Source organism: Mycobacterium sp. RTGN6 (genome assembly GCF_033804605.1).
In the GTDB taxonomy this organism is placed as follows: domain Bacteria; phylum Actinomycetota; class Actinomycetes; order Mycobacteriales; family Mycobacteriaceae; genus Mycobacterium.
In genome coordinates this window covers 54902-111325 of sequence record NZ_JAPZKZ010000014.1, presented here as the reverse complement: position 1 = coordinate 111325, position 56424 = coordinate 54902, and the positions used below count along the sequence as shown (strand labels likewise).

The 56424-nt window shown below is 66.2% G+C and carries 60 protein-coding genes and 1 other RNA gene (2 of these 61 only partly in view); 26 read left to right on the top strand and 35 right to left on the bottom strand.

Going from position 1 to position 56424, the window contains the following annotated elements:
* From SLQ33_RS29315 to SLQ33_RS29295, 5 genes are all read right to left on the bottom strand, one after another.
* Positions 1 to 892 carry the 5' portion of an alpha/beta fold hydrolase gene (locus SLQ33_RS29315; RefSeq protein WP_319457430.1) on the bottom strand. Its footprint begins 299 nt before the window's first position, so only the first 892 of its 1191 coding nucleotides appear in the window; its start codon is at positions 890 to 892; the stop codon falls past the left edge of the window.
* On the bottom strand, positions 892 to 1983 hold the full coding sequence (locus SLQ33_RS29310; protein WP_319457429.1) for a homogentisate 1,2-dioxygenase: 1092 nt from the start codon (positions 1981 to 1983) through the stop codon (positions 892 to 894). Before SLQ33_RS29310 ends, SLQ33_RS29315 begins: the two co-directional genes overlap by 1 nt.
* A gap of 110 nt (positions 1984 to 2093) precedes the next feature.
* Positions 2094 to 2480: a nitroreductase/quinone reductase family protein gene (locus SLQ33_RS29305; protein WP_319457428.1), complete on the bottom strand. Its 387-nt coding sequence runs from the start codon at positions 2478 to 2480 to the stop codon at positions 2094 to 2096.
* A 10-nt stretch (positions 2481 to 2490) separates the two neighbouring features.
* On the bottom strand, positions 2491 to 3654 hold the full coding sequence (locus SLQ33_RS29300) for an acyl-CoA dehydrogenase family protein (RefSeq protein ID WP_319457427.1): 1164 nt from the start codon (positions 3652 to 3654) through the stop codon (positions 2491 to 2493).
* A 34-nt stretch (positions 3655 to 3688) separates the two neighbouring features.
* Positions 3689 to 4267, bottom strand: coding sequence for a TetR/AcrR family transcriptional regulator (locus tag SLQ33_RS29295; protein ID WP_319457426.1), 579 nt, complete (start codon positions 4265 to 4267; stop codon positions 3689 to 3691).
* A gap of 262 nt (positions 4268 to 4529) precedes the next feature.
* On the opposite strand from SLQ33_RS29295, the gene SLQ33_RS29290 reads away from it, so the two are divergent.
* The gene (locus SLQ33_RS29290) at positions 4530 to 5513 is read left to right on the top strand and encodes an alpha/beta hydrolase family protein (protein WP_319457425.1); all 984 of its coding nucleotides are present in this window, start codon (positions 4530 to 4532) and stop codon (positions 5511 to 5513) included.
* 19 nt (positions 5514 to 5532) lie between these two features.
* Here the strand turns inward: SLQ33_RS29290 and SLQ33_RS29285 are convergent, their stop codons facing one another.
* Genes SLQ33_RS29285 through hisN form a run of 4 tightly spaced genes read right to left on the bottom strand, consistent with a single transcriptional unit; the run spans position 5533 to position 10037 of the window.
* Positions 5533 to 6531 (bottom strand): oxidoreductase, encoded by a 999-nt coding sequence (locus tag SLQ33_RS29285; RefSeq protein WP_319457424.1) that lies wholly within the window; start codon positions 6529 to 6531, stop codon positions 5533 to 5535.
* Between the two features lie 37 nt (positions 6532 to 6568).
* Positions 6569 to 7783 (bottom strand): acyl-CoA dehydrogenase family protein, encoded by a 1215-nt coding sequence (locus SLQ33_RS29280; protein ID WP_319457423.1) that lies wholly within the window; start codon positions 7781 to 7783, stop codon positions 6569 to 6571.
* Between the two features lie 32 nt (positions 7784 to 7815).
* Positions 7816 to 9213, bottom strand: coding sequence for an acyl-CoA dehydrogenase family protein (locus tag SLQ33_RS29275; protein WP_319457422.1), 1398 nt, complete (start codon positions 9211 to 9213; stop codon positions 7816 to 7818).
* Positions 9214 to 9254: 41 nt separating this feature from the next.
* Positions 9255 to 10037 carry a histidinol-phosphatase gene (gene hisN, locus SLQ33_RS29270; protein ID WP_319457421.1) on the bottom strand — a complete coding sequence of 261 codons (783 nt, stop codon included), beginning with the start codon at positions 10035 to 10037 and terminating at the stop codon, positions 9255 to 9257.
* Between the two features lie 23 nt (positions 10038 to 10060).
* Between hisN and SLQ33_RS29265 the strand changes: the two genes are divergently transcribed.
* The gene (locus SLQ33_RS29265; RefSeq protein WP_319457420.1) at positions 10061 to 10429 is read left to right on the top strand and encodes a hypothetical protein; all 369 of its coding nucleotides are present in this window, start codon (positions 10061 to 10063) and stop codon (positions 10427 to 10429) included.
* A 167-nt stretch (positions 10430 to 10596) separates the two neighbouring features.
* A complete protein-coding gene (locus SLQ33_RS29260) occupies positions 10597 to 12027 on the top strand; it encodes an HNH endonuclease signature motif containing protein (RefSeq protein ID WP_319457419.1) in 1431 nt (476 codons plus the stop codon).
* Between the two features lie 173 nt (positions 12028 to 12200).
* On the opposite strand, the gene SLQ33_RS29255 is transcribed toward SLQ33_RS29260, so the two are convergent.
* Positions 12201 to 12974: an SDR family NAD(P)-dependent oxidoreductase gene (locus SLQ33_RS29255; RefSeq protein WP_319457418.1), complete on the bottom strand. Its 774-nt coding sequence runs from the start codon at positions 12972 to 12974 to the stop codon at positions 12201 to 12203.
* A 4-nt stretch (positions 12975 to 12978) separates the two neighbouring features.
* Positions 12979 to 14355, bottom strand: a complete 1377-nt coding sequence (locus SLQ33_RS29250) for an FAD-dependent oxidoreductase (protein ID WP_319457417.1) — start codon at positions 14353 to 14355, stop codon at positions 12979 to 12981.
* A gap of 152 nt (positions 14356 to 14507) precedes the next feature.
* Between SLQ33_RS29250 and prfB the strand changes: the two genes are divergently transcribed.
* The 9 genes from prfB (at position 14508) to SLQ33_RS29205 (ending at position 21674) form a co-directional block, all read left to right on the top strand.
* Positions 14508 to 15614, top strand: a complete 1107-nt coding sequence (gene prfB / locus SLQ33_RS29245) for a peptide chain release factor 2 (RefSeq protein WP_319457416.1) — start codon at positions 14508 to 14510, stop codon at positions 15612 to 15614.
* Positions 15604 to 16575, top strand: a complete 972-nt coding sequence (locus SLQ33_RS29240) for a mechanosensitive ion channel family protein (RefSeq protein ID WP_319457415.1) — start codon at positions 15604 to 15606, stop codon at positions 16573 to 16575. Before prfB ends, SLQ33_RS29240 begins: the two co-directional genes overlap by 11 nt.
* On the top strand, positions 16572 to 17105 hold the full coding sequence (locus SLQ33_RS29235) for a hypothetical protein (protein WP_319457414.1): 534 nt from the start codon (positions 16572 to 16574) through the stop codon (positions 17103 to 17105). Before SLQ33_RS29240 ends, SLQ33_RS29235 begins: the two co-directional genes overlap by 4 nt.
* A gap of 46 nt (positions 17106 to 17151) precedes the next feature.
* The gene (gene ftsE / locus SLQ33_RS29230) at positions 17152 to 17841 is read left to right on the top strand and encodes a cell division ATP-binding protein FtsE (RefSeq protein WP_319457538.1); all 690 of its coding nucleotides are present in this window, start codon (positions 17152 to 17154) and stop codon (positions 17839 to 17841) included.
* Entirely contained in the window at positions 17842 to 18738 is an 897-nt protein-coding gene (gene ftsX / locus SLQ33_RS29225) for a permease-like cell division protein FtsX (protein ID WP_319457413.1), read from the top strand.
* 1 nt (position 18739) lies between these two features.
* A complete protein-coding gene (smpB, locus tag SLQ33_RS29220) occupies positions 18740 to 19237 on the top strand; it encodes an SsrA-binding protein SmpB (protein WP_319457412.1) in 498 nt (165 codons plus the stop codon).
* 53 nt (positions 19238 to 19290) lie between these two features.
* Positions 19291 to 20142 (top strand): maleylpyruvate isomerase family mycothiol-dependent enzyme, encoded by an 852-nt coding sequence (locus SLQ33_RS29215; RefSeq protein WP_319457411.1) that lies wholly within the window; start codon positions 19291 to 19293, stop codon positions 20140 to 20142.
* Positions 20143 to 20219: 77 nt separating this feature from the next.
* Positions 20220 to 20588, top strand: a transfer-messenger RNA (tmRNA) gene (gene ssrA / locus SLQ33_RS29210).
* A 147-nt stretch (positions 20589 to 20735) separates the two neighbouring features.
* Positions 20736 to 21674 (top strand): cutinase family protein, encoded by a 939-nt coding sequence (locus SLQ33_RS29205; RefSeq protein WP_319457410.1) that lies wholly within the window; start codon positions 20736 to 20738, stop codon positions 21672 to 21674.
* A 151-nt stretch (positions 21675 to 21825) separates the two neighbouring features.
* On the opposite strand, the gene SLQ33_RS29200 is transcribed toward SLQ33_RS29205, so the two are convergent.
* From SLQ33_RS29200 to SLQ33_RS29190, 3 genes are all read right to left on the bottom strand, one after another.
* Entirely contained in the window at positions 21826 to 22272 is a 447-nt protein-coding gene (locus tag SLQ33_RS29200; RefSeq protein WP_319457409.1) for a hypothetical protein, read from the bottom strand.
* Positions 22273 to 22358: 86 nt separating this feature from the next.
* Positions 22359 to 22751, bottom strand: a complete 393-nt coding sequence (locus SLQ33_RS29195; RefSeq protein ID WP_319457408.1) for a hypothetical protein — start codon at positions 22749 to 22751, stop codon at positions 22359 to 22361.
* Positions 22752 to 22968: 217 nt separating this feature from the next.
* Complete coding sequence (locus SLQ33_RS29190; protein ID WP_319457407.1) at positions 22969 to 23205, bottom strand: cold-shock protein; 237 nt, start codon at positions 23203 to 23205, stop codon at positions 22969 to 22971.
* Positions 23206 to 23555: 350 nt separating this feature from the next.
* Between SLQ33_RS29190 and SLQ33_RS29185 the strand changes: the two genes are divergently transcribed.
* Both SLQ33_RS29185 and SLQ33_RS29180 read left to right on the top strand, forming a co-directional pair.
* A complete protein-coding gene (locus SLQ33_RS29185; protein ID WP_319457406.1) occupies positions 23556 to 24278 on the top strand; it encodes a DUF4189 domain-containing protein in 723 nt (240 codons plus the stop codon).
* A 103-nt stretch (positions 24279 to 24381) separates the two neighbouring features.
* Positions 24382 to 25800 carry an SDR family NAD(P)-dependent oxidoreductase gene (locus SLQ33_RS29180; protein ID WP_319457405.1) on the top strand — a complete coding sequence of 473 codons (1419 nt, stop codon included), beginning with the start codon at positions 24382 to 24384 and terminating at the stop codon, positions 25798 to 25800.
* Positions 25801 to 25836: 36 nt separating this feature from the next.
* Here the strand turns inward: SLQ33_RS29180 and SLQ33_RS29175 are convergent, their stop codons facing one another.
* A complete protein-coding gene (locus SLQ33_RS29175; RefSeq protein WP_413467733.1) occupies positions 25837 to 26517 on the bottom strand; it encodes a glycoside hydrolase in 681 nt (226 codons plus the stop codon).
* A 186-nt stretch (positions 26518 to 26703) separates the two neighbouring features.
* Between SLQ33_RS29175 and SLQ33_RS29170 the strand changes: the two genes are divergently transcribed.
* Positions 26704 to 27624: a glycosyltransferase family 4 protein gene (locus SLQ33_RS29170; protein WP_319457403.1), complete on the top strand. Its 921-nt coding sequence runs from the start codon at positions 26704 to 26706 to the stop codon at positions 27622 to 27624.
* Complete coding sequence (locus tag SLQ33_RS29165) at positions 27621 to 29333, top strand: alpha-glucosidase (protein ID WP_319457402.1); 1713 nt, start codon at positions 27621 to 27623, stop codon at positions 29331 to 29333. The genes SLQ33_RS29170 and SLQ33_RS29165 overlap by 4 nt, the downstream gene beginning before the upstream one ends.
* On the opposite strand, the gene SLQ33_RS29160 is transcribed toward SLQ33_RS29165, so the two are convergent.
* Both SLQ33_RS29160 and SLQ33_RS29155 read right to left on the bottom strand, forming a co-directional pair.
* Positions 29301 to 30476, bottom strand: coding sequence for an acyl-CoA desaturase (locus tag SLQ33_RS29160; protein WP_319457401.1), 1176 nt, complete (start codon positions 30474 to 30476; stop codon positions 29301 to 29303). The genes SLQ33_RS29165 and SLQ33_RS29160 overlap by 33 nt on opposite strands.
* Positions 30477 to 30486: 10 nt before the next feature.
* Complete coding sequence (locus tag SLQ33_RS29155) at positions 30487 to 31578, bottom strand: ferredoxin reductase (RefSeq protein ID WP_319457400.1); 1092 nt, start codon at positions 31576 to 31578, stop codon at positions 30487 to 30489.
* 85 nt (positions 31579 to 31663) lie between these two features.
* On the opposite strand from SLQ33_RS29155, the gene SLQ33_RS29150 reads away from it, so the two are divergent.
* A complete protein-coding gene (locus SLQ33_RS29150) occupies positions 31664 to 32911 on the top strand; it encodes a helix-turn-helix domain-containing protein (RefSeq protein ID WP_319457399.1) in 1248 nt (415 codons plus the stop codon).
* Here the strand turns inward: SLQ33_RS29150 and SLQ33_RS29145 are convergent.
* The 8 genes from SLQ33_RS29145 to SLQ33_RS29110 are packed head-to-tail and all read right to left on the bottom strand — an operon-like array spanning position 32865 to position 39756.
* The gene (locus tag SLQ33_RS29145; protein WP_319457537.1) at positions 32865 to 33743 is read right to left on the bottom strand and encodes an NAD(P)-dependent oxidoreductase; all 879 of its coding nucleotides are present in this window, start codon (positions 33741 to 33743) and stop codon (positions 32865 to 32867) included. The genes SLQ33_RS29150 and SLQ33_RS29145 overlap by 47 nt on opposite strands.
* Positions 33744 to 33748: 5 nt before the next feature.
* Entirely contained in the window at positions 33749 to 34918 is a 1170-nt protein-coding gene (locus SLQ33_RS29140) for an LLM class flavin-dependent oxidoreductase (RefSeq protein ID WP_319457536.1), read from the bottom strand.
* A gap of 22 nt (positions 34919 to 34940) precedes the next feature.
* Positions 34941 to 35822, bottom strand: a complete 882-nt coding sequence (locus SLQ33_RS29135) for an alpha/beta hydrolase (protein WP_319457398.1) — start codon at positions 35820 to 35822, stop codon at positions 34941 to 34943.
* A complete protein-coding gene (locus SLQ33_RS29130; RefSeq protein ID WP_319457397.1) occupies positions 35822 to 36121 on the bottom strand; it encodes a hypothetical protein in 300 nt (99 codons plus the stop codon). The genes SLQ33_RS29135 and SLQ33_RS29130 overlap by 1 nt, the downstream gene beginning before the upstream one ends.
* A 33-nt stretch (positions 36122 to 36154) precedes the next feature.
* Positions 36155 to 36931 carry a DUF1906 domain-containing protein gene (locus SLQ33_RS29125; RefSeq protein ID WP_319457396.1) on the bottom strand — a complete coding sequence of 259 codons (777 nt, stop codon included), beginning with the start codon at positions 36929 to 36931 and terminating at the stop codon, positions 36155 to 36157.
* Entirely contained in the window at positions 36931 to 37470 is a 540-nt protein-coding gene (locus SLQ33_RS29120) for a nuclear transport factor 2 family protein (RefSeq protein WP_319457395.1), read from the bottom strand. Before SLQ33_RS29120 ends, SLQ33_RS29125 begins: the two co-directional genes overlap by 1 nt.
* Positions 37467 to 38573, bottom strand: coding sequence for an acyl-CoA dehydrogenase family protein (locus SLQ33_RS29115; RefSeq protein ID WP_319457394.1), 1107 nt, complete (start codon positions 38571 to 38573; stop codon positions 37467 to 37469). The genes SLQ33_RS29120 and SLQ33_RS29115 overlap by 4 nt, the downstream gene beginning before the upstream one ends.
* A 7-nt stretch (positions 38574 to 38580) precedes the next feature.
* Positions 38581 to 39756, bottom strand: coding sequence for an acyl-CoA dehydrogenase family protein (locus SLQ33_RS29110; RefSeq protein ID WP_319457393.1), 1176 nt, complete (start codon positions 39754 to 39756; stop codon positions 38581 to 38583).
* Between the two features lie 368 nt (positions 39757 to 40124).
* Between SLQ33_RS29110 and SLQ33_RS29105 the strand changes: the two genes are divergently transcribed.
* Both SLQ33_RS29105 and SLQ33_RS29100 read left to right on the top strand, forming a co-directional pair.
* The gene (locus SLQ33_RS29105; protein ID WP_319457392.1) at positions 40125 to 40550 is read left to right on the top strand and encodes an STAS domain-containing protein; all 426 of its coding nucleotides are present in this window, start codon (positions 40125 to 40127) and stop codon (positions 40548 to 40550) included.
* 17 nt (positions 40551 to 40567) lie between these two features.
* A complete protein-coding gene (locus SLQ33_RS29100; RefSeq protein WP_319457391.1) occupies positions 40568 to 41215 on the top strand; it encodes a TetR/AcrR family transcriptional regulator in 648 nt (215 codons plus the stop codon).
* Positions 41216 to 41278: 63 nt separating this feature from the next.
* On the opposite strand, the gene SLQ33_RS29095 is transcribed toward SLQ33_RS29100, so the two are convergent.
* From SLQ33_RS29095 to SLQ33_RS29080, 4 genes are all read right to left on the bottom strand, one after another.
* Complete coding sequence (locus tag SLQ33_RS29095) at positions 41279 to 41524, bottom strand: hypothetical protein (protein WP_319457390.1); 246 nt, start codon at positions 41522 to 41524, stop codon at positions 41279 to 41281.
* A gap of 219 nt (positions 41525 to 41743) precedes the next feature.
* Entirely contained in the window at positions 41744 to 42505 is a 762-nt protein-coding gene (locus tag SLQ33_RS29090; protein WP_319457389.1) for an amino acid ABC transporter ATP-binding protein, read from the bottom strand.
* Complete coding sequence (locus SLQ33_RS29085) at positions 42502 to 43329, bottom strand: amino acid ABC transporter permease (RefSeq protein WP_319457388.1); 828 nt, start codon at positions 43327 to 43329, stop codon at positions 42502 to 42504. Before SLQ33_RS29085 ends, SLQ33_RS29090 begins: the two co-directional genes overlap by 4 nt.
* Positions 43326 to 44171, bottom strand: a complete 846-nt coding sequence (locus tag SLQ33_RS29080; protein WP_319457387.1) for an ABC transporter substrate-binding protein — start codon at positions 44169 to 44171, stop codon at positions 43326 to 43328. The genes SLQ33_RS29085 and SLQ33_RS29080 overlap by 4 nt, the downstream gene beginning before the upstream one ends.
* Before the next feature lie 183 nt (positions 44172 to 44354).
* On the opposite strand from SLQ33_RS29080, the gene SLQ33_RS29075 reads away from it, so the two are divergent.
* Positions 44355 to 44618 (top strand): hypothetical protein, encoded by a 264-nt coding sequence (locus SLQ33_RS29075; RefSeq protein ID WP_319457386.1) that lies wholly within the window; start codon positions 44355 to 44357, stop codon positions 44616 to 44618.
* Positions 44619 to 44694: 76 nt separating this feature from the next.
* On the opposite strand, the gene SLQ33_RS29070 is transcribed toward SLQ33_RS29075, so the two are convergent.
* From SLQ33_RS29070 to SLQ33_RS29050, 5 genes are all read right to left on the bottom strand, one after another.
* Positions 44695 to 45093 carry a VOC family protein gene (locus SLQ33_RS29070; RefSeq protein WP_319457385.1) on the bottom strand — a complete coding sequence of 133 codons (399 nt, stop codon included), beginning with the start codon at positions 45091 to 45093 and terminating at the stop codon, positions 44695 to 44697.
* A 104-nt stretch (positions 45094 to 45197) separates the two neighbouring features.
* Positions 45198 to 46265: a DUF2855 family protein gene (locus SLQ33_RS29065; RefSeq protein WP_319457384.1), complete on the bottom strand. Its 1068-nt coding sequence runs from the start codon at positions 46263 to 46265 to the stop codon at positions 45198 to 45200.
* Positions 46266 to 46316: 51 nt separating this feature from the next.
* A complete protein-coding gene (locus SLQ33_RS29060; protein WP_319457383.1) occupies positions 46317 to 46802 on the bottom strand; it encodes a hypothetical protein in 486 nt (161 codons plus the stop codon).
* A 423-nt stretch (positions 46803 to 47225) separates the two neighbouring features.
* Positions 47226 to 47909: a cutinase family protein gene (locus SLQ33_RS29055; protein WP_413467729.1), complete on the bottom strand. Its 684-nt coding sequence runs from the start codon at positions 47907 to 47909 to the stop codon at positions 47226 to 47228.
* 98 nt (positions 47910 to 48007) lie between these two features.
* The gene (locus SLQ33_RS29050) at positions 48008 to 49246 is read right to left on the bottom strand and encodes a cytochrome P450 (protein ID WP_319457382.1); all 1239 of its coding nucleotides are present in this window, start codon (positions 49244 to 49246) and stop codon (positions 48008 to 48010) included.
* A gap of 154 nt (positions 49247 to 49400) precedes the next feature.
* Between SLQ33_RS29050 and SLQ33_RS29045 the strand changes: the two genes are divergently transcribed.
* The 3 genes from SLQ33_RS29045 (at position 49401) to SLQ33_RS29035 (ending at position 52661) form a co-directional block, all read left to right on the top strand.
* On the top strand, positions 49401 to 50408 hold the full coding sequence (locus SLQ33_RS29045; protein ID WP_319457381.1) for a DUF2993 domain-containing protein: 1008 nt from the start codon (positions 49401 to 49403) through the stop codon (positions 50406 to 50408).
* Between the two features lie 65 nt (positions 50409 to 50473).
* Positions 50474 to 51343, top strand: a complete 870-nt coding sequence (locus SLQ33_RS29040; RefSeq protein WP_319457380.1) for a LysR family transcriptional regulator — start codon at positions 50474 to 50476, stop codon at positions 51341 to 51343.
* A 100-nt stretch (positions 51344 to 51443) separates the two neighbouring features.
* A complete protein-coding gene (locus SLQ33_RS29035; protein ID WP_319457379.1) occupies positions 51444 to 52661 on the top strand; it encodes an MFS transporter in 1218 nt (405 codons plus the stop codon).
* Here the strand turns inward: SLQ33_RS29035 and SLQ33_RS29030 are convergent.
* Positions 52658 to 54229, bottom strand: a complete 1572-nt coding sequence (locus tag SLQ33_RS29030; protein ID WP_319457378.1) for a PTS transporter subunit EIIC — start codon at positions 54227 to 54229, stop codon at positions 52658 to 52660. The genes SLQ33_RS29035 and SLQ33_RS29030 overlap by 4 nt on opposite strands.
* A 111-nt stretch (positions 54230 to 54340) precedes the next feature.
* Here SLQ33_RS29030 and SLQ33_RS29025 point away from each other — a divergent pair, with 111 nt between their 5' ends.
* The 3 genes in view from SLQ33_RS29025 to nagA are tightly spaced (at most 1 nt apart) and all read left to right on the top strand, a layout consistent with a single transcriptional unit that may run on beyond the window.
* The gene (locus SLQ33_RS29025; RefSeq protein ID WP_319457377.1) at positions 54341 to 54811 is read left to right on the top strand and encodes a PTS glucose transporter subunit IIA; all 471 of its coding nucleotides are present in this window, start codon (positions 54341 to 54343) and stop codon (positions 54809 to 54811) included.
* A gap of 1 nt (position 54812) precedes the next feature.
* A complete protein-coding gene (gene nagB / locus SLQ33_RS29020; RefSeq protein WP_319457376.1) occupies positions 54813 to 55598 on the top strand; it encodes a glucosamine-6-phosphate deaminase in 786 nt (261 codons plus the stop codon).
* Positions 55599 to 56424: the 5' portion of an N-acetylglucosamine-6-phosphate deacetylase gene (nagA, locus tag SLQ33_RS29015; protein WP_319457375.1), read on the top strand. The gene runs 338 nt beyond the window's last position; the window shows 826 of its 1164 coding nt (coding positions 1-826); it begins with the start codon at positions 55599 to 55601; its stop codon lies off the right edge, out of view. It abuts the gene before it with no gap.

Below are 56424 nucleotides of genomic sequence, written 5' to 3'. Positions count from 1 at the left end.
GCGCCAATCCGACGGGGCTGTTGTTCACCACTTGAGGATCACCTAGATAGCAGGATCCCGGGGTGCGATCGTTCGGATCGACCGTCGGGTCCAACCAGCGCGGGTCGGCCATGGTGCCGTGGACGACGAACGCGAATTCGTCCTCCGGACGTCCGGCGGCCTTGAGCTCGGCCAATTTATCCCTGACCCACTTGGTAATTCGCCGGTTCCGCGCGAGCTGTGCGGCGCGGTAGCGCTCCAGGAACTCCGCCGTGTAGGGCGGCTGGTTCGGGTTGTCCGGGTCGTAGAGGTCCAGTTCCCGATCGCGCTTCGTCGGGTCGGACTCGTCGAGGATCGAGGCGTCCATCCACTCGGTCATGGTGCCGTGGCGGCTGACGTGTGCGGCCAGCAGCATGATCGCGTCGGCGGGGATCAGGCCGAGCTTGGTGAGGTCGGGTCCGTCACCCGACGGACTGGCGGTGATCGTCGGGTGTTGTGCCTGCTGCTGGTAGAACACCGACAGCGAGCCGCCGCCGCTCCACCCGGCCAGCACCACCTTGGAATAGCCGAGCCGGTTCTTGGCGTCCTTGACGCACTCACCGAGATCCTCGACCACCTTCTCCATGAGCAGTGCCGAGTCGGTACCGCGAAAGCGGCTGTTGCAGTAGATGACGTGATGCCCACCGCGGGCCAACCCGTTGATCATCGGGAGGTATGCACCTCCGCCGATGGGGTGCATGAAGATCAGCACCGTGTCTGATGGCTTGTCCTTCGGCTTGAGCAGGTAGCTCTCCAGCACGACGAGTTCGGCCACCCCGCCGTAGACGTCGCGGACGCCCGAGGTGTTCTGGTAGGCAACGAGATACGGGATTCTCTCGTAGTCGTACTTGACGGGCGCGTCGGTAGTCGTCATCAGTGTTGCCCCAGATCGTTGGCCAGTACTTCGGGCGAGGGTACGAGCCGGCGGCGGGTGTCGATCGCGATCACCGACCAGTCGACCTTGTCGTAGTCGTCGAACTTGCGGCGTGCCCGTTCGCGCGCCTTCTCCGGCGCGCCGTGGTGAACCCCTTGTGGCGCATGGGAAACGAGGCCGGCCGGCATCGGGATGCCATACAGCGTCCCGCCGTGGAAGAACGCGATCTCGTCGTAGTCGACGTTGCGGTGATACCAGGGCGTGCGCTCCGTGCCTGCGACGCCCTCGGCGGGTTTGGGCAGGAAGTTCATCACGTAGACGCCGGTGGCTTGCATGAACAGGTGCACGGTCGGCGGTAGGTGCACGCTGTCGGAGGTCACCACGTTGTAGTCGGCGATGTTGAACGTGAAGGCGAAGTTGTCGCCGCGCCAGCCCTCGACATCGAGCGGATTGTGTTGGTAGTAGAGGGTTGTCGGGCCACCCTCATGGATCAGCCGCACTTCGTACTCGGCCCGACCGTCGTCGTCGATGGGAGCCGGTTCGGGAATGACGGCCTGCGACGGGTCGAACGGGAAGTGCCTGCCGAGCGCACCGGGAGGCGGCACCCGGAACTCGTCGGTGGCCTGGATCATCAACCATGTCGACTCTTCATCGGGCACCTGACGCCACGTGCACGCCTTGGGGATGTACACCCAGTCGCCCTGCCGGTAGTCCAACGGCCCGAACTCCGTCTCCAGCCGTCCGGAGCCCTGATGCACGAAGGACAGCAGGTCCCCGTCGACATAGCGGACGAAGAACGGCATCGGCTCGCTGCGCCGCGACAGCAGCACCTGGCAGTCGGCGTTGGAGAACATCAGCAGCGGGTCGCCGTTGGAATCGGTGGCGTCGCTCGGCTTGAGCTCGGACGACAGCACGTCGAGGGAGCGAAGCGGGCCCTCGGATCGGTACGCGGTCGGGTCGTTGCGCCGGTACATGTTGGCGGTGCGGCCGGTGAACCCGCCACGGCCGAGCTCGTCGTCCTTGAGCCCGTCGAGGTCGGCGTGAAGCCGCCGCGGTGTCTTGCCCTTGCGCAGGTGAACGAAGGATTCCATGGGCGGCACCAATCACGTCGGGGCGGAACGGTCGAGTGGAACTGAAACTGACGTTACTTTTATTTCTTGACGGGTGTCAAGAGCCGATCCGGGCTACCTCAACGATGCCGTCAGTGGTCGAGATCGACGCGGATGGTCAGCAGGTTCGTGCCGAACGTGCGCACACCGAAGCTGTTGAGCTGCGGCAGCTCCCGGAGCCGGGCATGCGGGTCGTCGTCAGGCACCAGGTGGGCCGTCCCGGCGCGCCACCGACCGTGCAGACGAACGCGCACGCGCGGATCGGCCTGAATGTTGCGGACGTACTGAGACTGTTCGCCGAACTCGGAGACGAACCAGAACTCGTCGCCGATGCGCTTGCCGCCCAACGGAGTACGGCGCGGCTCACCGGACTTGCGTCCCGTCGTCTCCAGGAGCGTCTGGAATGGCAGCCGCCCCATCACTGGGTTGCCGATGCGCTTCTGGAAGAACTTGGTGAACCCAGAGGGTGAATTTGGCATAGCACTCATCTCACACCATCGCCGTCCGCGGAATCTTCATTCCCAGCGCTAGCGCACCGGCGAGTTCGCGGCTCGTGTCGTAGTCGAACACGACGTGACCGGCCAGCACGTCGACGTCGCGCTTGAAGCGCTGCATGGGGTTGTCGAGGAAGTGCACGCTGGCGCCGGAGGCCTCGAAGAGCGAGCCGATCACGGCGCGGGACTCGGCGACGATGTGTGCGGCGGCAAGTCTGGCCTCGCCGCGCACTGGACGGGGCACCACGTCGCCCGTCGCGACGATGTGTGCCACCTCGCCGACGGTGTCCGCCAGCAGTCCGTGTAGCGCGCGCAGCCGTACGCGCGCCTCGGCGAGCCGGGCTTGTGCGATGGGTTTGTCCTTCTGCATCACGCCCTCGTAGGCGAGCAAGCGGCCGGCCAGCCGTTCGGCGTAGAGCTCCGTAACGCGCTCGGCGCTGCCCAGCGCGGGCATGGCGGCCAGCAGCGCGAGCGCAGGCACCATCGGCCAGCGGTAGGTCGCCGAATCGTGCAACGCGGCGCCGGGCGCCGTTCCGCCGTAGATGTCGGTGACGCGGACGAGGCGGTGCTCGGGGACGAATGCGTCGGTGACCACGACGTCGTTGGAGCCGGTCGCCCGCATGCCGTCGGTGTGCCACACGTCGACGACGGTGAAGTCGTCAGCCGGCAGGAGGGCCAGTGCGGGGTAGATGCCGTCGTCGGGGCCGCAGAGCGCGCCGACGATCAGCCAGTTGCCGTCCATCACCCCGGTGGCCCACGACCACCGTCCGGTCAGCCGGATGCCGCCCTCGGTGGGCACGCCGCGGCCCGTCGGTGCGAGCGGGGCGGGAGCCAGGAATGGCCGGGTGGCGAACGCCTCTTCCTGGGCCTGCTCACCGAACAGCGAGACCATCCAGTTGTGCAGGGCGTAGAACCCGATGGTCCACGCGCTGGACGTGCAGCCGTGGGCCATGCGGCGGACGGGGTCGAGGATGGCGGGGAAGTCCGCCTGCGCGCCGCCGAAGCGTGCGGGCACCAGCAACTCGGTGAACCCGGACGCGGCGAGTTCTGCCACGGTCGCGTCCGGCAGTCGGCGCACGTCCTCTGCCTCGCGGGCGCGTTCGGCCAGACCCGTGACGAATTGGTCAGAAATGCCCTGAATCGCGGCGACTGGTGGCATGGCTAGGACGCTACCATACCTTTTGGTATGTTAATTATCGGGCGAGAACCAAATCGAGAAACCGTTCGCCACGAGCCGCCTCTTGCGCCCCCGGGGTGGGGCCGGACAGATGCAGGAATCCGATTCCAGCCGCGAAGACGACGTTTGCGCGCAAGTCGGCGTCGTCGGCGTCGAACCCGTAGTCCAGGAACGCCTGGCGCACCGCCGCCAAGACCCGGCGATCCGACGCGCGAACGCTCGCCGCGACGGTCTCGTCCAGGCGTGCCCATTCCCGCATCGCGCGCTCCAACGTCCAATGCCGAGGGCTGACCAGCGCTGACATCATCCGCGCGAGACGTTCGCGTGGCTCGAGGTCACCCATGTCATCGAAGCTGCGGCGGTCCTCGTCGCGCAGTTCGCCCCATGTCGCGATGAGCGCGGCCCGGTACTGGGGCATCCCGTCGAAGTGCCAGTAGAAGCTGCCCTTGGTCACGCCGAGTCGCTCGCAGAGCCGATCGATCTTGAGCGCCTTGATGCCCTCTCCGGCCAGGATCGCGTAGCCCGCTCGAATCCAATCGTCGACGCTCAACCGGCTGGCGGATCGTTTGCCAGCCGTACCGCGAGTACCCGCCATGAGCCGCAGCCTAATGGGGCGATCGGCGCCACAACTGACGACGCCGTCACTTCACTGAACGGCTAGCAAACTCGTCACGGGGTGGTCACGGACTTTCTCGTGACAGCGGGCCCGTGTTTTACTGCCTTTTACAACTGAACTCTCTGGTCCGCCCAGGATTGGGCGGGCGCGGTCGGTTGGTGCACTGCCACCGAACCGCACAGGCGATTGTCCATCGCGGGATCTGGACGGGTCCCGCGTAACCGGAACTGAATGGAATTCATTGATGTTCGTTGACAGAATTCGTGGCCGCTGGGCTCGCCGGCTCCTCGGCGCAACCATGGCGGCGCTCCTGCTCCCAGGCATGATCGGCCTGGTTGGCGGTAGCGCAACCGCGGGGGCGTTCTCACGCCCTGGTCTGCCGGTCGAGTATCTGATGGTGCCGTCACCGTCGATGGGCGTCGACATCAAGGTGCAGTTCCAGAGCGGTGGCGCCAACTCGCCCGCCGTATACCTGCTCGACGGCCTACGCGCCCGCGACGACTTCAACGGCTGGGACATCGAGACCCCGGCCTTCGAGTGGTACCTCGACTCCGGGCTGTCGATCGTCATGCCGGTCGGCGGACAGTCGAGCTTCTACGCCGACTGGTACTCGCCTGCGCGCAACAAGGCGGGCCCGCCCCTGACCTACAAGTGGGAGACGTTCCTGACCTCCGAGCTGCCGGGTTACCTGGCCTCCGAGAAGGGCGTGAAGTCCACGGGCAGCGCTGCGGTCGGGCTGTCGATGGCCGGTTCGGCATCGATGATTCTGTCGGTCTATCACCCCGAGCAGTTCATCTACGCCGCCTCGCTGTCGGGCTTCTTGAACCCGTCCGAGGGTTCGTGGCCCTTCCTGATCAACATGTCGATGGGTGACGCCGGTGGTTTCAAGGCCAATGACATGTGGGGTCCCACGGAAGACCCGAACAGCGCCTGGAAGCGCAACGACCCAATGGTGCAGATTCCGGCGCTGGTGGCCAACAACACCCGGCTCTGGGTCTACTGCGGCAACGGCCAGCCCAACGAGCTCGGTGGTGGCGACCTGCCCGCCAAGTTCCTCGAGGGCCTGACCATCCGCACCAACCGGACCTTCCAGGACGAGTACATCGCAGCCGGTGGCAACAATGCCGTGTTCAACTTCCCGGACAGCGGCACTCACACCTGGGCGTACTGGGGACAGCAGCTGCAGCAGATGAAGCCCGACCTGCAGCGCGTGCTGATCGGCTGACGCGTGATCGGGTAGCGGGTCAGAACCCGCCCGCTACCCGCACCACAGCCCGGCCTGAGTAGCGGCCGGCGCGCACCTCGTCGATCACGGACATCACGTCCTTGACGTCGACGTCGTGCGCCACTCGGGAAAGGTGCTGCGGCCGAAGCGAATCGGCGAGCAGCTTCCAGAGCTCGCGTCGCGATGCGATGGGCAGCAGTACCGAGTCGATGCCCAGCAGCGCCACCCCGCGCAGGATGAACGGCATCACGGTGGTGGGCAGCGCGGTCCCGCCCGTCAGCCCGCTGGCGGCGACGGCGCCCCCGTAGTTCAGGGTGCTGAGCACGTCGGCCAGCGCCTGCCCGCCCACGCAGTCGATGGCGCCCGCCCAGCGCGACTTGCCAAGCGGCCGGGGCTTGGCATCCGGATCCTCGGGCAGCCGACCGATCACGTCGGCGGCGCCGAGCGCCTTGAGTTCTTCTGCAGCGTGCGGCTTTCCGGTAGACGCCACCACCTGGTAGCCGGCCTTGGCCAGCAGGTCGATGCTGATCGACCCGACCCCACCGGTGGCCCCCGTGACGACGATGGGGCCGTCGTCGGGACGAATGCCGCGGTTGCGCAAGGCCTGCACGCTCATTGCGGCGGTGAAGCCCGCGGTGCCGATCACCATGGCGTCGCGGGCGTCCAACGCCCCAAGCGCCACGATCTGGTCGGCGGGCAGGCGCGCGTACTCGGCGTAACCGCCGTGCTTGGCCGTCCCTATGTCATAGCCGTGGGCGAGCACCCTGTCCCCGACGGCGAAGTCGGGGGAGTCGGACTCGACCACTTCGCCAGCGAGGTCGATGCCAGGCACGATCGGATAGTCGCGCACCACGCCGCCCTTGGGCGTCACCGCGAGCGCGTCCTTGAAGTTCACGCTGGAGTACTCGACCTGGATCGTCACTTCGCCGGGCGGCAGCTCCGCGTGCTCGAGGGTTTCGACCGTCGCGGTGATGCCGTCGCCGTCTTGACGCGCGACCAGTGCCTGAAAGCTGTTCATGGATCCCGACGTTAGCGTGTCGGGATCCATTGGTCGGCTACTTCAGCTCGGCCGACGACAGGCCCAACAAGCGACGGGCGATGACCAGCTGCTGGATCTGCTGGGTGCCCTCGAAGATGTCGAGGATCTTGGAGTCGCGCGCCCACTTCTCCAGCAGGGTCTGCTCGGAATAGCCCGTCGTTCCTGCCATCTCGACGGCCTTGAGCGTGATGTCGCTGGCCACCCTGGCGGACTTGGCCTTGCCCATCGAGGCTTCCTTGGAGTTCGGGATCTTGTTGTCGGCCTGCCATGCGGAACGCACCGTCAGCAGATAACCCGCTTCCCAGTCGGCTTCCATGCGCAGGAACTCCGCGGCGGGTGCGCTCTGCGCATGCGCCGGTTTGTCGTAGGAGATCTCGATGCCCGCAGCGGTGAGGATCACGCGCAGCTCCTCCAAGGCCGCGCGGGCGATGCCGACGGCCATCGCGGCGACGATCGGCCTGGTGTTGTCGAACGTCTCCATGACGCCGGCGAACCCCTTGTCCACCTGGACGTCCGGGTTGCCGAGCAGGTTGTCCTTGGGAATGCGGGCGTTGTCGAACCGGATCACGGCGGTGTCGGACGCCTTGATGCCGAGCTTGTGCTCGAGGCGCTCGACGGTGACGCCGGGGTGGTCACGCGGCACGATGAACGACTTGATGGCCGCGCGGCCCTTCGACTTGTCCAGCGTCGCCCACACCACGATGTGCGTGGCGCGAGAGCCTGCCGTCACGAAGATCTTCTCGCCGTTGATGACATACTCGTCGCCGTCGAGCTTCGCGGTGGTCGACACGGCGGCCGAGTCGGAGCCGAAACTCGGCTCGGTGATGGCCATCGCGGCCCACACCTTGCCGAGTCGCGCGAGCTGCTCATCGGTGGCGACGCCGGAGATCGCCGCGTTGCCGAGCCCTTGGAAGGGCACCGACAGCATCAGCGCGACGTCGCCCCAGCTGACCTCGACCACGTTGAGCACCGCGGACATGTTGCCGCCGTTGACGTTTGCCTTCTTGCCGTCGTCTTCTCCGTCGCGGAACGCTTCGGCGCCCGCGAACGAGATGTGGTTGGCCTCCGAGATGCCCTCGAAGAGGGTGGCCAGGGTGTCGAGTTCGACGGGGTAGGCGTGTTCGGCCAGATCGTACTTGCGCGAGATGGGCCGCAGCATCTCCGCCGCGCCTTGGTGGCCCTTCTCGATGACGGCCTGCAGCTTCTTGGGCAGTTCCAGATTTATTGCCATGTCAGGTCTTCCGTTCCTAGTCGATCCAGCGCCTACAGGACCACGACGCCCTCGGCGACGCCAAGTGCCCGCAAATCGCGGTACCAGCGTTCGACGGGGTGTTCCTTGGTGAAGCCGTGGCCGCCGAGCAGTTGGACGCCGTCGAGGCCGATCTGCATGCCCTTGTCGGTGGCGATTCGCTTGGCCAGCGCGGCTTCTCGCGCGAACGGCAGCCCTTGTTCGGCCCGCGACGCTCCGCGCCAGGTGACCAACCGGAGCCCGTCGAGCTCGGTGGCGATGTTGGCGCACATGAACGCGACGGCCTGGCGGCGGGCAACGGGCTCGCCGAACGCCTCGCGCTCCTTGACGTAGGGGATGACGTAGTCGAGCACCGCATGTGAGGTGCCGACCGCCAGTGCGGCCCAACCCAATCGGGCCAGCGCGATCGCCTCTGAGTAGTCGGCGTCGGTGGCCTCGTCCTCGCCGAGCCGGTTCTCCAGCGGCACGGCGACGTTGTCGAGCTCGACGCGGCCGAGTGCGGCCGCACGGACGCCCATGCTCGGGTCGGCCTTGACGGTCAGCCCCTCGGAGGACGACTCGACGATGAACAGCGTTGGCCTGCCGTTGAGTTGGGCGGCGATGACGAACACCTCGGCGTCGGCGGCGGCGGGCACCAACGACTTGACGCCGGTGAGCCGATAGCCGCTCGGGGTGCGCACCGCGGTGGTCTTCAGCACGGTCGGGTCGAACAACGCATGCGGTTCGGCGATCGCCACGCACGCCTGCGGGACCTGTTCACCCGCGAACGCAGGCAGGTAGGTGGCCTGCTGGCCTGCGCTGCCCCAGTGGGTGAGCGCGGATGCGACACCACCGGGCGCCAGGATCGGCAGCGCCAGTCCCATGTCGCCGTAGGCGAGTGCCTCGGCGACGAGTGCGTTGGTGACGGTGCCGCGGCTCTCCGCGATGCCGTCGAAGTCCTCCGGGATGTTGATGGCCGTGATGCCGAGTTCGGCGGCCTTTCCGATCAGGTGGGGCGAGTGCGCGGCTTCGGCGTCGCAGTCGTGGGCGGCGGGCCTCAGGACCTTCGCGGCGAACTCGCTGACGGTCTCGACGATCATCGTCTGGTCTTCGTCGGGGGTCAGGTCGAAGTAGTCCGACCCGCTCGGCTTGAGCCGGGTGGCCGGCTTGCCGAGGCGTTGCACGCGCTTGAACTGACGCGAGGAGGCGCCGACGGCCGAGAAGGCGGTCTTGACGCCGTAGCGCAGCCCCTTGTTGAGCGGGTCGCGTAGGCCGTAGCGGTCCAGGAACTCCTGACCGAGGAGCGGGGTGATTAGTGCCAGCCCGACATCGGTCGCGGTGCGCTTGTGTCGCTGCAGGCCGATGGCGCTCTCCGCGCCGGAGCGCTTGGGGCGGCGCTTCGTCTCGTCGTTGGACGGCAGGGTGTTGGTCATGGCCGTATCTTACTCCTGAGTAAGATCGGCGGTCCTGTTGCCTACGTCACGTATTCAAGGCTCGACAGGACCCGGTCGTGCAAAAGGCCGTTGGTCGCCACTGCGCTGCCCCCGTGCGGACCGGGCGCACCCTCGACGTTGGTGAACCGGCCGCCGGCCTCGCGGACCAGGATGTCCAGGGGCGCCAGATCCCACAGCTTCACCTCGGGCTCGGCGGCGATGTCGACCGCCCCTTCGGCCAACAGGCAGTACGACCAGAAGTCGCCGTAGCCCCGCACCCGCCACACGTCGTCGACGAGCTCGAGGAATCGCGACCGACGCTCACCCCACCCGGTGAGGTCGGAGAACGACAGGCTGGCCGACGCCACGTCGTCGACGCCCGATACGGAGATGCGTCGAGTTACGCCGTCGAACGTGGTGAACGCCCCCTCGCCGGCTCCGGCCCACCACCGTCGGCGCAACGCAGGCGCGCTGACCACTCCTACCTCGGGCACGCCGTCGACGAGCAGTGCGATGAGCGTCGCCCACACCGGCAGGCCGCGAACGAAGTTCTTGGTGCCGTCGATCGGGTCGAGCACCCATTGGCGTCCGCTGAAAACCGCTGTGCCGCCGTACTCTTCACCCAGTACGGCGTCGCCAGGCCTGCTCTTCGACAACGACTCGCGCAACGACTCCTCGGCGCCCCGGTCGGCGTCGGTGACCGGCGTCAGGTCGGGTTTGGTCTCGATGCGCAGGTCCAGCGCGCCGAACCGCTCCATCGTCAACGCGTCGGCCTGGTCGGCCAATTGCAGGGCTAGCGAAATGTCGTCTGCGACCGAGCTCATGGCTGCAGTCCTACCATGGGCGTGTGTTGGAAATCGTGATCCTCCTTGTGTTGCTCGGCTCACTGGCCCTGCTGATCGGCCCGCGGATCATGGGGCGACGCGGACTGGGCGGCGAACAAGCCCATGGCACTCTGCTGATCACCAGCCTGAGCCCGAAACCCGATGCCGATGGCGAACAGTTCGTGACGATCAACGGGGTCATGAGCGGGCCAACGGTCAACGAGCACCCGGTCTACGCGCGGGTGGCCGTCGACGTGAGCGCGTGGCCGTCGATGGGCGACCTGATGCCCGTCGTGTACTCGACCAAGAACCCCGACAATTGGCGGTTCGCGCCGCCAGAGCAGCCGTTGCCGCCCTCGTCGCAGCCGTACGAGCCGCCGGCGCCCTATTAGACCCTCGCCCTACTAGTCCGTCGACGAGACTGCGGCGAGATCGGGTTTGTTCGCAAGATCGTGATCTCACCGCAGTTTCGGCGATTCGGTGAAAACTCTTCTGTCACTTCAGTTCCAGTCGTCACATTCGGCGAATTCTTGTCGGTGTTCGCACGTATGTTCGAGTCATGTCAGGGACAGCAGTCGGGGAAGCGGTGGCCGCTTTACGGGCCGCGCACGACGCGCTGGCCGGCTGCGACCTCTCGCTCCTGACCGAGGCCGAATTGCTCGAATTCCTCGACGAGCTCGAGACGTTGTCGTGTCAGTTGCCGACCCAGTGGCACCGCGGGCTGGCCCGACTGCAGACCGAGACCACCCCGCAGGCGATGGGCGCCAAGTCCTGGAACGAGGTGCTGCGCATCCGGTGGCGCATCTCCACCGCCGAAGCCGGCCGACGGCTCGCCGAAGCCGCAGTACTGGGCCCACGCCAGAGCTTGATCGGAGCACCGCTGGCGCCGGTGCTGGCCGCCACCGCCGCCGCCCAAGCCGCGGGGTTGATCAACGCCGAACACGTCGACAAGATCCGCGACGCCATGGGCCGCATCCCGGCGTTCGTCGACACACCCACCCGTGAGCAGATCGAACTCGACCTGGTTCGGCTCGCCGTCGGCGTCGGCCCCAAGGAACTCAAGGACTCCGCCGATCGGGTGCTGTTCCTGCTCGATCAGGACGGCCCCGAACCCGACGACACCGAACGCGCCCGCAAACGCGGCTTCACGGTCGGCCCCCCGGGTCGCGACGGCACCCGCCCGGTGACGGGGAACCTCACCCCCGAAGCGTGGGCGACCTACGAGGCCACCTTCGCCAAACTGGCGGCCCCCGGCATGTGCAACCCCGCCGACCCCGAACCCTGTGTCAGCGGGACTCCGTCGCAGGCCCAAATCGACAACGACCACCGCACCCTGGCGCAGCGCCAACACGACGCGTTCGTCGCGGTCGGTCGCATCGCCCTGATGAGCGGCGAACTCGGCCAACACAACGGGCTGCCGGTGTCGATCATCATCCGCACCACCCTGCAGGACCTGGAATCGCGCGCCGGGGTCGGTGTCACCGGCGGGGGCACCGTCGTGCCCATCGGCGAGGTGATCCGGTTGGGCGGGCACGGCAACCACTTCCTGGCCGTCTTCGACGGCGCCACCGGGTCGGCGCTGGATCTGTTCCGGGCCAAACGCGTCGCCTCCCCCGCGCAGCGGATCATGCTCATCGCCCGTGACGGGGGTTGCACCAAACCGTGCTGCCCCGTCGGCGCCTACGGCAGCCAGGTCCACCACGCGCTGCGCGACTGGATCGACGGCGGCAACACCAACGTCGACGAACTCGCCCTCGCCTGCGGGCCAGACAACCGCATGGTCGGCCCCGGCGGCTGGACCACCACCATCAACTCCCGCGGCGAGGTCGAATGGACGCCCCCACCACACCTCGACACCGGCCAAGCCCGAGTCAACTACTACCACCGACCAGAACTACTACTAAGGCCACCCGACGACCCGAAACCCCAACGCACCAACGACACCGGCCAACCCGGCGGCCCCGCACCACCAGAATGGCCATGGGACTAGGCCAGTTCGGCGTCGAGGCCGGAGAGGTGGCCACAGGCATATGCGCGCGACGGCGTCGGCCGAGGAGTGGTGAGACCTCGGATCGGTGACGGGCGCCGGTGGGGTGGTGAACCCGGCGATGTGACGTCCTGCGTCGTTACGCCAGCGTCTTTACCCGCATGAGTCGTGGCTGATCAGCCCAGGCTGAAACAGCTCGTGCGCCCGCCGTCGACCACCAGGTTGGAACCGGTGACGTAGCTGGCCTCATCGGACAGCAGGAACGCGACGGCGTTGGCGATCTCCTCGGGTCGGGCGAGGCGGCCCAAGGGGATCGACGCCTCGTTCTCGGCGCGTTCCGCCGCAGGGTCCGGCGCAGTGGCGAACTCGGCCATCACCATCGGGGTGTCGGTGGTGCCTGGGGAGACGCTGTTGACCCGGATTCCGTGCGTGGCGAGTTCGGCGGCCAGGGCGCGCGTCATGGCGAGCACGCCACCCTTGGTTGCGGTGTAGCCGACGAAGCCGGCCTGTCCGAGCACACCGAGTTCGGATCCGGTCGTGACTATCGAACCGTGCCCAGCGGGAATCATCCGTCGGGCCGCCTCGCGGACCACGTAGAAACAACCCGAGAGGTTGACGTGAAGCTGCCGCAGCCAGTCGTCATCGCTCGTCGTCACTGTGGGTGCGACCACCGAGATGCCCGCATTGCTGAACACCGCCGACACGAATCCGAGCTCGCTCGCCCGGTCGAACGCAGCGGTCACCTGTGCAGGATCGGAGACGTCGGCCTCGATGGCCAGCGCGCGTGCCCCCTCGTCGCGACACTGCCGAGCGGAGTCCTCGAGGGCGTCACCGGGCAGCGCGACGAGCGCCACTGCCGCCCCATCGCGGGCCAGCTGGACGGCGGTCGCGCGGCCGATCCCCGAACTCGCGCCGGTGACGAGCGCGACCCGGCCGGAAAAGCGCGTCATGTGATCAGCCGTGGCTGATCCGAAGTAGCTCCGCGACGCTCGTCAGCTTCACCCGCGGCCTGCCGTGCGGTTCACCCAAGGACCGCTCGTGTTCGTCGATCAACTTCCAGTGGTCGTCGGTCACCAACTTGGGCTGCCGCGACAGCAACCATTCGACGAGCGACTGGTCGTGATCGTCGCCGAAGTCGGGCAACGTGCGCCCGTCGAGGTCGGCGAGCAGGGTGGCCACCGTGTCGGCCGAGTCCTTCTTGTTGCTGCCGATCACGCCGGACGGGCCACGCTTGATCCAGCCGACGACGTACTCGTTCGCGCTGCCCTCGACCCGCCCGTCGGTGTGCGGAATGGTGCCCGACCGGTCGTCGAACGGCAGGCCGGGCGTGGGCACGCCGCGGTAGCCGACGGCCCGCACCACCAGTTGCGCGGGGAGTTCCTCACGGACCCCGGTGTCCTTGGCGACCAGCCGCCCACCTTCGTCCACCAACTCGTTGTGGCCCAGCACGATCGACTCGACCCGCCCGTCGCCCTTGAGCTCGATCGGGGAGGTCTGGAACCGAAACACGATGCGGCGCTTTGCTCCCCGTGGTGTCGTCTCGGCGTAACCCCGCATCACCTTGACGTTCAGCTTGACGGTCTTGCCCGCGGCCTCGAGCTCGTCATCGGTGATCTTGTCGAAGTCGGCGACGTCGACGATGACGTCGACGTCGGCCATCGCCTCCATGTCGGCGAGCTCGCGAAGTTCCAGCGTGGTGAACGTGGCCTGAAGCGGCCCGCGGCGGCCGATGACGACGACCTCCTCGACGCCGCGCGCATGCAGCGACTCCAGCGCGTGGTCGGCGATGTCGGACTTCGCCAGCATGTCGGGGTCGCTGACCAGGATGCGTGCCACGTCCAACGCGACGTTGCCGTTGCCCACGACAACGGCCCGACTGCTCGAAACGTCGGGCGCCATGTCCGAAAAGTGGGGGTGCGCGTTGTACCAGCCGACGAAGTCGACGGCAGCAACGCTGCCAGGAAGCTCCTCGCCGGGTATGCCGAGCGGCCGGTCCGACTGCGCCCCGATGGCGTAGACGACGGCGTCGTAGCGCTCGGCGAGTTCGGGCGCCTGGACGTGCTCGCCGATCCTGACGTTGCCGAAGAAGCGGAAGCGCGGATCGAGCGCGATCTTCTCGAACTGGGCGCTGATCGTCTTGATCTTCGGATGGTCGGGTGCCACGCCGGAGCGCACCAGGCCCCAGGGGGTCGGCAGCATCTCGAGCATGTCGACGCGCACGTCACGACCCTGACCGGAGTCGTCGGCCGCGTCGGCGAACTTCAATAGCGAGGCGGCCGCAAAGTATCCCGAAGGGCCAGAGCCGACGATCGCCACGTGATATGGGCGCATTGATAAGGAGCCTTCTGTCGCTGTCCGGCTACGCGCAAGGGGCTGTCGCGGACGTAGCTCGGCTGATTACCCAGCCGACTCTAAACCGCTAAATCGGATCCCGCGGCCAACGTGGAAAGGCACGGGCGATGCGGTCGGTACCCTGAACTCCCGTGGATCCCGACCTGCAAGCCGACATCGCCGCCCTCGACACCACCTTGACGACGGTGGAGCGGGTGCTGGACGTCGACGCGCTGCGCGCCCGCATCGACGCATTGCAGGAACAGGCCGGCGACCCCAACCTGTGGGACGACCAGACGCATGCCCAGAAGGTCACCAGCGACCTCTCGCATGCGCAGAGCGAGCTTCGGCGCGTCGAGGAGCTGCGTCAGCGGCTCGACGACCTCCCGGTGCTCTACGAGCTCGCCCGCGAGGATGGTGGCGCCGCCGACGTCGCCGAGGCCGATGCCGAGCGGGCGAAGCTGCACGACGACATCGAGGCGTTGGAGGTCCGCACGCTGCTGTCGGGGGAGTACGACCAACGCGAGGCCGTCGTCACGATCCGATCGGGCGCCGGTGGGGTCGACGCGGCGGACTGGGCCGAGATGCTCATGCGGATGTACATCCGCTGGGCCGAGAAGCACGACTACGGCGTCGAGGTGTTCGACACGTCCTACGCCGAGGAGGCGGGCATCAAGAGCGCGACCTTCGCGGTGCACGCGCCGTACGCCTACGGGACGCTGTCGGTCGAGCAGGGCACCCACCGACTGGTGCGAATCAGCCCGTTCGACAACCAGAGCAGGCGCCAGACCTCCTTCGCCGACGTCGAGGTGCTCCCGGTGGTCGAGACCACCGATCACATCGAGATCCCGGAAGGCGACCTGCGCGTCGACGTCTACCGGTCCAGCGGTCCCGGTGGCCAGTCGGTCAACACCACCGACTCTGCGGTTCGACTCACCCACATCCCCACCGGTATCGTCGTGACTTGCCAGAACGAGAAGTCGCAGCTGCAGAACAAGGTGGCGGCGATGCGGGTTCTGCAGGCAAAGTTATTGGAACGCAAACGCTTAGAGGAACGCGCCGAGATGGACGCGCTCAAGGGTGACGGCGGCAGTTCGTGGGGCAACCAGATGCGCTCGTACGTGTTGCACCCGTACCAGATGGTCAAGGACCTGCGTAACGAATACGAGGTCGGCAATCCAGCGGCCGTACTCGACGGAGACATCGACGGATTCCTGGAAGCGGGAATCCGTTGGCGCAATAGGAAAGATGACGACTAAAACCTACGTAGCAATCGCATGGTCGCAACGCTGGCACGACTTCTGGCGGGGCGATATCGGCGAGTGGATCATCACCCGCGGACTGAAGATCGCGCTGCTGGTCATCTTTGCGATTTTGGCTGCGCGATTCATCAGCTGGACGGCCCAGAAGATCACCCGTCGCATCGACGCGGACTTCCAGGAAACCGATCAGCTGGTGCGCACCGAGAGCGCCAAGCACCGGCAGGCGGTTGCATCGGTCATCTCGTGGGTCTCGATCGCCATCCTCTTGGTGGTGGTGCTCGTCGAGATCACCGACGTGATCGCCATCCCCGTCGGGTCGCTCGTTGCCCCCGCCGCCGTGCTGGGCGCGGCGCTGGGCTTCGGCGCGCAGCGCATCGTGCAGGACTTGCTGGCGGGATTCTTCGTCATCACCGAGAAGCAGTACGGCTTCGGTGACCTCGTGAAGTTGACCGTCGCCGGAATCGCCGAACCGGCCGAGGGCACGGTAGAAGACGTCACCCTGCGGGTCACCAAGCTGCGGTCCACCGAAGGTGAAGTGTTCACCATCCCCAACGGTCAGATCGTCAAGACGATGAATCTGTCCAAGGACTGGGCCCGCGCGGTGATCGACATCCCGGTTCCGACCAGCGCCGACCTCACCAAGGTCGACGAACTGCTGCACGGGGTCAGCGAGAAGGCGATGAAGGACGAAAGCCTGCGAAAGCTGCTCCTGGACGCGCCTCAGGTGATGGGTGTCGAGAGCATCGAAGTCGACACGGTGAACCTGCGCATGGTCGCGCGGACACTGCCAGGCAAGCAGTTCGAGGTAGGCCGCCGACTTCGACTGCTGGTGGTCGGCGCCCTGATCCGGGCCGGGATCGTCACCTCTGCCGACAACAGACCAGTGGTGAACACGCTCCCGAGTTCGGCCAACGTCAGTTCGCCAAAGGATCAGCAGGACGGCGAGGACCGTCCATGAGTTTCTGGAACTGGCTCACCCGCACGCGTACCGACCGCGGCTGGCCGGCGTACATCATCAACGGGCGGATCCGGACCTCGACGGCCGCACTGATCGCCGCGTTCTTCGCGATCACGTGGCTGCACAACACCTATCAGCCGCCCGCGCCTACGCCCGCCGCGCCCGAGACGGCCCAGGTGGTGCCGCCGGGATTCATGCCCGACCCCGAGTACACGTGGGTGCCCCGAACCTACGTTCAGCGTCCCAGTACGACCACGACGCCGACGACGACCACCACGACGACGGAGCCCAGCCCGACCGAGACCTCACCGGGCGAAACCCCGTCGACCACTCCGACGACCCCGTCCGAAGCCACGGCGACGACGGTGGTCGATCCGGACGGTCTTGGGCCGCTTCCGCCGACGACGGTCACGTCCACGCCGGGGGCGACGACGCCCTTGCCGGTGCCCAACAGGTCGGGGACGCCGACCACCGTGCCGACGACGTCCGCGAGCCCCGGCTCCACGTCGCCGACCACTCCGGCGCCATAGCGATCGGCGGTTGCATGCGGCGACACCGCTACACTGGCGTGCCGTGATGATCACCCTCGACCATGTGAGCAAGCAGTACAAGTCTTCGGCGCGACCCGCCCTCGACAATGTGTCGCTCAAGATCGACAAGGGCGAGTTCGTGTTTCTCATCGGTCCGTCCGGTTCGGGCAAGTCGACGTTCATGCGGCTGCTGCTCGCGGAGGACACCCCGACGCACGGCGACATTCAGGTGTCGAAGTTTCACGTCAACAAGCTGGCGAACCGCCACATCCCGAGCCTGCGCCAGGTGCTTGGCTGCGTCTTCCAGGACTTCCGGCTGCTGCAGCAGAAGACGGTGTTCGAGAACGTCGCGTTCGCGCTCGAGGTCATCGGCAAGCGCGCCGACGTGATCAACCGCGTCGTGCCCGACGTGCTCGAGATGGTCGGACTGTCGGGCAAGGCGAACCGGCTGCCGAGCGAGCTCTCCGGCGGCGAGCAGCAGCGCGTCGCCATCGCCCGCGCGTTCGTCAACCGACCGCTGGTGCTGCTCGCGGACGAGCCCACCGGAAACCTTGATCCGGACACCAGCAAGGACATCATGGATCTGCTCGAGCGGATCAACCGCACGGGCACGACGGTGTTGATGGCCACCCACGACCACCACATCGTCGACTCGATGCGCCAGCGCGTCATCGAACTCGAGCTCGGCCGCCTGATTCGCGACGAACAGCGCGGCGTCTACGGAATGGATCGTTAAGTGCGCTTCGGCTTCCTAGTCAACGAAGTCCTCACCGGGCTTCGTCGCAACGTCACGATGACGGTCGCCATGATCTTGACGACGGCCATCTCCATCGGGCTGTTCGGCGGCGGCCTGCTAGTGGTGCGACTGGCCGACACGTCCCGCGCCATCTACCTGGATCGTGTTGAGAGCCAAGTCTTCCTGATGGACGACGTATCGGCCAACGACCCCAACTGCGATGCAGATCCGTGCCAGTCGTTGCGCAAGATGCTCGACGATCGCGACGACGTCAAGTCCGTCACGTTCTTGAACCGCCAGGCCGCCTACGAGGACGCGATCAAGAAGATCCCCCAGTTCAAGGACGTGGCGAGCCCGGATGCGTTCCCCGCGTCGTTCGTCGTCAAGCTCGCCGATCCCGAGCGTCACGACGAGTTCGACAACGCGATGCGCACCCAGCCGGGCGTGCTCAACGTGACGAACCAGAAGGAGCTCGTCGACCGGCTCTTCGCGGTGCTCGACGGGATCAGCAACGCGGCGTTCGCAGTGGCGATCGTGCAGGCGATCGGTGCGATCCTGTTGATCGCCAACATGGTTCAGGTCGCGGCGTACACCCGACGAACCGAGATCGGGATAATGAGACTGGTCGGCGCGAGTCGGTGGTACACCCAGCTGCCGTTCCTCGTCGAGGCGATGGCCGCCGCGTTGGCGGGCGTGGTGATCGCGATCCTCGGCTTGATCGTGGTGCGTGCGGTGTTCCTGGAGAACGCCCTGAACCAGTTCTATCAAGCCAACCTGATCTCGAAGGTCGACTACGCGGACGTGATCTATTACAGCGCACCGTGGATGCTGTTCCTCGGGCTGGCGATGTCGGGCATCACCGCGTACGTGACGCTGCGCTTGTACGTACGGCGTTGACGTGGCCAAGAAGAAGGTAGACGAGGCCACCCGCCGCAACAATCAGGTCGTGGCCACCAATCGCAAGGCGCGGCACAACTATTCGATCCTCGAGACGTTCGAGGCAGGCGTCGCGTTGATGGGTACCGAGGTCAAGAGCCTGCGGGAGGGTCAGGCGTCGCTAGCCGACGCGTTCGCCACCGTCGACGACGGCGAGATCTGGCTGCGCAACCTGCACATCCCCGAGTTCTCCCACGGCAGCTGGACCAACCACGCGCCGCGGCGCAATCGCAAGCTGCTGATGCACCGCAGCCAAATCGACACGCTCATCGGCAAGTTGCGCGACGGGAACTTCACGCTGGTGCCGCTGTCGCTGTACTTCACCAGCGGCAAGGTCAAGGTCGAGCTCGCGCTTGCCCGCGGCAAGGAGGCCCACGACAAGCGGCAGGCGCTGGCCAAACGTGATGCCGAGCGCGAGATTTCGCGGGAAATGGGCCGCCGCGCCAAGGGCAAGTCCTGACCGGCCTTCGCAACCGGCTGACGGGGCGCTGATTCGGGCGGTACGTTCGGGCGGTGAACAGCCCTTCACGTCCTGTGACGCAGCTCGACAAGGCCCAGGTGCTCGATGGACTCTTCGCGTCCTGGGACGCCATCGACCTCCTGCTGACCGGCTTGCCGGACGTGCGCTGGAAGTCACCGACGCCGCTACCGGGCTGGTGCGTGCACGACGTCGTCGCGCACGTGATCGGCACCGAGTCGATGTTGCAAGGCGTTCCGACGCCGGAGTCCGACGTCGACGTCACGACGCTGGAGCACGTGCGCAACCCCATCGGGGAGCTCAATGAGTGCTGGATCCGTCACCTCAGCGGTGAGACCGGGGCCGACGTACTCGAGCGATTCCGCAGCGTCACTGCGGAACGCCGTGCGGTGTTGACGGCGATGAGCGACGACGACTGGCACGCTGCGACGGCCACGCCGGCCGGGCCCGACAGCTACGGGCGCTTCATGCGGATCCGGGTCTTCGACTGCTGGATGCACGAACAGGACATCCGTGAGGCGTTGTCGCGCCCGTCCTCCGACGAGGACCTCGACAGCCCCGCGGCGCGCCAGGCGCTCGACGAAATGGCTGCCAGCATGGCGTTCGTGGTCGGCAAACGGGGCAAGGCGCCCGACGGCGCGCGGGTGGAGCTCGCGTTGACCGGCCCGTTGAGCCGCGACATCCGGGTGGCGGTCGACGGACGCGCAGCGCTCGTATCGGACTTCGGCGGCGCGGCGCCGACGACGGTGATCCGGCTCGACGGCCTGCAGTTCACCCGGCTGGGCGGCGGGCGGCCGATGACGACGGCACGGTCGACGGCCATCGAGTACGACGGTGACGCCGAGGTGGGCCAGCGGATCGTCGACAACCTGGCCTACGTGATCTAGCTGGAATGTTTATTCATTGGCCATTGTCATAGCCCCAGGTAGGATGAAGAGTCCGTCGAACGTCGGCGGGTGTGCGAGGGGCTGAACGGTTTCGACTTCGCGCATCGAATCAAGGGAAGCGTGCCGGTGCAGGCAAGAGACCACCGTAAGCGTCGCTGCAACCAATTAAGCGCCGATTCCAATCAGCGCGACTACGCCCTCGCTGCCTAAGCGACGGTGTGTCCGTCAGACCGGGAGAGCCCTCGACCCGGAGCCTGGCGTCAGCTAGAGGGACAAACCCATACGTCCGGTCGCGGGATGTACGGGGACACCAAACAGCGACTGGGATCGTCATCCTGACTTGTTCGCGTGAGCAGGAGATCCAAGTAGAGACATAGCGGACTGCGCACGGAGAAGCCTCGAGGGAATGCCGTAGGACCCGGGTTCGATTCCCGGCAGCTCCACCAACGAGAAGCAGGCCAGAGACCCAACCTCTGGCCTGCTTGTCGCCTTGTCGCCGTGTGTTCACCGCAGCGTTCCGCGGTCGCATTCGCTGAAAATGCTCGATCACTCACGAATGATGCGTTTCTCCTGGCTAAGGGTAGATTCGAGACATGCCTCCTCATTGCGGGCGTAGCTCGCGGGCAACGAACGCGCGATCGGTGGGCCGCTGGGCCGGGCGTGGCGCGGCTGCGCTGGTCATCGTCGCCGTTCAGCAATGGACTCCGAGCGCCGTACCGGTTGCGTCCGCCGCCGACTGCGCCGACGCCGAGGTCGTGTTTGCCCGGGGCACGGACGAGCCCAAAGGCATCGGCGTCGTTGGCGATGCCTTCGTCGACTCGCTGCGCGCGCAGGCCGTCGGCATGAACATCGCGACCTACGCGGTGGACTATGACGCGGGCAAGCTGCAGCTGGGCACTGGGGACGGCGCCAAGGACGCGATATCGCACATCAAATCCACGGTGGCCTCGTGTCCCAACACCAAGATCGTGTTGGGCGGATACTCGCAGGGCGCGAACATCGTCAACATCGTCGCAGGCAATCCCATCGTCGGGATTGCGTGGGGCGCTGCTCTCCCGCCTTCGTTGGCGGGCAGCGTCGCGGCGATCGCCACCTTCGGGAACGTCGCGAACCGCGCAGGTACCAAGCTGCCTTCCCAGGCCGCGATGTTCACCGGGAAGGGGATCGACCTCTGCAACCCCGCCGATCCGATCTGTCACGCGGGTCCAGGCAACGAATGGAGCGGGCACACCGAGGGCTACGTTCCCGCGTACACCACGCAAGCCGCGGCTTTCGCTGCGTCCAAGTTGTTGGCCGGTACGGGCCAGTCGGTGCCCGGCTTCGGGCCGCCGACGGGTTATGGACAGCCGCCCGGATATGCCTCGCAGACGCCGGTTTATGCGTCGCCGCCGCAGGGCACTGATCACATGCCGCCGGGGTACGACGCGCAGACCCCGGCGTATGACTCCCAGACGCCGGCGTACCAGCAGTTGCCCGGCTACACCTCGTCCGCACCGGGGTACGACCCCTCGGTCGTGGCCGGCTTGCCGTGACGTTTGGACAACCCACTGCGATGGGCTTGATTCCGGCCGTAGATCCGTTGACTGTCGCGCGCAACTTCCTGTTGGCTGTCCCGACGGGTATGGACGACGGTCTTCAGGAGGTCGGTTTGGGCCGCCCCTTCGGGACTACGCCGGCCGGCGCCTACGGCGTGGGTGGACCGGATGTGACGCTGCCCGGGAACATCCCCGCCGTGACCATGACCCGGTCGACCCCGAGCGACGCGTCGCCGGAGGCGGACCGTACCAATCCAGTTGTGCCTTCGATCGCCGCTTCTGAAGAAGGCGCTGCCCCAGAAGGATCCGACGTGTCGTCGACCTTGTCGACATCGAGCAATCTGTCACCGGACACGGATGCTGGTAGTTCGGCTGCGCCGTCGATACCTACTCCTGAAGTACACGACGCACCCGCAGGGTCCAATGCGTCGACGCCGGCAGCCGCCACCAAGCGGACGCGCGTGAGCGAAGACTTGTCGGAGGCGGCGCGCAGCACAACGAGCCAGCCGACCACCGCAGACTTCGACACGGCTCCGGGCCGCAACAATTCAGGTGCCACCTCCACCGCTTCGGCCAGCCAGTCGTCAAGCAACACGGCTTCCAGCGGCAGCTCGGAGGCTTCCGACTCGACGAGTTCGTCGCCATAGAGGACGAATAGCGCTCTGCGTCAAAGGTTTCGAGCTACGGTGGCCCGGGGTCACGGTAGACATTGAACCCGAATTGCTCGAGTGGCTGCAGGGATGGCGATACGCCAAGGCCATCGTTGCCGGTAACGGTTGTGTCCGAGACGGTGGCGACGACGAACAGGCTGCCGTAGTAACTCGCGAACGAGTAGAACGTGTACCCCTCGTTGCTCAGGTCGACTTGCATGGGCAGCTCGCCTGGGCAGAAGGCGACCATCAAATAGTCGACGTCACCCTGGTATTTGATGAGTGACCGGCATGACGCGGTGTAGGTCGCATTCGGCAGTCGTTTGTAGTTCCGAAGTTGATGCAGCGGTGGCTCGCACACCGCGTCGACCCACTGTGTCGGCCAGTGCGAAACCCGGTTGAGGTTCCTGAGTTCCTGGTCCACTGGGATCGCGTTGCGCAACGACAAGGCTGCGCGGGACCGAGGCACTGCAGACTCAACGGCCACCGAAACGGCCACTAGAAGAATGACTGCACCTAGTGCTGCGGTGACGGCGAGCAGCCACCTAGCGTTGTTGCCCGACCACCGCAATCTCCCCATGGCTCATGATGACCCACCACGGGGCGAGGTGATAGCAAACAACGTCGCTGCATCCGGGGGTCTAAGCGGAGTCGATGCGTTGTGCCCACGTCGCAACGAATTTGAAGCTGTCCTGGTGCGCTGGCCTGAACTCGAACTCGACCTGGTCGCCGGCGGCTAACGCCCTGTATCCCGGCTGGCCGTGGCCCTTGATGTCGCAGACATGGATGAAGGCGTCCAGTCCATCCGGTAGGTCCGGCGACGAGATTGCACCCCAACCCTTCTCGGACTTGTAGAACTTGACCGTGCCGATCGCCATGACGTTCATGCTCGCGTTGCGCACGCACTCCGCGCAAGCGGATTTAGCGCTGGGCTACCACTCGTCCGCTACGCGAGTTGTCCTGCGGGTTTGGATTCCCGGCAACAGACGTCGACCCGCTCAACCAGCGGTTTCTTGCTCCCCGGCGATTACTCAGCCGTTTGCTAAGCACGACTATTGCAGAACGGGTGGACGAGCCAGCGAAGGGGCGCATAGTCAGCAGACACATTCAACCGGCAAACGGAGGGCCGAACAGTTAGTCCACCAAACCGTGCCCCGTCCGGGCTGTGCGCAGCATCCAACTCCTGAGCGCAGTCCCCCGGGCCAGCAATCACCCCTTCAGGAGAATCATGAGAACCAATTACAGGCACCATCCCGGCCGGCGAGGCCGGACCATCGCGGCCATCCTGCTTGCCACGGTCGCGACCGTGCTCGGCATGGTCAGCACGACCGCTCCGGCACACGCAGCCGATCAGTACATCGCACTGGCCCTCGGGTACGTCAACGAGAATCCCCCCGTCACGATGGCCGGAGGCTCGGCAATCAACTCCGACCAACAGCAGGCCGCATTCGGGGCACTGTCCAACTGTGAGAGCAATGGCGGCGGTGGCTGTGTCACCCAGGTCAACGCCAAGAACGAGTGCGCAGCGGCCGCCTCCAACGACTACGGCGAAATGACCGGGGCGTCTGACCCGTCTCTTTCCGTCGCCCAGAGCAAGGCCAAGGGCCTGCTGCAGAACCAGCAGGGCGCGAAGGTCATCGTGTCGGGCTGCGCGAGCGGAGCCACCCCACCGCCGCCGAACGACCCGCCGTCGACACCGCCCGCGCCGAAGCTGGGGCCGACGGTCTCATTCGAGACGGTCTTGGGCGGCTTGGAGGCTCACATCACCGACCGCAGTGGAGTGTCGTCGCAATGCACGTATGTGACCGACGACTTCAGCCGCAGCTTCGCATTGGCGGCCAACTCCACCTACGACCTGAGGATCGTCCCGGCCGTCCCGAAATTCCGGAACTGGACCGTCACGATCACGTGTGACAACGGAACCAGCACGACGGCGACGACCTTCTTCTGAGCCCGCGCGTTCCCGTTAGCCCGAACCGCCCGGACCGTGATGCCACGGTCCGGGCGGGTATCGGCGTTTTTGCTGATGGGAGTAAGCCCCGTACCCTTCGAACGTGAACGCGATCGACCCCGACAAGCTCAACATGTGCTTGCAGGTGCTGGCCGACATCGAGTCCTTGCCGCCCGAGCATCCCGATGCCGTCGCCGTGCGTCGGGCCACCGCGGGCATATTCAAGTCGGTGAAGAAGGCCCGCCGCCACGCCAAGCGCGACGCGGTTGCGGCCGCCGATCACGCCGTCACCGCGGCCACCGCCACCGGTGCGCCCGGCCGCATCGACGACGAAACTGCGGGCCTACCCCTGGTGTCCACCGCGGTCGGGGCCTCCGCAGGAACGTTGCTCCGGTCGCGGGCCTGCTACATGTGCAAGAACCGCTACACGGTTGTCGACGCGTTCTACCACCAACTCTGTCCGGAATGCGCCGCGCTCAACCGCGCCAAGCGCGACGCACGCACCGACCTCGCCGGTAGGAGCGCGCTGCTCACCGGTGGCCGCGCCAAGATCGGCATGTACATCGCGCTGCGACTGCTCCGCGATGGCGCCCACACGACCATCACCACCCGCTTTCCGAACGACGCCGTGCGCCGCTTCGCCGCGATGCCCGACAGTGCCGACTGGCTGCACCGGCTACGCATCGTCGGCATCGACCTGCGCGACCCTGCTCAGGTCGTCGCGCTTGCGGATACCGTTGCCGCGCAAGGCCCGCTGGACATCCTGATCAACAATGCCGCCCAGACGGTGCGCCGAGCTCCTGGCTCCTACGCGGCGCTCGTCGAGGCGGAGCGCACTCCGCCGCCGGAGCTCGTCGACGTGATCACGTTCGACCGCGTCAGCGACGCCCATCCCGCGGCGCTTGCCGGGAGCCTCGCCGAGCACCCCGACCCGCACGCGCTTACGGAGTTGGCCCTCGCCGCCCGCAGCGCGTCCCCGGACCGGATCGCCGCGGGCACCGCCATCGACGCGGGTGGCCTGCTACCCGATACCGCGTCGATCAACAGTTGGACTCAACGCGTGCACGAGGTCGACGCGATGGAATTGCTTGAGGTTCAACTGTGCAACCAGACCGCGCCGTTCATTCTGGTGAGTCGACTGCGCCCCGCGATGGCCGCATCGCCTTCCCGCCGCACGTATGTCGTGAACGTCTCGGCAATGGAGGGGCAGTTCAGCCGGGCCTACAAGGGCCCCGGGCATCCGCACACCAACATGGCGAAGGCCGCGCTGAACATGCTCACCCGCACCAGCGCAGCCGAAATGCTCGAGCAGGACGGCATCCTCATGACCGCCGTCGATACGGGCTGGATCACCGACGAGCGTCCACACCCGACCAAACTGCGGCTCGCCGACGAGGGTTTCCACGCCCCGCTCGACCTCGTCGACGGCGCGGCCCGCGTGTATGACCCGATCGTCCGCGGAGAGTTGGGCGAAGATCTGCACGGCTGCTTCCTGAAGGACTACTCGCCGAGCAACTGGTAGCCGCTGACGCTGGCACACCCGACGGTGCGCCACTGATCAGCGTGGCGCCGCAGGACGCATTGATTCGATGTAGTACGTCTCGTCCCCGGTCGGGTAGCCGCCGCCGTTGGTGGAGATATGAACGTGGTCGAAGTGGTTGGCGGTCTCTGAGCCGTAGTCTGCCGTCCAACTCGGCGCGCCGATGCCGGGGTAGTAGCCCTGTCTCCAGATCACGTGGAGGACTCCCCAGCGTTGCGCATTTGCCAGTGCCAATCCGGCGATTTGGTTTCCGAGCTCGATGCCCTCGTCGGTGTCGTGGTTCGGGATCATCACGTCGATCGCCAACCCGTTCGGATGCCATTTCAACGCGTCCTGCCGGAACCCGCCGATAGTAGTGATCTCGGGAAACATCACGCTGATGACGCGGGCCGCCCAGATGGTCTTGACCTGTAATCCCGCCTCCGGTGCGACGCCGGCGGGGAGCGCGAACTGGAAGTCCTGGCCGGCAACAGGCGCGCTACCCGCCAACAACTCCGACGGCGGGTGACTGGCTACCCTCGGCGCGCTGGACAGCAGGGATCCCTGGCCTGTCGGGACTGCGGCCGGGATCTCGACGCAGCACGAAGGCTCTGTGCTTTGGGCGTACAGGGCGGTGCCACAGACGGCGATCGTGGCCGCCAGTGCCAGCCAACTGCCGCGGCCGTTGGCTACCAGGTTGCTACCCACGAACAGCACGATACTGTCGTGCCGGACACGGTGTGGCTATGTTCGTCGTCTCCGCGCGGGTAGCCTGAGCTCATCCCCATTCACGGCGAGGCTGACGGCCCGATCCGAGTCGCCGTACTGGCGCCGATCGCGTGGCGGACACCACCTCGTCACTACGGGCCGTGGGAGCAGTTCGCCTCGTTGCTCACCGAGGGGCTGGTGGCGGCAGGTCATCACGTCACGCTGTTCGCCACTGCAGACTCGATCACCACGGCCAGCCTGCGCGCAACCGCGTCGGTGGGCTGGTCTGAGGACGCGACGATCGACGCCAAGGTGGCAGAGTGCCTGCACATCGCGTCGGTGTTTGAGCGCGCCGACGAATTCGACATCATCCACAACGGATTCGACTTCCTGCCGCTCACCTACAGCGAGCTCGTCACCACATCGGTGGTCACCACGATCCACGGATTCTCGTCCGACCGGATCCTCCCCGTCTACGAGCGCTACGACGGCGCAGGAGCGTACGTGTCGATCAGCGATGCGGATCGACACCCGAATCTGCACTACGCCGCCACCATTCACCACGGCATCGATGTCGACGAGTTCGCGGTCCATCCGAGTCCAGGCGATCATCTGCTTTTCTTCGGACGGATCCACCCCGACAAGGGCACCGCCCACGCGATCGAGGTCGCCCGCCGATGCGACCGTCGGCTCGACATCGCCGGGATCATCCAAGACGAGGAGTACTTCCGCAACGAGGTCGCGCCGCACGTCGACGGCAAGCAGGTGCGCTACCTCGGCGCCGTCGAAAAGTCCGACCGCGCCGAGGTATTGGGGAGTGCGCATGCGCTGCTCCACCTGATCGACTTCGACGAGCCGTTCGGCTACAGCGTCGTCGAGGCGATGGCCTGTGGCACACCGGTCATCGCCAACGCAAGAGGCTCGATGGCCGAACTGATCGCGCACGGAGTCACCGGCTTTCTGGTCGACGACATCGATTCGGCGGTGGCCGCGGTCGCTACGGCTGGCGAGCTCGACCGGCGCAAGATCGCCGAGCTCGCCGCCGACCGCTTCACGGTTTCCGCCATGATCGACAAGTACGTAGCGGTGTACCGCAACGTCATTCGCAGTCGACGATGAACACTGCGTGGTGGAAGTCTGCGGTCGTCTACCAGATCTACCCGCGCAGCTTTGCCGACTCGAACGGCGACGGAATCGGTGACCTGGCCGGCATCATCGGGCGGCTCGACTATCTGCGGGCGCTCGGCGTCGACGTGATCTGGTTGTCACCGATTTACCGTTCACCGCAAGCAGACAACGGCTACGACATCAGCGACTACCGCGACATCGATCCACTGTTCGGCACCCTGGCCGAATTCGACGCGCTAATCGCCAAAGTGCATGAACTCGGGATGAAGCTGGTCATGGACCTCGTCGTCAACCACACCTCGGACGAGCACCCGTGGTTCGTCGAGTCGCGTTCATCCCGCGACAACCCGAAGCGGCATTGGTACATCTGGCGCGACGCCCGTGACGGTGCCGAGCCGAACAACTGGGGCTCACTCTTCTCCGGCTCGGCGTGGGAATGGGAGGAGCCCACCGAGCAGTACTACCTACACCTGTTCGACCGCAACCAACCGGACCTGAACTGGAAGCACCCCCAGGTGCGAAAGGCCGTGCAGGACATCATGGTTTGGTGGCTCGACCGCGGCGTCGATGGGTTCCGCATGGATGTCATCAACTTCATCTCCAAGACCGAGGGATTGCCCGACGCGCCGGCGATCCCGGGGCAGCGCTTCGTCATCGCCTTCGACGGGTTCGCCGACGGACCGCACGTGCATGACTACCTCGCCGAGCTGACCCGCGAGGTATTCGCCGGCCGCGACGGCGAGTTCATCACCGTCGGCGAGATGCCGGGGGTGACGCCCGAACAAGCCCGGCTCTACACCGATCCGGCCCGGGGTGAGCTGAACATGGTCTTTCAGTTCGAGCACGTGTTCATCGACCAGAGCCCGACGAACAAGTTCGACTATCGCGGCTTCGACTTGGTCGCCCTGAAGAAATCGCTCCATCGGTGGCAGGCGGCGCTGGCGGAAACCGGTTGGAACAGCCTGTACTGGAACAACCACGACCAGCCCCGCGTCGTGTCCCGGTTCGGCGACGACGACCCCGATTACTGGGCGGCGTCGGCGAAAGCGCTCGCAACCGTGCTGCACGGCATGCGTGGCACACCGTTCGTCTATCAAGGCGAGGAACTCGGAATGACCAACTACCCGTTCCGGATTCCGCAGGACCACGAGGACGTCGAGGCCGTGAACTACTACAAGAAAGTGCTCGAACTGGGCGGTGACGAGGGCGCGGCGCTGGCCGGTCTAGCCAAGATGAGTCGCGACAACGCGCGCACACCCATGCAATGGGACGAAGGCCCGAACGCCGGATTCACCACCGGTGATCCATGGCTGCCGGTCAACCCCAACCACAGCTGGCTGAACGCCGCAGCCCAGCTCGATGCAACGGATGGCGTTTTCGCGCACTATCAAGCTCTCATTCGGCTTCGCCACGAGTTGCCCATCCTGGCGGATGGCGACTTCACTCCGCTGATGGAGTCGGATCCGCAGCTCTGGGCGTACACCAGAACCACCGCGAACGGGAAACTCCTCGTGATCGCCAACTGCGGACGCGATCCGCGGACCGTCGAAATCGGCCCAGAATGGATCGCGGCCGAGCTACTGCTCGGCAACCTGCCCGATACCCCAGCCACGTCGACGTCAACGGCTCTGGACCTGGCCGGCTGGGACGCGCGCATCTACTACGGCCTACGCCGCGGTTGCGTCGACCCGGTCCGCTGACCGGCGGAAGATGAGCTGCGTGATGTTCGCCGGGTTGACCGCCGCTGTCGCCTTGCGCAGGGCATCGTTTGGGAGCGACAGCCGGAACACCTTCTTCCACGCCGAACCGACCTGCTTGACCATCGGGCCGCTGACGTACGTCAGGCCGTATCGCTCGAACAAATCTTGGACCTTCGGCGCGAGCTCCTGATAGCGGTTGCTCGGCAGATCCGGGAACAGGTGATGTTCGATCTGGAAGGATAGGTTGCCGGTCATGAAGTGCAGCAACCGGCTTCCGCTGATGTTGGCCGAGCCGAGCATCTGACGCAGATACCATTCGCCGCGGGTCTCGCCGTCGATCGACTTCTTCTCGAAGGTCTGGACGCCTTCGGGGAAGTGTCCGCACATGATGACCGAGTGCGTCCACAGATTGCGGACCAGGTTGGCGGTCAGGTTCGCGGTCAGCGTGGTGACCGCCGATGGTCCGGACAGCAGTGGGTGCAGCACGTAGTCCTTGGTCATCTGCTTGCGAATCTTGTGGAGCACGTTCTTGCCTTGGCGGCGGAATTCTTCCTTGTCCGTCTTGCCCTTGAGGTACTTGCCGATCTTGAGGTCGTAGGCGGCGATCCCGTACTGAAACAGGCACGCGTTGACGAAGTTCCACAGCGGCTGCGCGAGGTAAAACGGCACCCAGCGTTGGTCCTCGTCCACGCGCATGATGCCGTAGCCGAGATCCTCGTCCTTGCCGACCACGTTGGTGTAGGTGTGGTGGATCTCGTTGTGCGAATGCTTCCACATGTCGGAGGGAGAGGCGTTGTCCCACTCCCAGGTGGTGGAGTGGATCTTGTTGTCGCGCATCCAGTCCCACTGGCCGTGCATGACGTTGTGGCCGATCTCCATGTTCTCGACGATCTTCGCGACCGACAGCCCGACCGTGCCGACCAGCCAGGCCGGCGGGAACAGCGAGAACAACAGCACCCCACGGCTGCCGAGTTCGAGCTTGCGCTGGAAGTCGATGACGTTGCGGATGTATTCGGCGTCGGCCTCGCCGCGGCTTTCGAGCACCTGCTGACGGATGGCGTCCAGTTCGCGGCCGAGCGTCTCGATGTCGTCGTTGCTGAGGTGGGCGATCGGATTGTGTTGCTGGCGTTGCAGAGTGGTCATGAGAGGTCCCCTAGAGGTCGATGTCGCAGGTGCCCGCTGCTGCGGACACACAGGTTTGGATCAGGACGCCGTCGCCGGGTGCGGCGGTGGTGATGTCGCCGTTGCGAAGGTCGCGCACGGCTCCTTGGCGCAGCGGTGCCACGCAGCCGAAGCAGATGCCCATCCGGCACCCCGACGGCATCAGGACGCCGGCTGCTTCGCCGGCGTCGAGCAGCGGCTGGTCACCCGGGGTGTCGAGCACGGTCGCGGACTTGGTGAAGGTGACGGTGCCGCCCTCACCGGCGGTCACCACGGTGGGCCGAAATCGCTCGGTGTGCAGGCGCTCGGGCATGCCGTTGTCGATCCAGTGCTGCTCGAGCGCGTCGAGCATGCCGGTGGGTCCGCATGCCCACGTCTCGCGCTCGGCGAGGTCGTCGACGAGTGCGTCGAGTTCGGCGGTGCTGAGCATGCCGTCGGTGTCGGTGTGCTTCTCGATCAACCGGATTCGGCCTTGGCTTGCCAGCATGAGCAGTTCGCCGGAGAAGATCACGTCGTCGGGTGTTGGCGCGCTGTGCACGACCACGACGTCGTCGATGTGCTCGGCCATGTTGCGCAGCATTCCCATCACCGGGGTGATGCCGCTGCCCGCGGTGAGGAACAAGATCTTGGACGGTGCCGCGGCGGGAAGGGTGAACTCTCCTGCGGCGTGGTCGAGTTGGACGATGGTTCCGACCGTGGCGCGTCGCACCAGGTGGTTGGAGACCTTGCCGTCGGGGATGGCCTTGACGGTGATCGCGATGCAGCCGTCGGCCCGATTGGTGTCGGAGGTCAGCGAGTAGGCGCGCCACTGACGCACGCCGTCGACGTCGACACCGATGCGGACGTACTGCCCGGGTGTGTGGGTGCGCCAGCCGCGGCCCGGCTTGATGACCAGGCTCACCGCGTCGCGGGTTTCGGGGTGGATTGCGACGATCCGGCCGCGCAGCGTGGCGCCGGAGCGCAGCGGGTCGATGATGTCGAGGTAGTCGGCGGGGACCAGGGGCGTGGTGATCCGCTCGGCGAGCTGGAGGAACCGGTCGCGCAGCGTGCCCATCGGGGTGACCCTGGGTGCTGTTGTTGTCATGAGTCCACAATCGCTTACTTCTGGGTATAAACTCTTGACCAGTCAGGGTGAATTGCCGACATAAATTTGTTCGGAGTGAATAGATTTGACGGACGAGACCGCAGGAGCGGAAGGCCCACGGGTCACCGGCCTGGTGCTGAACGACCAGGTCGTGGCCGTTTTACAAGGCGTGCTGCCCGCGGTCGCCGAACGCACTGTGGCCGCCGTCACCGTCGAAGTACCGAGCTACGCGGACGCCTTCAGTGGACGGATGGGCCAACGGATCGAGAGCGCGGTGCAGATGGCGCTCGGCGCCTTCCTTCATCTGGCTGCCCGTTCCCACGACTCCGATCCGGGGCCGTCGTTGGCGCCTGCGCTCGAAGGCGCCTACGGGCTCGGTCGGGGAGAGGCGCGCGCAGGGCGATCCGTGGACGCGCTGCTGTCTGCCTATCGCGTTGGGGCACGGGTGGCGTGGCGCGAGCTCTCGGAGAACGCCGTCGACGGGGGCCTGCCACCGTTGATGATCGCAAGGTTCGCCGAATTGGTGTTCGCGTTCATCGACGAGCTCTCCGCGGCAAGCGTTTCCGGGCACGCCGATGAACTGGCTTCCTCCGATCGAGAACGACGACGACACCTCGACCGGCTCGGGCAGCACCTGCTCACCGGGGCACCGACCGAGATACTGCAGGCAAGTGCCGACCGCGCAGAGTGGCCTCCACCGGATACCCTCACCGCCGTGCTGCTTCCGTCGGCGCAGACGCGCGGGCTGGTCTCCCGCTTCGGGCAGTCCACACTGCAACTCAGCGATGAGCTGCCCGGCATCGAGTCTTCCGAGTCCGTCGTCGTGCTCCTCGTCCCAGACATGCACGGTCCCAACCGATCCCGGCTACTGCGGGAACTCCAAGATCGCCGGGCCGTGGTCGGTCCGGCGCGCACCTGGACACAGGCACAATCGTCCTATCACCGCGTCCTGCAGGCCCGCGAACTCGATCTTGCCGGCGGCGACACCGACACGATCGATACCGACACCCAGCTCGTTGAACTCGTCCTCGGCGCCGACCGCGAAGCCGCCGACGATCTCCGCCGCCAGGCGCTCGCGCCGCTGGATCAGTTGCGTCCCAACACCGCTGAAAGGCTCGCCGAGACACTGCGATCGTGGCTATTGCATCAAGGCCAACGCGACGCCGTAGCGGCCGACCTGTTCGTCCACGCCCAAACCGTCCGCTACCGCATGAATCAGCTCCGCGAGCTCTACGGCGAGCGCCTCAACGACCCCCGGGCAGTCCTCGAACTCGTCGTGGCCCTGTCTATCCCGCTCCCACGATCACCCCTGCCGAGGATTCCATCGGCTTGACGACCGACGTGAAATCGGATTCCGGGCCCTCTTCGCGCAGCGTTGTCTCCCAGACGTCAGCGACGGCGCGAGCCAACTCGACCGACAAGCCAAGGGAATCGGCCTCTTCGAGGAACAGCCGGACGTCCTTGGTCATCAAGCCGGTGGCGAACCCATAGTCGAATGTGCGGGGCAGCACAGCTTTCGGGAATTTGGTCCGACTGGCGTCCGTCGCGCCCGACCCTGCATTGAGCACGTCGATCATGACCTGCGCGTCGAGTCCTGCCTTGACCCCCATGACCATCACCTCGGCGGTGGCCGCCAGTACGGTGGCCGCCATCAGGTTGTTGATGAGTTTCATCGTCTGCGCGGCACCGGGAAGCTCCGAGACGAAGATGGCGCGGCCGATCGCATCGAAGGCCGGTGCGAGCGTGTCGAACTCGGCGCGGGGTCCAGACACCATCACCGCCAGCGTGCCCGCCTCGGCGCCCCGAACGCCGCCGCTGACCGGGCTGTCGAGCGCCGCGATGTTGCGTTCGGCGAGCAGCGCATGATTGTGCTGAGCCGCTTGGCTTCCCACCGTCGACAGGTCGACGAATCTGCGTGCACGTCCACCTTGGGCCACTTCGGCAGCGACGTCCATCGACACCCGCGGTGTCGGCAAGCTCGCCATCACCGTGTCCACCTGACCCGCCAGCTCGCGCACCGACGCCGCGGCCGAAGCGCCCCGGTGGACGAGTTCGTCGACCGCGGCAGACGCAACGTCGAAGACGACCACACGGTGTCCCGCCCCGACGAGCCGGGTTGCGATCGGAGCACCTATGTTCCCCAGCCCGACGAAGCCGATGTCCATCGCGGTCACGGCGTTTCGGCCGGGCGCTGATTCGCCTCGCGTTCGGCGGCGTGGTCCTCGATCGCCTTGCCGATGGCGTGTGCGGCTCGGTCCACGAATACGGTCCCACTTCCGGTCACCCAGTCGCACGACGCGGCAGGCCCCGCGAGCTGGCCGGTGAAGTGCGGCATCACGTACTGCGCGAACAGCTCGTAGCTGCGAAGCTTCGCGGCGGGTGGAGCCCAATCGTGGTCGAACAGAAGGAATGCGCCGAACCCGCCGTTGCTCGCCTCGACGAGCTCGGAGATCTTGGCCACTGCGTCGTCGGGCGTACCGATGACCGCAAAACCGGACTCGTGATTGTTCGCGATGATCTCTGCGGCCGTCTCACCCTGCACGGGGCCGGCAGGCAGGATGTGCGAGAAGTAGCGGGAGAACTCCACGATGCCGTACTCGACGTCGCGCTCGGCCTGCTCGCGGGTCTCGGCGAGGTGCATCGGACCGACGAGCCGCCACTTCGACCGGTCGGCGACGTGGCCGTGCTCCAGTGCGACCTCCTCCCACGTCGCCCAGTGGTGGGCAAGGAGATTCATGCCCTGCTTCGCCGTCGCGGCGATCGACAACATGCCGATGCCGTGTTTGCCCGCTCCGCGCGGACCGGTGGGGGAGAAGGACGCGGCAACCGCGACGTCGAAGCACGGGTCCGTGTACGGCTTCAGCTGCAGGCGTGCGTCCTGAAGGGTGAAGCCGTCGGTGTGCATGGTGACGGTCTCGCCGCGCAGCAGGCGCATGATGGCGTCGAGGCACTGCTCCATGCGTGGCCGCTGTTCGTCGGCGGGGATCCCCAACATGTGCGCGTCCGAGGTGAGCTGGCCAGGACCGCAGCCGAGCATCACCCGGCCGCGGGTGAGGTGGTCGAGCAGCACCATGCGGTCCGCCAGCATCAACGGGTTGTGATACGGCAGCGAGCTCACGCCGGTGCCGAGCTTGATGTGCTTGGTGCGCTCCGCGGCGACGCCGATGAAGACCTCGGGCGACGCGATGATCTCGAATCCGGCGGAATGGTGCTCGCCGATCCACGCTTCGTCGAACCCGAGGCGGTCCATCGCCACGATCAGGTCGAGGTCACGCTCGATGGCAAGCGTCGGGTTTTGCCCGACGGGATGGAATGGGGCCAAGAAGTTTCCGAAGCGCATCCGCCGATTCTTGTCGACCGCGTCACTCTTCCATGGCATGTCGGGCGAGAAAGTCCATCACTGCGTCGGCGAAGACGTCGTTGCGATCTCCGGCGACCATGTGCCCGGCACCTCCGACGTCGACGAATTCCACCTTGGGAAACCGGGCTAGGAACTCTTCGGCTCGCTCCTCGGTGACGAGGTCGCTCATCTGTCCTCGGACCAGAAGCATGGGCACGTCATCACGCAGAATCGCATCAACCGCCGCGTCCATGCGGTCGACCTCGGTGACTTCGATCGGAGGAAGCGCCGACGTGCCGTCGATGAACTTCGGATCCCAATGCCAGAACCAACGGCCGTCGCGCAGCCGCAGATTCGTGCGCAGCCCGTCCAGATCGGACGGACGGGCACGTTGTGGGTTGTAGGCGGCAACTGCGTCGGCGACGTCCTCTAGGGAGTCGAATCCCGATGTCATGCGGTCATTCATGAACTCGTGGATCCGTGACGCTCCCGCGGGGTTCATATTGGGCACGATGTCCACCAGCACGATGGCGCGCGCCGTGCCGGGGGAGAGCTCCCCGGCGAGCAGCATCGACGTGAACCCGCCTAATGAGGCGCCGACCAACACCGGTCGCGGCGGCAGTTGGCGCAGCACCTCGGCGACGTCACCGGCGAAGGTCGTGACGCGGTAGTCGCCCTCGTCGGACCAGTCCGACTCGCCATGGCCGCGGAAGTCGATCGTGATCGCCTGCCACCCCCGCCGCGCGACGGCCGCAGCTGCCCGTCCCCAAGAGCGACGGGTCTGCCCGCCGCCATGCAGGAACACCACCGCTGGCGCTGCTGGGTCCCCGAGCCGGTCGGCGGCGATGCGCACTCCGTCGGCGGCTTGCGCGCTGAACGACTCGGGCGTCGTGGCTCTTGCCACTAGATCCGCTTGGAAATTTCGCCGTGCAGATCGGGCCACGGCGGGCGAATCACCATGGCGATTCCGGCCAGGGTTGCGGACACCAGGCCGACCAGTATCCCCATCAACGCGATGCGGGTGCCGTCCATCGCGGGTGACCAGATCGGGTTGCCGTCCTTGATCACGAACACGCCGACGGGCTTCGAGATCGGGATCACCGTCGCGCCATCGGGGGTCTGATACTGCTGGCCGAACACGCTCAGCGCGTCGGGATTCGTGTCGAGCGAGTCGATGACCTGTCGAGCTTCACGTAGATTCATGCATCCTGCCTACTACCGTTGCGCGGATTTCGCTCACTTCTCGAGATCCCACTGCCCGAAGTCGGTCGCAAGGACGTCGTCGACGTCGACGTGGGTACCGCCAAGGAGGACGCCCGGGTTTGCGGCGGTGTTGACCACGGCCTGGTACAGCACCGCCCTTGGCTCGCGCTCGCCATTCGACCACGCTCTGGTCTGCCAAGCCCACCAGTGCCCTGCACTGGTCGAGCGCCCGACGACGCCGTCTTGGATCGCCCATCCACACGCGCCGGCATGCCCGTAGATGCCGGTGCGGTCGACACCAAGTACCGAGTTGATTCCTCGAAGCCATTCCACCGCAAGGCTGTTCCAGGTGTTGAGGTCGATGTCCTCGTCGACGCTGAAGAAGATTGGCGCTGAATCAGGGCCACCGGCAGCGGTGTGCAGCCGCACGGCTGTCTGAGCGTCTGCCACACCGCCGTCGTACCCGCGGGTGTAGTCCGATGGTGTCGGCCAGCCGGGTTTTCCATATTGATAGCAGCTGACGACGTGAAGGCCCTCCGCGCGTAGTGCGTCGGCATACTCGCGTGTGACGGGCTTGAAATCGAAGTCTGCGCCCGGCCGTAGCTCGGACACGTAGACGAGTGCTCCGTCATAGCCCGCGGAGCGGATCAGCTCAGGCGCGACCAACCGCTCCGAAAAATCGATGAGCTGCATGTTGGCAGCCGATGCCTTCGGCCCGGTGAGCGTCGCAGCGGCCGTCCCGAGGGTCAGTAGCACCGATGCAGAGAGGCCATATTTGAGCACGCCGCGCCGTGAGACGGCATGGTGCATTACGTCGCGTCCTTGCGTAGCAGCGAGAAGAACTGGTACGACGGATCATTCGCGTCGGGAGTTCCTCTTGGGGTGGATCTGGTGATCGGATGGCTGAAGTCGGCCGACGAAGGGTCGTTCACCTGGGCCCAGTCGGTCACGATCTTGCGGTCGACGAACTTCCATGAGCCAGCACGCTTCTCGTACTTGTCGAGGTAGCGGCCACCGATGACAACGTCGACGTCTCGATCGCCTGCGTGGAACGTATGTGTCGCGAAGGTGTAGATCTCGCCTTCGGCGGCGTTCCCGTCGATGGCGAAGTTCACGGTCGTGACGTGGTGTTGCATCGAGCGTATGTAGGGGCGGGCGGCCTCGAGCTCGCGCAGGAAGTCGTCGGCGCTTCCCGTCGAGAATGCGCCGTGGTGGTCCTCGGCGTCGTCGTGGTAGAGGTTCCGCAACTGCGCGATGTCGCCGCGATCCACCGCGCGGCAGTAACCGTGCACGAGCTTGCGCAACTGAAACTCGTCGAGCAGCTCCTGCAGCTGGGCTTCTGAGCTCACAGCGACACGGTTCCGTACGACCCGAGCCCGCCGATGAGCGTGCGCAGCTGGTCGTCGGCCGAGCCGAGCGTCTGGTTGATCGCGGTGAGTCGAGCAGCGTAGTGACCCACCGGGTACTCGGAGGTCACGCCGATACCGCCGTGCAGCTGAATCGCTTCTTGGGCGATGTGGCGTCCCGATCGACTGATCTGGAGCTTGGCTCGGGCGGCGATGACGGGGTCGAAGTTTCCGTCTGCGATCGACATGGCGGCGTAGAAGCTCATGCTGCGCGCCAGTTCGAGTGAGACGTACATGTCGGCGGCCCGTTGGGTCAGCGCCTGGAACTTGCTCAGCGGCACGCCGAACTGCTTGCGGCTCGTCAGGTAGTCGGTGGTGAGTCGCAGCGCCTCCTCCATCGCGCCGACCGCCTCGGCGCACAGCGCCGACTGGTGTCGGATCAACGCCTTGCGCAGTTCGGCCGTCGCGTCGCCACCGGCTCCGAGCGGTTGTGCCGCAGCCGATTCCAGGTTCACCTGGGCGCCTCGCTGCCCGTCGAACGTGCGGAATGCGCTCCGGCTGACCGCGTCGGCGGCGACGAGGAACAACCCGACCCCACCGTCGGGTAGCGCTGCGCTCACGATGAACACGTCAGCGCAGTCGCCGGAGAGCACCGGACTCTTGCACCCGGTCACGGACCACGAATCACCTTGGCGCTCAGCACATGTGGTGACGCGCGCGGTGAGCCCACGCATGCCCGGTTCTTGGTGCGCCAGGGCCAGCAGTGTCTGCCCCTGCGCCACGTCGTCGAGCAGCGCACGTTGTTGGTCGTCGCCGAGTTCGGCGACCACACTGCCGGGAATCAGCGCGGCCTGCGCCACCGGTTCGGGGGCCAGCCGCCGTCCGATTTCGGTGAGCACCACCATCAGTTCGATCTGGCCGGCCTCCTCCGGATCGAAGCCGAGTCCGAGGATTCCGATGTCGGTCAGTTGTGCCCAGACCTCGCGGCTCCAGCCAAGTTCGGTGTCGCCGACCTTGAGCAGGGTTTCGATGTCATACGTTTGCGCGAGCGCCTCGCGGGTGACGTCGCGCAGCAGGCCTTGTTCGTCGGTTAGGTCGAAGTCCATGGCGTCCTCACAGTCCGAGAATCGTCGAGGCGATGATGTTGCGTTGCACTTCGTTGGTCCCGCCGTAGATCGAGACCTTGCGGTAGTTCAGGTACTTCGGCGCGGCGAGCTGCGCCCACACCGGCGAGCCGATGTCGTCACCCGCGTCCACGGGCAAGGCATCGGGGCCCGCGACGTCGACGAGCAGCTCCGTGACGGCCTGCTGAAGCTGACTGCCCTTCAATTTCAGGATCGACGACGCCGGGTTGGGCTTGCCGTCGGCCTCGGAACCGCTGACACGCAACTGCGTGAGCTCCAGGGCCAGCAGTTCGTTCTCCGCTTCGGCGACGCGCGCGGCGAACAGCGGGTCGTCGAGCAGAGTGCCCTGTTCAGTCGGCGTATTCGCGGCCCGTTCCTTGACCTGCGACAGCCACACCTTCGTCGTGCCGATCCTGGCGATGCCGGTGCGCTCGTTGCTCAGCAGGAACTTGGCGTAAGTCCAACCGCTGTTCTCCTCGCCAACGAGTTGATCGGCGGGGACGCGGACGTCTTCGAAGAAGACTTCGTTGACCTCGTAGCCACCGTCGATCAACTTGATGGGCCGCAGCGTGATCCCTGGCGTCGACATCTCGGCCAGCAGGAACGAGATGCCCGTCTGCCGCTTGGGTGCGTTCGGGTCGGTGCGCGCGAGCACGAAGATCCAGTCTGCGTACTGACCCAAGGTGGTCCACGTCTTCTGCCCGTTGATCACATAGGAGTCGCCGTCGCGGACCGCGGTGGTGCGCACCGACGCCAGATCAGAACCGGCCTCCGGCTCGGAAAAGCCCTGGCACCACCAGATGTCGAGGTTGGCGGTCGCCGGCAGGAACCGTTCCTTGAGCTCCTTCGAGCCGAAGGCGGCGATCACCGGGCCGACCATGCTGGCGTTGAAAGCCAGCGGCTCGGGCACGCACGCCAGCCGCATTTCGTCGGACCAGAGCTGCCGCTGAAGCGGCGACCAATCCTGGCCACCGCATTCCACCGGCCAGTTCGGAACGGCGATGCCGCGTTCGTTCATGATCCGCTGCGCCGTGACGACGTCGTCGGGGAAGCGGATCCGACCCTCGCGCACCCGCTCGCGGATGTCCGCCGGAATCTGGGTGGTGAAGAACTCCCGCAAGTCGTCGCGGAAAGCGGCGTCGGCGTCGCTGAGCGTCAACCTCACTGTCGAACCTCCGATTCTCCGGGTACGGCGGCGGCCGAAACCGGGGTACTCAATACCCCGCGAACCTACCGCCCGGTTGGTCGAGTGCCAAAGATGACGTCCGCTGCGGAATTCGTGCAGTGTTCGCTCAACATCGCCTCGGAAGGCGTCATTCACCCAGTTCATGACGAGCAAACTTTGCTGTCCCGTCTGTCGGCAACGTTATCCGCACCAGAATCCAAGTTGTCCAGCCATGTTGGGAGACTGCGCGAGCGACGGCATCCGATCGGTGCAGGTTCCAGCGATTTAACAGAGTTCAAAATAGTCGTATTCGAAGTGCGGATTCCGTTGTACCGTGGACGTTCGTCCCTCGATCGCAGGGAGGCCACGTGAACGATTCGGGAACATGCCGCCGCTACCGTCCCGACCCGCTGCAGGTCCGGGTGACCGAGTGCTGGGGACGGGCGGACGCGCACGCCGACCTTGCGGCGAACACGCTCGTGCTGACGGTGCGCGGCGAGATCGATGCAACCAACGGCGCCCAACTCGCTGACTACGTCGAACGACATGCCGCGCTTGCGCCCTCGCTCGTCGTGGACACGCGCGCCGTCGACTTCTTCGGCACGGCGGGCGTGGCGGCTCTGCGCCGGATCGACCACCGGCTTGGCTGTAATGGCGTCCGTTGGAGTCTGGTCGTGGGAGCAGCGGTGCGCAAAGTGCTGCGGGTGTGCGGTGCCGAGGATCTGCCGCAGACCACCGGTGCTTCCCGCATACTCGCCCAACCGGAGCCGACTTGGACTCTCGCGTCCAATTGACGGGTTACAGTTGAGCAATGCCGCCGCCATCAGCCGGCGCGTCGCGGCCGAAGCTGACTTCGCGCGGCGCCGCCACCCGTAGTCGGATCGTGCTTTCCGCAGCCGAACTGATGCATGTGCGGGGTGTCGCCGCCACGACCATCGACGAGGTGCTCGCCGCCAGTGCCACGAGCAAGTCGCAGTTCTATCAACACTTCGCCGACAAGACGGAGTTGGTATACGAAGTCATCACGCTGCGGGCCGACGAGATCCTGTCGTGGCAACGGATGCGCCTGGAGAAGGTGGATTCCTTTCGCGGGCTTTACCTGTGGCGTGACGCGATGGTGCAGCGTTGTTCACTGCGCAGCGGACTCTGGGGATGTGAACTCGGATCGCTGGCGGCAGAACTTTCGGACACCGACGACAAGGCCCGCATTTCGCTGGCGGAGCACTTCGCCGAATGGCGGGGACTGTTCGCAGCCGCGCTGGAACGGATGCGCGACGCCGGTGTTCTGAAGGTCGACGTCGATGCGCCCGCGCTGGCCACCGGCCTACTCGCGGCGGTCGAAGGTGGCTATCTGCTCTCGCAGACCGCGCACGATCCACGACTCATGCAGACCGCGCTGAACTCTGCGATCGAGCATGTCAAGTCGTTCGTGCCGGACGGAGCCGAGCTGGCCGACTGATCGGCTCAAGAACGGATGGGGCGGGCCAGTCGAATGACTGACCCGCCCCGTCCGTTTCTCGGTTTAGTTGTCGCCGGGGATGGCGGTGGGTGCCGGCGGCGCCTTCACGGGCGGGGTGAACAGGTTGCCACCGGTGGGGTTGATGCTCTTCTCGGTGGGTGAGACCGACGGCGCCGTGGTCGACGTGCTCGGTGTGGTGCTGGCTGGGCCGGATTCGCCACCGCCACAAGCGGTCAACGCTCCCGCCAAGATGGCGGCAGAGATGCCAACGGTCGCGGCGACGCGGCGGGTCAGCCGACGATTCTTCATCATTCAGTCCTATCTATGGCTTCGGGAAAGCTGAGAACACGCAAACTGAACTATATCGTCCATAAATGGTTTGAGTCAAGGTGAGTAGTGATATACCGGCCAGGCCCGAATGCGTCGGAAACCCGCTGTTAATTCGGTGTTCCGCGCGGTTTGAGGCCGGTGATGAAAGCTCGGCCCGCTTCGGATCGGGGCCGGGGGTCGGACCATGTAGTCCACCCGTTAGGAAAGACTTGTCGAGCCACCGGTGAACCGCCGCAGGAACTGCCGGGTCCGGTCCTGTTGCGGGTGGGCCAAAACCTGTTCAGCAGGACCGGATTCGACGATGCGGCCGCCGTCGAGGAAGCACACCGTGTCGGCCACCTCTCGGGCGAAGGCCATTTCGTGGGTGGCCATCACGATGGTGCGGCCCGAGCTGGCCAGTTCGCCGACGAGGGCCAGCACCTCGCCGACCAGTTCAGGGTCAAGCGCGCTGGTGATCTCGTCGAGCAACAACAACCGGGGTTCGTAGGCCAACGCGCGTGCGATGGCCACCCGCTGCTGTTGCCCGCCCGACAGCTTGTCCGGATAGGCGTCGGCCTTGTCGGGCAGCCCGACCCGGGCCAAGAGTTCGCGGCCGCGCTCCTCGGCGTCGCGGCGGGTCGAGCCGTGCACCACCCGTGGCGCCAGTGCGACGTTGGCGAGCGCGGTCATGTGCGGAAACAGGTTGAACGACTGGAACACCATGCCCATCGCCTGGCGCGCTTCGTCGGCATCGATGCGGGGGTCGCTGATGTCGCGACCGTCGAGCAGGATCTGGCCGTCGTCGATGTCCTCGAGCAGGTCGATGCACCGCAGCAGGGTCGACTTTCCCGACCCCGACGCGCCGATCAGCACCACCACGTCGTGCTCGTCGACGTCGAGAGAGACTCCGTCGAGCACGGGCCGGTCGTGATAGGCCTTGACCAACCCGCGCACCGACAGCACCGGCACCGTGGCCGTCACAACGCCCCCTGTCGCAACGCCGCCCGCCTGGCCGCCCAGTCGGCGAGTCGCGCCGAGGGCACAGCCAGCGCGACGAACAACAATCCGGCGACGACGTACGGAGTGAAGTTGTACGTGGTGGCGGACTGGATCTGTGCGGCCCGTACCGCGTCGACGGCGCCGAGCACCGAGATCAGTCCGCAGTCCTTCTGCAGGGCGACGAAGTCGTTGAGTAGCGCCGGCGTCACCCGGCGGGTTGCCTGGGGCAGCACCACCAGTTGCATGGTGCGTCGATGGTTGAGCCCCAACGACTTCGCGGCGGCCAGCTGTGACGGGTGAACCGACTCGATGCCCGCCCGGAAGACCTCGGCGACGTAGGCCGAGTAGATCAACACCAGCGCAAGACCGCCGAGTAGCACCGGGTTCGTCGGCATCCCCGCCAGTCGTAGGCCTGGCAGCCCGAAGCCGACGAGGTACAGGCAAATCAACAGTGGCAGTCCGCGAAACAGGTCGACGTACCCGGTTGCCAACGCCCGCAACGGAAACCACACCGGGCCGCGCAGCGTCCGCAACGCCGCCAGTCCGAGCCCGAAGACGAGTACCAGAACCTGGCAGACGACCAGCACCCGGACGTTCAGCCACAACCCCTCCAACAGCGCAGGCAGGCTTTCGGCGCCGATGCGCAGATTGAAGAACGAGTCGCGGACCCGCGGCCAGCCCGGCGCCGACGTCACCGCGAACAGCAGCACGGCGGCGAACACCACGGTCGACACCAAGGCCACCAACGTGGATCGACGGGCCTGGGCCTGTCGGTAGGCCACCCGGTCGATGGCCGCCGTGGTCACGAAAGGACCGGTGCGTTACCAGCGCCGGTGAGCCACTCCTGCTGCAGCTTGAAGAGATCGCCGTTGTCGCCGAGTTCGTCGACGGCCTTGGACACGCACGCCGTGAGCGGGCTGCCCTTGTCCAGCACGATGCCGAACTGCTCGGACTTCTCGTCGGCGGCGGGCAACTGGCCGACGATGACCCCGTCGGTCAGTTCGGCCTGTACCGCGAAGGCAGTGGGCAGATCCAGCACCAGCCCATCGATCTGACCGTTGGACAGCGCGGCCTTGGCGTCGTCGTTGTTGTTGAAGACGGCGACATTTGGGTCGATTGCCTTGGCGGCCGTGTAGCTGGTGGTACCCACCTGGGCGCCGAGCTTGAGCCCCTTGAGCCCGTCGAGGGTCTTGACCTCCGCCGCAGGCGATGCCTTCACCGCGACGACCGCCTGCGTCACGTTGAAGTAGGGCGAGGAGAAGTCGACGGCCTGTTTGCGCTCGTCGGTGATCGAGAACTCATTGAGGTTGGCGTCGAACGTCTTTGGGCCCGGCGCGATGGCCGCGTTGAACGGCACCCGCACCCACTTCACGTCGTCCCTGGCGTATCCGAGCTTGTCGGCGACGGCGTAGGCCACCGCGGATTCGAAGCCCTTTCCGTTGGCGGGGTCGTCGTCGATGAACCATGGCGGGTAAGCCGGCTGATCGGTTCCGAACGTGATGGTGCCCATCGCCAAGGTGGTCAGGGAGTCCTTGCTGCACGTCTGCGCGGCCGGTGGGGCCGACGACGTGTCGTCGGCGGGGGCACAGCCGAGCACGGCCAGCCCGACGACGGCCAGCAGGGATACGAACCTCGAGACGTTGCGCATGGGCGGCATCATCGCGCACCTGACCTGGTGGCGCCAAGGTTCTGCTCAGGATGACTGGCAGGCGCGAAGCGACGGGCGTGGCCGAACGCAGCCAATTCTTGGGATCGGTAGTCGTCAGCGCCGCCTGTACTTGCTTGCAGGACGAGGCCAACGAGGCCACGCGCTACGAAGGGAAACTTGGAAATGAGCATCGTGCCAGCCCGCATCGAGGAGCAGGTCAAGCGCGTCGATCGCACCCGGAGCCTGATCATCGGAATCTCCGGCGCCGTCACCGCACTTTGGTGCGTCTACCGCGTGTTCTGGGCGATCTACCTGGCGGCAACGCTGTCCGGCATCGGATGGTCCCCGGTGTCGGCGGTCTTCTCCATCGTGCTGTGGGGCGTGATCGGCGTCGTCGCCGGGTTCTCGGCCTTCGTCTTCCTCACCCGGTACGCCAAGCACCCCTGAACTGACCCGTCGCGGAAGTCGCCCAGGTCCGGGTTCGCCACCCGGCCTGGGCATTTCGGCGTGCGGTCGCCTGCGGTTAGGCGGGTGGGGCGAAGAATTCGAGTGCGCAACCGTCGGGGTCGCGGAAACTCAGGCCCGAACCGTATGCGGCGTCGACGATTCCGCTGTGTTCGATGCCGAGCTCGTCGAGTCGGCCGACCCATTTCTCCAAGTCTTCGCGCGATGCGCAACCAAAGGCAACGTGGTCCAAGCCGACGCGAAATTCGCTGAATCGTTCGGCGGGGGCGGGCTGGGTGTGCTGATGCAGACCCAACAGCGTGTCGTTGTCGAGCGGAAAGACGACGTGCCTGTAGCCGGCCTCGGTGTCCTCATCGATCACCGGGTCAGCGCCGATCAGCGTGCGGTACCAGGGCGCACTGACGGCGAGGTCGCGAACGGTGATCGCGACGTGGGTGAGGGCGGGAAAGGCGGGCATGTGAACATCCTTGTTCGTCGTATCGGACGACGATGACACGTTTGCCAGCGCGAAGTGGTTCAACCACCAGATCGGTCGACCGATGGTTTGGCGCGCGACGACGCCTACAGCTCGACGATGGTGCCCGCCGTCGGGTCGACCTTCCCGTCGAGCAGTTCGAGATAGGCCCGCTGGATGTCGTCCTCGCCCGAGACGCGTTCGACGCGAAGCCACTGCGATGCCCACTGGGCGAACGGAGCCCACGCATCGGCGACCTTCTGGTCAAGGCTCGCGGTGCCCCAGTCGGCGCCGCGCTTCTTGATGCGGTCGGGTGCGAAGAAGAAGACGGGCCTGGGCCCCTCGAGGTCGCCTGCCCCCTGGCCCATCTCGGTCCAGTGAGTCATGCCGACGGCGGAGCTGTGGGCGAGCCGGTCGCCATAGTGAGCGTGCACGTCGGTGCGGACCGCGGCGTCACCCGAGACGTCGACGTACACGGCTCGCTCACCAGGAAGCCGCGTCACGTCGTCGTACAGCTCGACTGAGTCATAGACGCCGAGGCCCTCGACGAACTTGCGGTTGCCCGCGGAGGTCAGCCCCACGATCGCGACGCCCTCGCGCTTGGCGAGCAGGTACGCGGCGATGATCGACGTCTTCGACGACGCACTGGAGATGACGATCGTGTCCGCACCGAAGAACTGTTCGTCGGCAAGGAAGTCGTCGATGAGGAAAGAGGTGAAGAAGAGCGGAAAGAAGATGATGTGCTCGGCTTCGTGGTCGGCGGAGTAGACGGGATCGGTCGCGACGTCTCGGTAGCCCTGATAGGCGGACGGCAGCGGCAACCGGTGCGGCGCGGCGTCGACGAAGCCCTTCTCGTTGATTCGGTCGGGGACGACCAGCAGGTGGCTGGCGCAGGGGAGATAGCCGTACACCCGGGTGCCCTGTGCGAGGTCGGGGTGTCGGGATTCCTCGACGTGCGCGTAACCCCAGACGTTCAACTTGCCCCAGTCCGGGTCCGAGGCCGGGAAGAAGCTCCAGTAGTTCATCGTGTCGCCGAACACGGCGTAGGTGATGTTGTTCGAGGTCAGTCCGAACGACTCGATCCGAAGCAGCGCCTGTCCGTCGGCCGGCTGCGGCGGGTCGCCATCGACGAAGCGGCTGTCGTGTAGGTCCTTGCGATTCAGCTCGAAGTCCACGCATCCAGCCTAGGCACCGAGCGCGTCTCGACGGGCGTGATCCGACCAGAGCTACGTGGTGGTGGTAAGGCGGACGGCGCCTATGTGATTCGTCCGGGCCGCCTCGACGAACTCCTCGGTCGTGGGGATGCGCTGATCGCGGAACTTCAAACCCATCATCCGCTGCGCGACCTTGACCCCATAGCCCTCGGCGACACGTCGGGACAGCTCGCCGACGGTCGTCGGATCCTCGATCAGTTCGCCCTGCATCGTTTTCGTCTTGCCGTCGTGCAACACCTCGGCAGCGGCGCCACCGCGGAAGTTCAGCCGCCACGCCGCACCGGCAAGGGCGTAGAGCTCTCCGTCGAGCTGGTGGGCGCTGACGGGGACCGAATAGCGGCGCCCGCTCTTGCGCCCGGTGAAGCTCAGCACCATCATCGCCTTGCGCATGGGGCCCATGATGGGTGTGCGCAGCAGGACTCGCAGCGCCGGGTTGATGGCTCGCAGCATCGCCTCTGGGGGATGGGCGACGAAGACCGCAGGTGACTGATCCGTCATTACCTCACCGTAGAACCGATCGGAGCGCGCGCACAGCGAAACGATCGGAGCCGCGGCCTGCACTCCGCGGCCGTACGTCGACACGTCGCGCGACGGCTGCGAGCGCATTCAGGCCGCGGCTGCGCCCGCGCAGAATGGCGCCCGTCGTCAAGCCACAGACGAAGCCCACGGTGAAGTACGCCCGTGCGCGTCGTTTCTTGCGCCGCGCAAGGGCCGATCCGAGGTATCCGGATACCGAGGCGAGCGCAGCGACGACGAGCAAAAGCGCCATCACATGCGTCGGCCCTATCGCCCACATGTCGCACCCTCCGGGCCATCGTCTGCAAGGGCCGCGTGCCGATCAAACCACCGGCTGTACCGAACGGGAACTGCTGGAAGGTGTTTCGTGACCAAACCGAGCGCGAAGCGTTAGCGTCGCGCGGACTAGTCCCGATTCTGAACGTGTTTGACGACCCACTGGGCGGCCAGCTTCACCAGTCCGGACTCCGGGTAGCGGACGTGTGCGTTGAAATCCTTTCCCAGAGAACAAATCGGGTCGGCGGTGTTGCACAGATCCGCCGTGCGTGCACCGAAGTCCGGGCTCATCCGTGTCAGCGGCTGCCCGATCCGCGCCGAGGGGTTGCCGAACACGACGACGGCCGCGACGTGAGGGACGACGGCGGCGGGCAACGGCGCCGTGTACCCGAGGCCCGCGATCGGCGACGTTGCGACGACGTCCATGACGGCAGCACCCTGTGAATAGCCACCGAGCACGATCTTGGTGTCCGGGCACTTGGCCGCCGTGGACTGCACCCGCTTGCTCGCATCGGTGGCACCCGCACCAACTTCGAGGAAGTCGTAGGACGCCGGGTACTCGACCGCATACGTGCCGATCGACATGTCCTTGACCATGGGGCGCAGCGTGTCCACGAGGGCCTGGCCGACCCGGCCGATGCCAGGAGCCTCGTCGGTGCCGCGGGCGAAGACGACCTCGATGTCGGAGCACTTCGGAGCGGCGGACGCGGCAGGCATGCCAAACGTCGTCACGGCGACCGACGCGATGGTCGCCGACATGACGGCGGCGGGGACGGCCCGACGCGCGCGTCGAATCGTGCTGTCGACGGCCACGGTCTCTCCTCGAACCTGGAGTCTCTGCTGAGCGGTTGGACAACGGTGTACCCAATTGTCACTCAATTCACTCTAATAACAAAGAGCAGGTCGCGCCGTCAGTGTGCGGCGTCGAACTCGATCGGTAGCGCGGCGGGGCCACACATTCCCGTCAGCGGCTTCCATGGCACCGGTCCGCTGACGCGGGCGTTCGGCATGCGGCGCGTGAGCACGGTCAATGCCTCGGCGAGTTCGATTCTGGCGAGGTGCACTCCGAGGCAGTAGTGCATGCCACCGCCGAAGGTCAGCATGGCCGGCGGGGAGGTGCGGGTGATGTCGAGCCGGTCGGGATCGTCGTAGGCGGCGGGGTCGCGGTTGGCCGAAGCCGTGTTGACGAGGACGAGGGTGCCCGCCGGGATGCTCAGCCCGCCGAGTTCGACGTCGTCGACGGGGGTGCGCATGGTGGCGAAGGCGATCGGGGAGTGGCGCATCGTCTCCTCGACCGCTTTCTGCGCAAGGTCGGGTTGCCGGGCCAGGAGCGCCCACTGGTCGGGATGCTCGATGAGCACGTGCGCCGACGCGGCCAATTGGTTTCGGGTGGTGTCGGTTCCGGCGATCAACAGGCCAGACACCAACATGAGCAGTTCGTCGTGGGTGAGCCGATCTCCGTCGTCCTCGGCGCGGATCAGGTCCGAGATCAGGTCGTCGGTGAGCGCATTGCGTCGTTCGGCAACCATGTCGTCGATGTACGCGTCGAGCTCGTCCCAGGCGCGCAGGATGACGGGGGTATCTTCGGCGGCGTTCCAGAAGAAGGCCTTCAGGACGTCATCGGCCCAGCTGGAGAACAGTTGCCAGTCCTGCCGGGGTGCGCCGAGCAGCGCGCAGATGATCGGGATCGGATACTGCGTCGCGACGTCCGCGACCAGGTCGCAACGGCCGGTGGTCACCAGTGGATCGACCAGTTCGGTGATCACGTCGACGACGGTCGCGCGGAGCCGTTCCGCGGCCTTGGGTGTGAACACCTTGGCGACGAGCCGGCGGAGCCGGTTGTGATCGGCCCCGTCGAGACTCAAGAGGCTGTTGGCCGTCCGGTCCCAGAGCGGTCCCGACGTGATGCCTTGTGCGGCCAGGGCGAATCCGCGTGGAACCCGAAACGTGGAGTCGCGCAGTACTTCGCGCACCAGGTCGTAGGTGAGTAGCTCGGGTCCGTGCGGGCCCAGCGCGATCGGAGACTGCCGTCGTGCCTGCGCGATGCGGGCGTGTGCCTCCTGGGGAACCTGCGCGTTTTGATACTCGAGGGAAGGTAGGCCGGCCTCGAATACGTTGGGCCGGCCGGGCCGCTCGATCGCGATCGTCATCATCAATCTCCTCGTCTTTTCGACGATGTCCGAGGACTTTCAAGATCGATCGAACGCCGCTGCCGAGGAGCCGGACAGCGTAGTCGACTACTCGAGTCGCCCAGCGGGTCGACATTCACCCGGCACGTGCCATTGATGAGGCAGAATCGCGCAGGTGACGACACCGCCGCAGGGGCCCGGCCAGCCTGGCTGGCGCGGCAGGGTGCCTCCGCCCGACCCGGCGACGCAGCGGATTCCGCGCCCCCCGCAGCAGCCGCCGGACGCTCCGACCGAGCAGCTGCGCGCGCCCCGCCCATCCGCAGGCGCGGCGCCCACCGAGCGGATTCGTCGAGCGTCCCCGCCTCCGCCTCCGCCGCCCCCGCCTCCGCCGCCCCCGCCGAGCCCCCCTCCTCGGGTTCCGCCGGCGCCCGTCGCCCCGCCTCCCAAGGCCAAGAAGGGGCGTGGCTTCCTCAACCCACGGTCGCTCATCCTGATCGCGGTCATCGTCGTCGCCCTGGTGGCCGGTGGCTTGGCAGGCGCGGAGCTCTACGCGCGGCATCGCGCGGACGCCATCCTGGTCGAGGTCGCCGAATGCGTCGTCAAGGACGGCGCCACCATCTCCTTCGGAGTGAACCCGCCCTTCCTGTGGCAGCACATCACCGGCGACTACACCAACATCACGGTCACCACCGAGGGCGACCGCGTCCAGGATGCGACGGGCATGACGGCCGACGTGACGCTCGAGGACGTGCGGCTGCAGGAGACCGACGACTCCAAGGGCACCATCGGAACGCTCAACGCGACGCTGAGCTGGAAGTCCGCAGGCATCAAGGACACCGTGGCCGCCAACCTTCCGGGGGTGGGCAGCTTGATCACCGGTGTCAGTACCGACCCCGACGCGGGCACCATCCTGCTGGAGGCGGGCAGCAACAGCGTCACGGCCAAACCGGTCGTCACCGACGGCGACCTCAACCTGGAAGTGCTTGAGGTCAACGGCCCGCTGCCGAAGGACACGATCCAGTCGGCGCTGAACGACCTCACCAAGAAGCTGAACGACAACTACCCGCTCGGCATCCACGCCGACAGCGTCGAGGTGACGGCGACCGGCGTCGTCGGCAAGTTCTCCAGCCAGAACGCGTCGATTCCCAAGGCGGACGCGAACCCCTGCTTCGCGCGCCTCTAGGTTTGCGTTCATGCGTCGTCCGCAATTGCCGACCGATGTTCATGCAGCCTCGTTATCGTCGATCCGTGCATCTGGAGGAGCTTGAATGGTTCGTCGTCCTCGCTGAGACCGAACACGTCACCGAGGCGGCCGCTGAGTTGGGAGTCAGTCAGCCGGCCTTGTCCCGCGCCCTGGCTCGATTCGAACACCAGGCGGGTGCCCAACTGTTCGACCGAGTGAGTCGACGGCTCCGGCTGAACGCCTACGGGCAGATAATGCTGGAACACGCCAGGCGAAGCGTCGCCGAAATGCGTTCCGCCACTGAGCGGATCGCTGCGCTGCGTGATCCAGATTCGGGAAGGGTCCGGCTGGCGTTCCTACATTCCTTGGCGAGTTGGTATGTCCCGGAACAGCTTCGGCGGTTCCGCCAATCGGTGCCCGGTATCCGATTCGACTTGTTCCAAGGTCCGGCTCACGAGATCGTCGAACGGGTACTGGCCGGCCGGGCCGACATCGGCATCACGTCGCCGCGCCCCGAGGCGCCCGGCTTCGTCTGGCGCCGGCTCTACGCCGAGCGACTGTGCCTTGCGGTTCCGCGTGGGCACCGGCTGGCCGCGCGCAGTCGCGTGCGACTGTCCGCCGCGCAGCGCGAGCCCTTCGTTGCGTTGGAGAAGCCGTTCGGGTTGCGGCAGTTGACCGATCAATTGTGGGCCGAGGAGGGCATCGCTCCCGAGATCGTGTTCGAAGCGACCGAGATTCCCACGATGGAGGGGCTGGTGGCCGCCGGGTTCGGCGTTGCGGTCGTCCCCGTCCCACGTGAGGGTGGCGACCCCAAGGTCGTGCATGTCCCGCTGTCCAACGTCGGAGCCAAACGTGAAGTGGGCCTGGTGTGGGAGCGGGATCGGGTGCTTCCGCCGCCCGCGCTCCGATTCGCCACGTTTCTCGACGATGCGTGACGGTGTCCCCGACGCAGTGCTGCAATGATGCGTGCTGCACATGACAGACGATCCAATGATGCATTGGACACATTGATGTTCGACTCCTAGCGTCGCCTGGGTGTCAATCGATCGGGCAGCGTCACCGGTGTGGGTTGGACACACCCGTGGCTCGGCCGAATACGGTCGGCTGCTCGCGGCGTTGTTCTGTGCCGGGGTGGCGACGTTCGCCCAGCTCTACTCGCCGCAGGCCGTCCTGCCACTGATCGCCGCCGATTTGCGCGTCGGGGCGGCGGATGCAGCGCTCATGGTCTCGGCGTCCACCGTTGGGCTGGCCGTCGGCGTAATCCCGTGGTCCACACTCGCGGACCGGATCGGCCGCGTGAGGGCCATCTCGCTGTCGGTCACGATCGCCACGGCCGTCGGCCTGCTCGTGCCGTTCGCGCCCACCTTCGAATTGCTGCTCACCGGACGCTTCCTCGAAGGGTTGGTCGTCGGAGGCGTGCCTGCGATCGCGGTCGCGTATCTGTCGGAGGAGATCGATCCCCGGCACGCCGCTCGGGCCGCGGGCACGTTCGTCGCAGGAACGACGATCGGCGGACTCATGGGTCGGCTGGTGTCGAGTCCGGTGGCCGAGGTCGTTGGATGGCGCCTGGGTGTCTTTACGGTCGCCGTGCTGTGCGCTGCGGCCGCGTTGAGCTTCGTCAAGCTCGCCCCGAGGCCGCGCGGGTTCACTCCGTCGAGTCGGTCGGGACACCCCGAAGGCAGTCTCGGGCACCGGCTGATGGCGAACCTACGTTCGCCTCGGCAGCTCGCGCTGTTCGCTCAGGCCTTCCTGCTGATGGGCGGGTTCGTCGCGATGTACAACTTCCTGGGCTTCCGGCTGATGCAGGCGCCGTTCTATCTGTCGCCGTTCGTCGTCAGCCTGGTGTTCCTGGCCTACCTCGCCGGAACGTGGACCTCGTCGCGCGCGGGTGCGGAGGCCTCGCGCTTCGGGCGCAAGCCGGTGCTGCTGGTGTCCATCGCCGTCATGATCGCGGGCGTCGCGATTACGTTGAGCGACAACGTGTTCGCGGTACTCGCGGGTCTGGTGATCGCCACCGCCGGGTTCTTCGGCGCCCACTCGATCGCGTCGGGGTGGACTGGTCAGTCGGCTCCGGCAGGCAAGGCGCAGGCTTCGTCGCTGTACAACCTGTTCTACTACGGCGGATCGAGCGCCGTCGGTTGGTTCGGTGGCGTGGCCTTCGACGGCGGTGGCTGGACCGCCGTCGCGGGGACGATTCTGGCGCTGGCCGTCATCGCCGCCGCTGCCGCGGTGTTGTTCCTGCCGAAGAACTAGAGGATGTCGATGATGTCGTTCTTCAGCGCCTCGGCCTGCGTCCCGAACACCGCCTGGACGCTGTTGCCGATCTCGATGACGCCGGCCGCACCGAGGCTCTTCAGCCGGTCTTGATCCACCTTGTCCTTGTCGGCGACCTCCATGCGCAACCGCGTGATGCAGGCGTCGACGTTCACCAGGTTCTCGCGGCCGCCGAACGCCGCAATGATCTGTTCGGCCTTGCTGTCGGTGAGCGTTGCGGTCGCCGCACCTGCTCCACCTGTCGTCACCGCGGTGGCCGATCCGGCGCCCTCGCCGAGATTCGCCTGCTCCTCGGCCTCGAACTCGTCGTCCGGCTCCCGTCCGGGGGTGCGCATGTTCCACTTCTTGATCGCGAACCGGAACAGCAGGTAGTAGACGATGAAGAACACGACGCCCATGCCGATGAGCAGCGGGATGTTCTTCGCCGCTGGCGCGCCGCCCCACAGGATGAGGTCGATCAGCCCGGCGGAGAACGAGAAGCCTAGGTGTATGTCGAGCAGGTAGGCGATCGCCAAGGACAGACCCGTCAACAGCGCGTGGATCACGTACAGCGGGAACGCGACGAACATGAACGCGAATTCCAGTGGCTCGGTCACGCCGGTGAGGAACGCGGTCAGCGCCGCCGCCGACAGGATGCCGACCGCGATCTTGCGCTGCTTCTTGTTCGCCACGTGGATCATGGCCAGCGCGGCGGCTGGCAGCCCGAACATCAGGATCGGGTAGAACCCGGACGTCAGGAGCCCGGCGGACGGATCGCCTGCGGCGAAACGGGTGAGTTCGCCGGTGACGACCTTGCCGCCCTCCGGGGGTTGGTAGTCGCCGTAGAGGAACCAGATGTAGGAGTTGGGGATGTGGTGCAGGCCCAGCGGAATCAGCATGCGGTTGGCGAATCCGTAGACGAACGCCCCCAACGCACCCGAACCGCCGATGAACTTGCCGAGGCCGGTCAGCCCGGCGTCGAAGATTGGATAGAAGTAGCTCATCGCGAACCCGAGGAACAGACAGGCCACCGATACCACGATCGGGACGAAGCGCCTGCCTCCGAAGAATCCGAGGTAGGACGGCAACTGAATGGTGTGATAGCGATCGAAGAGCCACGCGGTGAGCAGGCCGACGAAGATGCCGGCGAGCACGCTGTAGTTGATCAGGGCCTGGTCGCCGTTCTTGTCGACCTCACCGGCAAGCACGATCGGCGACATGGTCTTGAACACCGCTTGAACCACCAGATAGCCCACCACGGCGGCCAGTGCGGTCGAACCGTCGGCCTTCTTGGCGAATCCGATGGCGACGCCGACTGCGAAGAGCAGGGGGAGGTTGGCGAACACCGCGTCGCCGGCAGCGCTCATCGCCTGGAAGAACGGGCCGATGACCGGAGTCTTGATGCTGCCGAGCATGTCGGGCTGACCCAGCCGGAGCAGGATTCCCGCTGCGGGTAGCACCGCAATCGGCAGCATGAGGCTCTTGCCGAGCCGTTGCAATTGTGCGAAGCCAGGTATCCGCATGCCCGACTTCTTCGGTGTTTCTTCAGGTTTCGTCGTGCTGCTCATCTATCCAACCTCCTCTGCGACAAATGTCGCCGCTGCCGAAGCTGAGCGGAAGCCTAGACGAGAACCTACGAACCCGAGACCTTCTTTCCCACACGCTCGTATTGTTGGTGCGTGAGCAAGACGCCAGTTCTCGCCCCCGTCGCGGGGCGTGCGGTACCGCTTCAGGACGTCCCCGACCCGGTCTTCGCCCAGGGCATGGTGGGTTACGGTGCCGCCGTCGACCCCCCGCGGGAGGTCATCGAGGCGGTCGCTCCGGTCAGCGGCAAGCTGTTGAAGTTGATGCCGCACGCCTACATCGTGATGACGCCCGACAACGTGGGAGTGCTGGTCCACCTGGGGCTGGACACCGTCGCGTTGAAGGGCGAAGGCTTCACAAGCCACGTCAGCCAGGGCGACGAGGTCACCGCGGGTCAGCTCGTCATCACCTACGACGTGCCCGCCATCGTGGCCAAGGGGCTCAATCCCGTTGTGCCCGTTGTGGTCATGGACGAGCGTGAATCCGGGAACGTCGTTCCGTCCGAGGCCGTCCACGCCGGCGTGGACATCGCTTCCGGGGCAAGCCTTTTCACGGCCACCAAGTAGCATGGAGGTCATCGTCGGTGGGGACGCCGAAGAGCTCGGCCGCATCGCCGCCGACGCCATCGGTGCCCTGCTGGCCCGAAAACCGACCGCGGTCCTCGGCCTTGCGACCGGATCGTCGCCGCTGGCGATCTACGACGAGCTGGCCAGACGCTGCGAGGCCGGGCTGATCTCGTTCCGGCAGGCGCGAGGATTCACGCTCGATGAATACGTCGGGTTGCCCGCCGATCATCCCGAGCGGTACCGAACGGTCATCGACAAGGTATTCGTGTCACGGGTCGACTTCGCTCCCCGCGCGGTCCAGGGCCCCGACGGCCTGGCGGGCGACATCCCGGCCGCATGTGCGGCCTATGAGCACTCGATACACGAAGCGGGCGGCGTCGATCTGCAGATCCTGGGAATCGGCACCGACGGGCACGTGGCGTTCAACGAGCCCGGCTCCTCCCTGGCCTCCCGAACCCGGATCAAGACGCTGACGAGGCAGACCCGGATCGACAATGCCCGCTTCTTCGGCGGCGACGTCGAATCGGTTCCCACGCACTGCCTGACCCAGGGACTCGCGACCATCATGGAGGCCAGGCACTTGGTGCTGGTGGCAACGGGTCGCGGCAAGGCCGAAGCGGTGCACCACCTGGTCGAGGGCCCGGTGAGCGCACTGTGGCCTGCGACCGTCCTGCAGCTTCACCCGCACGTCACGGTGCTGCTCGACGATGCGGCTGCGCGCAGGCTCCAGCTCGTCGACTACTACCGCGAGACGTACCGCTCGAAGCCGGAATGGCAGGGCATCTGAGTGCTGCTGACCGCGGACACGCTGCTCACGGGGCGAGAACTGTTGCGGCCCGGATGGATTGACGTGTCCGACGGCACCGTGAGCGCGGTCGGTGCGGGCAGTCCGCCGAGACCCGCTGACCGCGAGCTCGGTCCGGTGACGGTGGTGCCGGGTTTCGTCGACACGCATCTGCACGGTGGGGGAGGTGCGAACTTCTCCGCCGGATCAACCGCCGAGACGTCCACCGCGGTGGCGTTGCACCGCAGGCACGGCACCACCACGCTCGTCGCTTCTCTGGTGACGGCGGCTCCCGCCGAATTGCTGCGCCAGGTCGGGGAATTGGCCGATCACGTGCGTGGTGGGGAGCTCGACGGGATCCATCTAGAAGGACCCTGGCTGTCGGTGAAGCGGTGCGGGGCTCACCAGCCGGCGCTGATGCGCGACCCGGACCCTGCTGAAATCGACCGTGTGCTCGAAGCCGGCGGCGGAGCCGTCCGCATGGTCACCATCGCGCCGGAACGCGACGGCGCGCTCGCCGCGATCGCACGAATGGTCGACGCGGGTGTCGTCGTGGCGGTCGGCCACACCGAGGCGACCTACGAGCAGACGCGGTCGGCGATTGCGGCGGGCGCGACGGTCGGTACCCACCTGTTCAATGCGATGCGTCCGATCGATCGTCGGGAGCCCGGTCCGATCATCGCGCTGTTGGAAGATCCGTCGGTAACCGTCGAATTGATCACCGACGGGGTGCACGTCGCTCCCGCGATCTACCGGCACGTCTCGGCGGCCGCCGGACCCGACCGGGTGTCGCTGGTGACCGATGCGATGGCGGCCACGGGGATGGCCG

Coding starts and splice junctions, on each gene's coding strand:
- SLQ33_RS29255 (WP_319457418.1), bottom strand. CDS start 12,974: ATGACGCGCTTTTCCGGCCGGGTCGCGCTCGTCACCGGCGCGAGTTCG.
- nagB (WP_319457376.1), top strand. CDS start 54,813: ATGGAGGTCATCGTCGGTGGGGACGCCGAAGAGCTCGGCCGCATCGCC.
- SLQ33_RS29140 (WP_319457536.1), bottom strand. CDS start 34,918: ATGCGCTTCGGAAACTTCTTGGCCCCATTCCATCCCGTCGGGCAAAAC.
- ftsE (WP_319457538.1), top strand. CDS start 17,152: ATGATCACCCTCGACCATGTGAGCAAGCAGTACAAGTCTTCGGCGCGA.
- SLQ33_RS29145 (WP_319457537.1), bottom strand. CDS start 33,743: ATGGACATCGGCTTCGTCGGGCTGGGGAACATAGGTGCTCCGATCGCA.
- SLQ33_RS29300 (WP_319457427.1), bottom strand. CDS start 3,654: ATGCCACCAGTCGCCGCGATTCAGGGCATTTCTGACCAATTCGTCACG.
- SLQ33_RS29240 (WP_319457415.1), top strand. CDS start 15,604: ATGACGACTAAAACCTACGTAGCAATCGCATGGTCGCAACGCTGGCAC.
- SLQ33_RS29095 (WP_319457390.1), bottom strand. CDS start 41,524: ATGAAGAATCGTCGGCTGACCCGCCGCGTCGCCGCGACCGTTGGCATC.
- SLQ33_RS29185 (WP_319457406.1), top strand. CDS start 23,556: ATGAGAACCAATTACAGGCACCATCCCGGCCGGCGAGGCCGGACCATC.
- SLQ33_RS29080 (WP_319457387.1), bottom strand. CDS start 44,171: ATGCGCAACGTCTCGAGGTTCGTATCCCTGCTGGCCGTCGTCGGGCTG.
- SLQ33_RS29155 (WP_319457400.1), bottom strand. CDS start 31,578: ATGACAACAACAGCACCCAGGGTCACCCCGATGGGCACGCTGCGCGAC.
- SLQ33_RS29190 (WP_319457407.1), bottom strand. CDS start 23,205: ATGGCGATCGGCACGGTCAAGTTCTACAAGTCCGAGAAGGGTTGGGGT.
- SLQ33_RS29100 (WP_319457391.1), top strand. CDS start 40,568: ATGCCGCCGCCATCAGCCGGCGCGTCGCGGCCGAAGCTGACTTCGCGC.
- SLQ33_RS29165 (WP_319457402.1), top strand. CDS start 27,621: ATGAACACTGCGTGGTGGAAGTCTGCGGTCGTCTACCAGATCTACCCG.
- SLQ33_RS29075 (WP_319457386.1), top strand. CDS start 44,355: ATGAGCATCGTGCCAGCCCGCATCGAGGAGCAGGTCAAGCGCGTCGAT.
- SLQ33_RS29070 (WP_319457385.1), bottom strand. CDS start 45,093: ATGCCCGCCTTTCCCGCCCTCACCCACGTCGCGATCACCGTTCGCGAC.
- SLQ33_RS29285 (WP_319457424.1), bottom strand. CDS start 6,531: ATGAACAGCTTTCAGGCACTGGTCGCGCGTCAAGACGGCGACGGCATC.
- SLQ33_RS29310 (WP_319457429.1), bottom strand. CDS start 1,983: ATGGAATCCTTCGTTCACCTGCGCAAGGGCAAGACACCGCGGCGGCTT.
- SLQ33_RS29030 (WP_319457378.1), bottom strand. CDS start 54,229: ATGAGCAGCACGACGAAACCTGAAGAAACACCGAAGAAGTCGGGCATG.
- SLQ33_RS29125 (WP_319457396.1), bottom strand. CDS start 36,931: ATGCACCATGCCGTCTCACGGCGCGGCGTGCTCAAATATGGCCTCTCT.
- hisN (WP_319457421.1), bottom strand. CDS start 10,037: ATGAGCTCGGTCGCAGACGACATTTCGCTAGCCCTGCAATTGGCCGAC.
- SLQ33_RS29130 (WP_319457397.1), bottom strand. CDS start 36,121: ATGAATCTACGTGAAGCTCGACAGGTCATCGACTCGCTCGACACGAAT.
- SLQ33_RS29305 (WP_319457428.1), bottom strand. CDS start 2,480: ATGCCAAATTCACCCTCTGGGTTCACCAAGTTCTTCCAGAAGCGCATC.
- SLQ33_RS29250 (WP_319457417.1), bottom strand. CDS start 14,355: ATGCGCCCATATCACGTGGCGATCGTCGGCTCTGGCCCTTCGGGATAC.
- SLQ33_RS29160 (WP_319457401.1), bottom strand. CDS start 30,476: ATGACCACTCTGCAACGCCAGCAACACAATCCGATCGCCCACCTCAGC.
- SLQ33_RS29280 (WP_319457423.1), bottom strand. CDS start 7,783: ATGGCAATAAATCTGGAACTGCCCAAGAAGCTGCAGGCCGTCATCGAG.
- SLQ33_RS29050 (WP_319457382.1), bottom strand. CDS start 49,246: ATGACGATCGCGATCGAGCGGCCCGGCCGGCCCAACGTATTCGAGGCC.
- SLQ33_RS29260 (WP_319457419.1), top strand. CDS start 10,597: ATGTCAGGGACAGCAGTCGGGGAAGCGGTGGCCGCTTTACGGGCCGCG.
- SLQ33_RS29275 (WP_319457422.1), bottom strand. CDS start 9,213: ATGACCAACACCCTGCCGTCCAACGACGAGACGAAGCGCCGCCCCAAG.
- SLQ33_RS29235 (WP_319457414.1), top strand. CDS start 16,572: ATGAGTTTCTGGAACTGGCTCACCCGCACGCGTACCGACCGCGGCTGG.
- SLQ33_RS29295 (WP_319457426.1), bottom strand. CDS start 4,267: ATGGCGGGTACTCGCGGTACGGCTGGCAAACGATCCGCCAGCCGGTTG.
- SLQ33_RS29060 (WP_319457383.1), bottom strand. CDS start 46,802: ATGACGGATCAGTCACCTGCGGTCTTCGTCGCCCATCCCCCAGAGGCG.
- SLQ33_RS29205 (WP_319457410.1), top strand. CDS start 20,736: ATGCCTCCTCATTGCGGGCGTAGCTCGCGGGCAACGAACGCGCGATCG.
- SLQ33_RS29115 (WP_319457394.1), bottom strand. CDS start 38,573: ATGGACTTCGACCTAACCGACGAACAAGGCCTGCTGCGCGACGTCACC.